The 57,397-nt window shown below is 58.0% G+C and carries 54 protein-coding genes (1 of these 54 cut by a window edge); 38 read left to right on the forward strand and 16 right to left on the reverse strand.

The features are described from left to right. Positions 1-168 precede the first annotated feature (168 nt). Complete coding sequence (gene sbcC / locus IAE50_RS18335; RefSeq protein ID WP_200580897.1) at positions 169-3,309, reverse strand: exonuclease subunit SbcC; 3,141 nt, start codon at positions 3,307-3,309, stop codon at positions 169-171. After that, entirely contained in the window at positions 3,306-4,508 is a 1,203-nt protein-coding gene (sbcD, locus tag IAE50_RS18340; protein ID WP_200580898.1) for an exonuclease subunit SbcD, read from the reverse strand. The genes sbcC and sbcD overlap by 4 nt, the downstream gene beginning before the upstream one ends. A gap of 197 nt (positions 4,509-4,705) precedes the next feature. On the opposite strand from sbcD, the gene phoB reads away from it, so the two are divergent. The 7 genes from phoB (at position 4,706) to IAE50_RS18375 (ending at position 16,191) form a co-directional block, all read left to right on the forward strand. After that, positions 4,706-5,395 (forward strand): phosphate response regulator transcription factor PhoB, encoded by a 690-nt coding sequence (phoB, locus tag IAE50_RS18345; RefSeq protein WP_200580899.1) that lies wholly within the window; start codon positions 4,706-4,708, stop codon positions 5,393-5,395. A 21-nt stretch (positions 5,396-5,416) separates the two neighbouring features. After that, the gene (gene phoR, locus IAE50_RS18350) at positions 5,417-6,715 is read left to right on the forward strand and encodes a phosphate regulon sensor histidine kinase PhoR (protein ID WP_124969495.1); all 1,299 of its coding nucleotides are present in this window, start codon (positions 5,417-5,419) and stop codon (positions 6,713-6,715) included. 407 nt (positions 6,716-7,122) lie between these two features. Then, positions 7,123-8,442: a branched-chain amino acid transporter carrier protein BrnQ gene (brnQ, locus tag IAE50_RS18355; protein ID WP_042712184.1), complete on the forward strand. Its 1,320-nt coding sequence runs from the start codon at positions 7,123-7,125 to the stop codon at positions 8,440-8,442. Positions 8,443-8,527: 85 nt separating this feature from the next. After that, positions 8,528-9,877, forward strand: coding sequence for a proline-specific permease ProY (gene proY, locus IAE50_RS18360; RefSeq protein WP_124969491.1), 1,350 nt, complete (start codon positions 8,528-8,530; stop codon positions 9,875-9,877). Positions 9,878-10,245: 368 nt separating this feature from the next. Further along, positions 10,246-12,063: a maltodextrin glucosidase gene (malZ, locus tag IAE50_RS18365; RefSeq protein ID WP_200580900.1), complete on the forward strand. Its 1,818-nt coding sequence runs from the start codon at positions 10,246-10,248 to the stop codon at positions 12,061-12,063. 55 nt (positions 12,064-12,118) lie between these two features. Then, on the forward strand, positions 12,119-14,821 hold the full coding sequence (locus tag IAE50_RS18370) for a DUF2339 domain-containing protein (protein ID WP_200580901.1): 2,703 nt from the start codon (positions 12,119-12,121) through the stop codon (positions 14,819-14,821). Further along, positions 14,818-16,191 (forward strand): DUF3999 domain-containing protein, encoded by a 1,374-nt coding sequence (locus IAE50_RS18375; protein ID WP_200580902.1) that lies wholly within the window; start codon positions 14,818-14,820, stop codon positions 16,189-16,191. Before IAE50_RS18370 ends, IAE50_RS18375 begins: the two co-directional genes overlap by 4 nt. 141 nt (positions 16,192-16,332) lie before the next feature. Here the strand turns inward: IAE50_RS18375 and acpH are convergent, their stop codons facing one another. Further along, positions 16,333-16,914, reverse strand: coding sequence for an ACP phosphodiesterase (gene acpH, locus IAE50_RS18380; RefSeq protein ID WP_042712176.1), 582 nt, complete (start codon positions 16,912-16,914; stop codon positions 16,333-16,335). Between the two features lie 93 nt (positions 16,915-17,007). On the opposite strand from acpH, the gene queA reads away from it, so the two are divergent. From queA to IAE50_RS18430, 10 genes are all read left to right on the forward strand, one after another. Further along, positions 17,008-18,072: a tRNA preQ1(34) S-adenosylmethionine ribosyltransferase-isomerase QueA gene (queA, locus tag IAE50_RS18385; RefSeq protein ID WP_094419488.1), complete on the forward strand. Its 1,065-nt coding sequence runs from the start codon at positions 17,008-17,010 to the stop codon at positions 18,070-18,072. A 157-nt stretch (positions 18,073-18,229) separates the two neighbouring features. Continuing rightward, positions 18,230-19,357, forward strand: coding sequence for a tRNA guanosine(34) transglycosylase Tgt (gene tgt, locus IAE50_RS18390; RefSeq protein WP_200580903.1), 1,128 nt, complete (start codon positions 18,230-18,232; stop codon positions 19,355-19,357). A 21-nt stretch (positions 19,358-19,378) separates the two neighbouring features. Then, positions 19,379-19,711: a preprotein translocase subunit YajC gene (yajC, locus tag IAE50_RS18395; protein WP_023481946.1), complete on the forward strand. Its 333-nt coding sequence runs from the start codon at positions 19,379-19,381 to the stop codon at positions 19,709-19,711. 27 nt (positions 19,712-19,738) lie between these two features. Next, positions 19,739-21,586, forward strand: coding sequence for a protein translocase subunit SecD (gene secD / locus IAE50_RS18400; protein WP_076769460.1), 1,848 nt, complete (start codon positions 19,739-19,741; stop codon positions 21,584-21,586). A 10-nt stretch (positions 21,587-21,596) separates the two neighbouring features. Further along, positions 21,597-22,568, forward strand: coding sequence for a protein translocase subunit SecF (secF, locus tag IAE50_RS18405; RefSeq protein WP_094419490.1), 972 nt, complete (start codon positions 21,597-21,599; stop codon positions 22,566-22,568). A gap of 232 nt (positions 22,569-22,800) precedes the next feature. Beyond that, positions 22,801-23,418, forward strand: a complete 618-nt coding sequence (locus tag IAE50_RS18410; RefSeq protein WP_232045063.1) for a response regulator — start codon at positions 22,801-22,803, stop codon at positions 23,416-23,418. A gap of 14 nt (positions 23,419-23,432) precedes the next feature. Beyond that, positions 23,433-24,152, forward strand: coding sequence for an Hpt domain-containing protein (locus IAE50_RS18415; RefSeq protein WP_200580905.1), 720 nt, complete (start codon positions 23,433-23,435; stop codon positions 24,150-24,152). A 63-nt stretch (positions 24,153-24,215) separates the two neighbouring features. Next, complete coding sequence (locus IAE50_RS18420; RefSeq protein ID WP_200580906.1) at positions 24,216-25,532, forward strand: ATP-binding protein; 1,317 nt, start codon at positions 24,216-24,218, stop codon at positions 25,530-25,532. A 167-nt stretch (positions 25,533-25,699) separates the two neighbouring features. Then, positions 25,700-27,268 carry a glycosyl hydrolase family 18 protein gene (locus IAE50_RS18425; RefSeq protein WP_094419494.1) on the forward strand — a complete coding sequence of 523 codons (1,569 nt, stop codon included), beginning with the start codon at positions 25,700-25,702 and terminating at the stop codon, positions 27,266-27,268. 197 nt (positions 27,269-27,465) lie between these two features. Then, positions 27,466-28,242, forward strand: coding sequence for a lytic polysaccharide monooxygenase (locus IAE50_RS18430; RefSeq protein ID WP_200580923.1), 777 nt, complete (start codon positions 27,466-27,468; stop codon positions 28,240-28,242). A gap of 98 nt (positions 28,243-28,340) precedes the next feature. On the opposite strand, the gene IAE50_RS18435 is transcribed toward IAE50_RS18430, so the two are convergent. Then, positions 28,341-29,024, reverse strand: coding sequence for a response regulator transcription factor (locus IAE50_RS18435; protein WP_034814117.1), 684 nt, complete (start codon positions 29,022-29,024; stop codon positions 28,341-28,343). Positions 29,025-29,257: 233 nt separating this feature from the next. Here IAE50_RS18435 and gspG point away from each other — a divergent pair, with 233 nt between their 5' ends. From gspG to IAE50_RS18500, 13 genes are read left to right on the forward strand one after another with little or no spacing between them, the layout of a single operon-like run. Then, positions 29,258-29,680 carry a type II secretion system major pseudopilin GspG gene (gene gspG, locus IAE50_RS18440; protein WP_042712149.1) on the forward strand — a complete coding sequence of 141 codons (423 nt, stop codon included), beginning with the start codon at positions 29,258-29,260 and terminating at the stop codon, positions 29,678-29,680. 14 nt (positions 29,681-29,694) lie between these two features. After that, complete coding sequence (locus IAE50_RS18445) at positions 29,695-30,150, forward strand: transglycosylase SLT domain-containing protein (protein ID WP_225975698.1); 456 nt, start codon at positions 29,695-29,697, stop codon at positions 30,148-30,150. Next, complete coding sequence (locus IAE50_RS18450) at positions 30,138-31,316, forward strand: type II secretion system F family protein (RefSeq protein ID WP_094419498.1); 1,179 nt, start codon at positions 30,138-30,140, stop codon at positions 31,314-31,316. The genes IAE50_RS18445 and IAE50_RS18450 overlap by 13 nt, the downstream gene beginning before the upstream one ends. Further along, positions 31,316-32,953, forward strand: a complete 1,638-nt coding sequence (locus IAE50_RS18455; RefSeq protein ID WP_232045061.1) for a GspE/PulE family protein — start codon at positions 31,316-31,318, stop codon at positions 32,951-32,953. The genes IAE50_RS18450 and IAE50_RS18455 overlap by 1 nt, the downstream gene beginning before the upstream one ends. Next, positions 32,931-33,617 carry a hypothetical protein gene (locus IAE50_RS18460; protein ID WP_200580907.1) on the forward strand — a complete coding sequence of 229 codons (687 nt, stop codon included), beginning with the start codon at positions 32,931-32,933 and terminating at the stop codon, positions 33,615-33,617. Before IAE50_RS18455 ends, IAE50_RS18460 begins: the two co-directional genes overlap by 23 nt. A gap of 2 nt (positions 33,618-33,619) precedes the next feature. After that, positions 33,620-34,144: a hypothetical protein gene (locus IAE50_RS18465; protein WP_200580908.1), complete on the forward strand. Its 525-nt coding sequence runs from the start codon at positions 33,620-33,622 to the stop codon at positions 34,142-34,144. Positions 34,145-34,152: 8 nt separating this feature from the next. Beyond that, positions 34,153-34,701: a hypothetical protein gene (locus tag IAE50_RS18470; RefSeq protein ID WP_200135543.1), complete on the forward strand. Its 549-nt coding sequence runs from the start codon at positions 34,153-34,155 to the stop codon at positions 34,699-34,701. Next, a complete protein-coding gene (locus IAE50_RS18475; RefSeq protein ID WP_200580909.1) occupies positions 34,698-35,216 on the forward strand; it encodes a hypothetical protein in 519 nt (172 codons plus the stop codon). Before IAE50_RS18470 ends, IAE50_RS18475 begins: the two co-directional genes overlap by 4 nt. Next, positions 35,213-37,078, forward strand: a complete 1,866-nt coding sequence (locus tag IAE50_RS18480; protein WP_200580910.1) for a secretin N-terminal domain-containing protein — start codon at positions 35,213-35,215, stop codon at positions 37,076-37,078. The genes IAE50_RS18475 and IAE50_RS18480 overlap by 4 nt, the downstream gene beginning before the upstream one ends. Further along, complete coding sequence (locus IAE50_RS18485) at positions 37,078-37,551, forward strand: type II secretion system protein (RefSeq protein WP_200135545.1); 474 nt, start codon at positions 37,078-37,080, stop codon at positions 37,549-37,551. Before IAE50_RS18480 ends, IAE50_RS18485 begins: the two co-directional genes overlap by 1 nt. Next, complete coding sequence (locus IAE50_RS18490; protein WP_083699380.1) at positions 37,538-37,894, forward strand: type II secretion system protein; 357 nt, start codon at positions 37,538-37,540, stop codon at positions 37,892-37,894. The genes IAE50_RS18485 and IAE50_RS18490 overlap by 14 nt, the downstream gene beginning before the upstream one ends. Then, positions 37,881-38,396, forward strand: a complete 516-nt coding sequence (locus IAE50_RS18495) for a hypothetical protein (protein WP_200580911.1) — start codon at positions 37,881-37,883, stop codon at positions 38,394-38,396. Before IAE50_RS18490 ends, IAE50_RS18495 begins: the two co-directional genes overlap by 14 nt. Before the next feature lie 4 nt (positions 38,397-38,400). Then, positions 38,401-39,144 (forward strand): A24 family peptidase, encoded by a 744-nt coding sequence (locus IAE50_RS18500; protein ID WP_200580912.1) that lies wholly within the window; start codon positions 38,401-38,403, stop codon positions 39,142-39,144. On the opposite strand, the gene IAE50_RS18505 is transcribed toward IAE50_RS18500, so the two are convergent. From IAE50_RS18505 to IAE50_RS18530, 6 genes are all read right to left on the reverse strand, one after another. Further along, positions 39,132-40,301, reverse strand: a complete 1,170-nt coding sequence (locus IAE50_RS18505; protein WP_200580913.1) for a hypothetical protein — start codon at positions 40,299-40,301, stop codon at positions 39,132-39,134. The two genes, IAE50_RS18500 and IAE50_RS18505, sit on opposite strands and share 13 nt — an antisense overlap. Next, entirely contained in the window at positions 40,298-41,089 is a 792-nt protein-coding gene (locus IAE50_RS18510; protein ID WP_054804394.1) for an outer membrane lipoprotein-sorting protein, read from the reverse strand. The genes IAE50_RS18505 and IAE50_RS18510 overlap by 4 nt, the downstream gene beginning before the upstream one ends. A 30-nt stretch (positions 41,090-41,119) precedes the next feature. Beyond that, a complete protein-coding gene (locus tag IAE50_RS18515) occupies positions 41,120-42,517 on the reverse strand; it encodes an ABC transporter permease (protein WP_094419508.1) in 1,398 nt (465 codons plus the stop codon). Positions 42,518-42,526: 9 nt separating this feature from the next. Further along, positions 42,527-43,210, reverse strand: a complete 684-nt coding sequence (locus tag IAE50_RS18520; RefSeq protein WP_200580914.1) for an ABC transporter ATP-binding protein — start codon at positions 43,208-43,210, stop codon at positions 42,527-42,529. Between the two features lie 174 nt (positions 43,211-43,384). Further along, the gene (locus tag IAE50_RS18525) at positions 43,385-44,254 is read right to left on the reverse strand and encodes a nucleoside-specific channel-forming protein Tsx (RefSeq protein ID WP_200580915.1); all 870 of its coding nucleotides are present in this window, start codon (positions 44,252-44,254) and stop codon (positions 43,385-43,387) included. A 293-nt stretch (positions 44,255-44,547) separates the two neighbouring features. After that, positions 44,548-45,090, reverse strand: a complete 543-nt coding sequence (locus tag IAE50_RS18530) for a DUF3251 domain-containing protein (RefSeq protein WP_200580916.1) — start codon at positions 45,088-45,090, stop codon at positions 44,548-44,550. 153 nt (positions 45,091-45,243) lie between these two features. Here IAE50_RS18530 and nrdR point away from each other — a divergent pair, with 153 nt between their 5' ends. From nrdR to pgpA, 6 genes are all read left to right on the forward strand, one after another. After that, complete coding sequence (gene nrdR / locus IAE50_RS18535; RefSeq protein ID WP_054804396.1) at positions 45,244-45,693, forward strand: transcriptional regulator NrdR; 450 nt, start codon at positions 45,244-45,246, stop codon at positions 45,691-45,693. Between the two features lie 2 nt (positions 45,694-45,695). Then, positions 45,696-46,799, forward strand: a complete 1,104-nt coding sequence (ribD, locus tag IAE50_RS18540; protein ID WP_200580917.1) for a bifunctional diaminohydroxyphosphoribosylaminopyrimidine deaminase/5-amino-6-(5-phosphoribosylamino)uracil reductase RibD — start codon at positions 45,696-45,698, stop codon at positions 46,797-46,799. 89 nt (positions 46,800-46,888) lie between these two features. Next, positions 46,889-47,359, forward strand: coding sequence for a 6,7-dimethyl-8-ribityllumazine synthase (gene ribE, locus IAE50_RS18545; RefSeq protein WP_042712118.1), 471 nt, complete (start codon positions 46,889-46,891; stop codon positions 47,357-47,359). 19 nt (positions 47,360-47,378) lie between these two features. Next, the gene (gene nusB, locus IAE50_RS18550) at positions 47,379-47,798 is read left to right on the forward strand and encodes a transcription antitermination factor NusB (protein WP_023481929.1); all 420 of its coding nucleotides are present in this window, start codon (positions 47,379-47,381) and stop codon (positions 47,796-47,798) included. A 75-nt stretch (positions 47,799-47,873) separates the two neighbouring features. Next, on the forward strand, positions 47,874-48,851 hold the full coding sequence (gene thiL, locus IAE50_RS18555; RefSeq protein ID WP_042712116.1) for a thiamine-phosphate kinase: 978 nt from the start codon (positions 47,874-47,876) through the stop codon (positions 48,849-48,851). Continuing rightward, on the forward strand, positions 48,829-49,350 hold the full coding sequence (pgpA, locus tag IAE50_RS18560; RefSeq protein WP_128483515.1) for a phosphatidylglycerophosphatase A: 522 nt from the start codon (positions 48,829-48,831) through the stop codon (positions 49,348-49,350). The genes thiL and pgpA overlap by 23 nt, the downstream gene beginning before the upstream one ends. A gap of 311 nt (positions 49,351-49,661) precedes the next feature. On the opposite strand, the gene IAE50_RS18565 is transcribed toward pgpA, so the two are convergent. The 4 genes from IAE50_RS18565 to xseB all read right to left on the reverse strand — a co-directional run bounded on the left by IAE50_RS18565 (position 49,662) and on the right by xseB (position 53,732). Continuing rightward, positions 49,662-50,636: an aldo/keto reductase gene (locus IAE50_RS18565; RefSeq protein WP_200135552.1), complete on the reverse strand. Its 975-nt coding sequence runs from the start codon at positions 50,634-50,636 to the stop codon at positions 49,662-49,664. 61 nt (positions 50,637-50,697) lie between these two features. Next, entirely contained in the window at positions 50,698-52,560 is a 1,863-nt protein-coding gene (gene dxs / locus IAE50_RS18570; protein WP_076769475.1) for a 1-deoxy-D-xylulose-5-phosphate synthase, read from the reverse strand. Positions 52,561-52,589: 29 nt separating this feature from the next. Further along, entirely contained in the window at positions 52,590-53,489 is a 900-nt protein-coding gene (gene ispA / locus IAE50_RS18575; protein WP_200135553.1) for a (2E,6E)-farnesyl diphosphate synthase, read from the reverse strand. Beyond that, positions 53,490-53,732, reverse strand: coding sequence for an exodeoxyribonuclease VII small subunit (xseB, locus tag IAE50_RS18580; RefSeq protein WP_054804400.1), 243 nt, complete (start codon positions 53,730-53,732; stop codon positions 53,490-53,492). It lies immediately after the preceding gene. Positions 53,733-53,936: 204 nt separating this feature from the next. Here xseB and thiI point away from each other — a divergent pair, with 204 nt between their 5' ends. Continuing rightward, positions 53,937-55,385, forward strand: coding sequence for a tRNA uracil 4-sulfurtransferase ThiI (gene thiI, locus IAE50_RS18585; protein WP_200580918.1), 1,449 nt, complete (start codon positions 53,937-53,939; stop codon positions 55,383-55,385). Between the two features lie 172 nt (positions 55,386-55,557). On the opposite strand, the gene yajL is transcribed toward thiI, so the two are convergent. Both yajL and panE read right to left on the reverse strand, forming a co-directional pair. Continuing rightward, a complete protein-coding gene (yajL, locus tag IAE50_RS18590; RefSeq protein WP_200580919.1) occupies positions 55,558-56,151 on the reverse strand; it encodes a protein deglycase YajL in 594 nt (197 codons plus the stop codon). Beyond that, positions 56,114-57,025, reverse strand: a complete 912-nt coding sequence (panE, locus tag IAE50_RS18595) for a 2-dehydropantoate 2-reductase (RefSeq protein WP_200580920.1) — start codon at positions 57,023-57,025, stop codon at positions 56,114-56,116. Before panE ends, yajL begins: the two co-directional genes overlap by 38 nt. Positions 57,026-57,163: 138 nt before the next feature. Between panE and IAE50_RS18600 the strand changes: the two genes are divergently transcribed. Next, positions 57,164-57,397 carry the 5' portion of a YajQ family cyclic di-GMP-binding protein gene (locus tag IAE50_RS18600; protein ID WP_023481915.1) on the forward strand. The gene runs 258 nt beyond the window's last position, so 234 of the gene's 492 nt are visible here — the first part of the coding sequence; the start codon lies at positions 57,164-57,166; its stop codon lies off the right edge, out of view.

Below are 57,397 nucleotides of genomic sequence, written 5' to 3' on the forward strand. Positions count from 1 at the left end.
GACCTTGTCATTCCCGCTTCGGTTCGCCGATTTCAGCGGGGACACAACCCCTCGCTTTCATATTGCAGATAAAAGCAAAACCGATATCGCTGGAACTGCGTTTTGGTAGGCCGGATAAGGCGTAGCCGCCATCCGGCCTGGGCGGTTTTAGCGGCATGATGCTGCGGCCTACTGCACCGCATACTTCCCATCCAGCTTGCTGTAGCCAAGCCCGTTTATCTTCTTCACCTTAATCTGCACCGGTATACGCTCTTTCATCGCCTCGACGTGGCTTATCACGCCGATGGTCTTCCCGGTGGCGTTTAACGCATCGAGCGCATCCAGTGCCGTATCCAGCGTTTCACTATCCAGCGTGCCGAAGCCCTCGTCGAGGAACAGCGAATCAATACGCGTTTTATGGCTTACCAGATCGGAGAGCGCCAGCGCCAGCGCCAGGCTCACGAGGAAGCTTTCGCCGCCGGAGAGCGTGCGGGTATCGCGCACCGCATCCGCCTGCCAGGTATCGACCACCTCCAGCTCCAGCGCGTCGCTCACTTTGCGCTTAAGCAAATAGCGTCCGTGCAGGCGGGTCAGCTGGTTATTCGCCAGCCACACCAGGTTATCCAGCGTCAGCCCCTGGGCGAATTTACGGAACTTATCCCCCTCTTTGGAGCCAATTAGCGCATTGAGATGGCCCCAGTCATCGCAGCGGGCGCTGGCATGCTCAATCTGCTGTAGCACTGTCTGCTGGCGTTTGCGGTTATCCGTATCCTGTTTCAGCTGCTGGCGCACCTCGCCCTGTCCGGTGGTGTTCTCGCGCAGCTGTCGCGCAAGCTGCTCCAGCGTCGGTGCGGTGCTCTCCACGCTGGCATCCGCCGCAAGCCCTGCGGGGCGCTGCTGCTGATGGTCAGTGAGCGCCTGCTCCGCACTTGCCGCCAGTGCCTGTTTCTGCTGGCAGTCACTCTCCAGCGTCTGGCGCAGCTGCGCAAGGCGTTGATGCTCGCCATCATCAAGCAGAGCGCGGAGGAAGGCGTCGCAATCGTCAAAAATGCTCGCCGCCAGCGCATCGTTAAATGCCTGCTCAGATTGACGCTCGCTCTCTGCCACCTGCGCCAATTGCTGATGCAGGGTTTGCCACTGGCTTTGCAGCGCCAGGCAGGCGTCGTGCACGTTGCGCCACCCCTCCAGCGCCACGCGCGCCTCGCCAACGGCGATATCGTCTTTGGGCAGGGTGTCGAGGATTGGTGCAAGCTGCGCCAGCTGTTCCTGCAACGCGGTAAGCTGCTGCTGATGCGCCTGCCACTGCTGCGCTTCATCGACGCGGGCGGCCAGCCACGACGCTTCATCATCTTCGGCGGGCAGCGCCAGGTCGAGTTCTGCAAGGGTGGCGGCCAGGCTTTCGCGGCGGCGCTCAACCGCCTGCTGATACTGCTCGCTGTGCTGGCGCAGCTCATTGATCTGCTGTTGCAGAGTCAGGCGCTGATTGAGCAGATAAAGCTGATGCTCATAGGCATCCTGCGCGCTTTGCCAGCTGTTGAGATCGCGCTGCGGCTCAAGGGTGACGTTCAGCGCGGCGCAGGCCTTTGCCCACGCCTCAAGCCAGCCGCGCTCCTCTTCCTCAAGCAGTTTCGCTTCGCGCTCATCCTTCTCGTAACGCTCGGCGAGGCCTTTTAACCGCTCACCGAGCGCCACGCCCGCTTCCTTCATCGTGCGCACTTCCAGATCGAGTGCATTAAAGCGCGTCTGATTGACGCCCGGCTCGATAGCCTGATAGTGGGCGACCGCCGGGTGCTCCGTTGCGCCACACAGCGGGCAGGGGTGGCCGGGCTGGAGGCGCGCGCGCTCGCTTTCGAGGTCCTTAATCCGGCTCTCCAGCTCGCAAATGGTGCGCACCTCGCTCAGTAACTGATTCTTCTCTTTATACTGCTCGCGTTTGTGCGCCAGCTCGGCGGTCAGTTTCTCCTGCTCCGCTTTCAGATCCAGCAGGCTCTGCTGGCGCTGGATCAATTGCTTGCGCAGCGGCGCATAGCGGGCGTGCAGGGCGGTAAGCTGCTGGCGCAGCGGGCGGTTTTGCGCACAGAGCGCCATCGCCGCCGCCGTCTCCTCAAGGCTCATCTCAAGGGTGGAGAGTGGCAGGGTGCGCAGGCGCTCCTGCTGGCTCTGCACCCGCTGCTGCGCCGCGAGCCACTGTTTTTTCTCCTCCGCCAGCTGGCTGAAGAGCGCCCGCCAGCCGGTTAACTCACTCTGCCAGCGCTGGAAACGGGCATGCTCGTTTAACCACGCCTCCAGGGTTTGCCGCGACGCAAGCAGCGAGGCTTGCTGCTGCCCGGCGCTGGCGCGTATCTGCGCGCGCTGTAACAGGCTGGCCTGTAAGCGAGTATTCACTTCCTCGCTCTGCGTGCGGGTACGCGTCAGGGTTTTACGCTGCTCTTCAAGCCGCTCCCACAGCGGGCGAAGCTGCTGCGCCGGTTGCGCCAGTTCAAGAGCGGCAAGCTGCGGCCTGGCGTCATTACGCGCCTGCAGCGCCTGCGCCAGCGTCGCTTTTGCCCGCCCGCGCGCCGCTTGTAGCTCCGCTTCGCGAGTGAGCCACTGCGCCTGCGCCTGCGCGCTGCGCTGGGCGCTCAGCAGCGTCTGCTCTTCGTCAGTCAGTACTTGCAAACGTTGCTCAAGCTGCGCTCGCTGCTCGCTATCCAGCAGCACGACGCCCTCGGCCTGCGCGCGCAGTTGTTCCAGTTCGCCTTTGGCGCTTTTATGCTTCTCAAACACCATCGCCGAAATCTGCCCGTAGATCTCGGTGCCGGTCAGCTCCTCCAGCAGTTCGGCGCGCTCGCGCGGTTTGGCGTTGAGGAATGCGGCGAACTGCCCCTGCGAGAGCAGCATGGAGCGGGTGAAACGACCATAATCCAGCCCGGTGAGCGAGGCGGTGAGATCGAGCTTATCTTTGACCTTATCGGCGAGGATCTTCCCCGTTTCGCAGAGCGCCAGCTCCACGCGCGGGGCCTGCAAATTGCCATCCGCCAGCCCGCGGGCGCGCGTCTGGCTCCAGAAGGCGCGATAGGCCACTCCTTTGACCTCAAACTCGACCTCCGCCAGACACTCGGCGGTATCGCGGGTCATCAGGTCGTTTTGCGACTGTGACAGGGTGCTAAGGCGCGGCGTTTCGTGATAGAGAGCGAGGCAGATGGCATCCAGCAGGGTGGTTTTCCCGGCCCCGGTGGCCCCGGTAATGGCGAACAGCCCGTTGCTGGCGAAGGGCTCTTCGGTAAAGTCGATTTTCCATTCGCCCTTCAGCGAGTTGATATTTTTCAGCCGTAAACTGAGGATCTTCATGCGTCGTTCTCCTCATCCAGTGCCTGGCGGGTCTCGCTGAACAGCGTATGTAAGCGCGCACTCTGCATCTCGTCGAGCTCCTCCTGTGCCAGCCTGCGGTCAAAAACCTCTTCCACTTTTAACTCGCTCAAAGTTTCACGCAGCTCACCGGCGAGCAGACGGTCGCGCAGCTCGCGGCTGCGGCGCACCAGCAGCACTTCGACGGGCAGATCTTCCGTCACCTGCTGGATTTTGCGCTGCATATCGACCAGATAGTCGCTGCTGACAATCTCAATATCGAGCCACACCGGCGGTGTAGCGGGGGCATCGTGCCACTGCTCAAGCTGACGGCAGATATCGGCAAACTCGCCCTTAATCACTGCCAGTGGCTGAGTGGCGGGCACGTCAATAGTGGTGACTTCTGCCAGCTTGCCATCGGCGAAGGTCACCAGATTGACTCCTTTGCTTTTTCCCGTCTCATCAAAGCTCAGTGGGATCGGTGAGCCGCAGTAGCGAATATGCTCCGTGCCGCCGATTTTCTGCGCGCGATGGATATGGCCGAGCGCGATGTAATCCGCCGGGGGAAAGTTCTGTGCAGGAAAAGCATCCAGCGTGCCGATATAGATATCACGCACCGCGTCACTTTTACTCGCGCCAACGGTAGTCAAATGTCCGCTGGCGATAATCGGTAACGGCTTATCGCCGCGCAGGTCGCAGGCGGCCTGATACTGCTGCTGATAGTAGTCGGTGATGGCGGCCAGCAGGTGCTGCTGCTTTTGCTGCCCGGACATCCCCGCCTGGCTGACGGTAATGTCGCGCGGGCGCAAAAAGGGCACCGGGCAGAAGACCGCACCGGGTTCGCCGTCGCGGCGATAGAGCAGAAACGGCGCAACGCCCGCGCTGGCAACCACGGTAGTGTTGAGATAAGCGAGGATCTCTTTTGATTCATTGAGGGTCGCCACGGAGTCGTGGTTACCTGCCAGCACAATTAACTGACAGCCGGTGCGCTGCAAGTTGACCACAAAGCGGTTATAGAGCTCGCGGGCGTAACTTGGCGGCGATCCGGTATCGAAAATGTCGCCCGCCACCACGATGGCGTCGACCTGCTGCTGCTCGGCCGTGGTTAACAGCCAGTCCAGAAAAGCGCTGTGCTCGGCGGCGCGGCTTTTGCTGTAGAAGTTTTGGCCGAGATGCCAGTCCGATGTGTGAAGAATGCGCATAGTGGTCCCGTGGCAAAAAAGCATAACGGCGATTATAAACATTAAGCGGGTCAGGGACATCGCCTGGCGCAAATTAGCGTTGTCACAATCGCGCGGGCTGGGTCATATAGCGGTCATGTTATTCATAAATCTGTCATAAAACTGACGCATAATGGCGACGCTATTTATACTGCAGACTAATTAATACAGGGCGAATGATGGCGAGACGAATTCTGGTCGTGGAAGACGAAGCACCGATCCGTGAAATGGTGTGCTTTGTGCTCGAACAAAATGGTTTTCAGCCGGTTGAAGCTGAAGATTTTGACAGCGCGGTAAACCAGCTTAATGAACCCTGGCCGGATCTGGTGCTGCTGGACTGGATGTTACCCGGCGGGTCCGGCATTCAATTTATCAAGCACCTGAAGCGCGAAGCGATGACCCGCGATATTCCGGTGATGATGCTCACCGCGCGCGGTGAAGAGGAAGATCGCGTTCGCGGTCTTGAGACGGGCGCCGATGACTACATCACCAAGCCCTTCTCGCCGAAAGAGCTGGTGGCGCGCATTAAAGCCGTGATGCGCCGCATTTCGCCGATGGCGGTGGAAGAGGTGATTGAGATGCAGGGCTTGAGCCTTGATCCCTCCTCCCATCGCGTGATGACCGGCGATAATCCCCTCGATATGGGCCCCACCGAATTTAAACTCTTACACTTCTTTATGACCCACCCGGAGCGCGTTTACAGCCGCGAACAGCTGCTGAACCACGTCTGGGGCACCAATGTCTATGTTGAAGACAGAACCGTAGACGTGCATATTCGTCGTCTGCGTAAAGCGCTGGAAGGGAGTGGACACGACCGGATGGTGCAGACGGTACGCGGCACGGGATATCGTTTTTCGACCCGTTTCTGAAATTTGACAGGAGTGTGACGCGTGCTGGAAAGGCTGTCATGGAAAAGGCTGGTGCTGGAGCTCCTCCTTTGTTGTATCCCCGCCTTTATTCTGGGCGCGATGTTCGGCTATCTGCCGTGGTTTTTGCTGGCGGCAGTGACCGGGCTTCTGATCTGGCACTTCTGGAATCTGCTGCGTCTCTCCTGGTGGTTATGGGTCGATAAAAGCATGACGCCGCCGCCCGGCACCGGCAGCTGGGAGCCGCTGCTCTACGGCCTGCATCAGATGCAGATGCGCAATAAAAAGCGCCGCCGCGAGCTGGGCAACCTGATTAAACGCTTTCGCAGCGGCGCCGAGTCGCTGCCGGATGCGGTGGTATTGACCACGGAAGAGGGGATGATCTTCTGGTGTAACGGCCTTGCGCAACAGCTGCTGGGGCTGCGCTGGCCCGATGATAACGGGCAGAACATCCTCAACCTGCTGCGCTACCCCGAATTTACCCAATACCTGAAAAGCCAGTCCTTCAGCAAACCGCTCAATCTGGTGCTTAACAACGGTCGCCACTTAGAGATCCGCGTGATGCCCTACAGCGAGCAACAACTGCTGATGGTGGCGCGCGATGTCACGCAGATGCACCAGCTGGAAGGGGCCAGACGCAACTTCTTCGCTAACGTCAGCCATGAGCTGCGCACGCCGCTAACGGTGTTGCAGGGCTACCTTGAGATGATGCAGGAGCAGACGCTGGAAGGCGCGCCGCGTGAAAAAGCGTTACACACCATGCGCGAGCAAACCTCGCGGATGGAGGGGCTGGTGCGCCAGCTTCTGACCCTGTCAAAAATCGAAGCTGCGCCGACCCATGGCGCAAATGAAGTGATTGATGTGCCGATGATGCTGCGCGTGGTGGAGCGGGAAGCGCAAACCCTCAGCCAGCAGAAACAGAGCTTCAGCTTTGAAATTGACAGCCAGTTGAAAGTTCTGGGCAGTGAAGAGCAGCTGCGCAGTGCCATCTCCAACCTGGTCTATAACGCGGTGAATCACACCCCCGCCGGGACGCACATTATCGTGCGCTGGCAGCCGGTGGCGCACGGCGCGGAGTTCAGCGTTGAGGATAATGGGCCGGGGATCGCCGCCGAGCATATTCCGCGCCTCACCGAGCGTTTCTACCGCGTGGATAAAGCGCGCTCGCGCCAGACGGGCGGCAGCGGGCTTGGGCTGGCGATTGTCAAACATGCGGTTAATCACCACGACAGCCGCCTTGATATCAGCAGCACGCCGGGCAAAGGGACGCGCTTTAGCTTTGTCCTGCCGGAACGCCTGATTGCCAAAAACGCCCACCCATAACCACCTTGTCAGCTTATCTTTCCGGCGGCTCGTTACGGCGAGCCGCTCTGCCTCGCCTCATCCCGCGCCTGCAACGTAGTTTGTACGGTTGTTGCTTTTTTGTTCGCACGATCAGCCACGTGTTTTTCTGATAAATAGAGTTTTTCACTGGCTGGTTTCTACTGTTTAGTATAACTATCTGGTTTTGCGATCCCGACTTGCCTTTAAACGTTATAAGCGTTTAAATTGCGCCCCATGCATTGTCAGACCGACTGTGTTTGCGTGGTAAACCGAAAAACTATTCTTCGCCACGCAGTGCATTAAGCATTTCCCGCTGATTTAACGCGTTAATGATGCGTTATTGTCCGGTGCGGAGAGGCTAATTATTCAACATATTTACGACACCACATCCACAGGCAGTAAACATTATGACCCATCACTTAAAACCGCGTGACATCATCGCGCTGGGCTTTATGACCTTCGCGCTGTTTGTTGGCGCAGGTAACATCATTTTTCCTCCAATGGTCGGCTTACAGGCGGGTGAATTCGTCTGGACGGCGGCGCTGGGCTTCCTGATTACTGCAGTGGGCCTGCCGGTGCTAACGGTGGTTGCGCTGGCGAAAGTGGGCGGCGGCATTGATAGCCTCAGCACCCCGATCGGCAAAGTCGCTGGCGTGCTGCTGGCAACGGTCTGCTATCTGGCCGTGGGGCCGCTGTTCGCCACGCCGCGTACCGCAACCGTTTCGTTTGAAGTGGGCATCGCGCCGCTGACCGGCGACGGCTCTATGGCGCTGCTGATCTACAGCCTGGTCTACTTTGCGCTGGTGATCCTGGTCTCTCTCTATCCGGGCAAACTGCTTGATACCGTTGGCAATTTCCTCGCTCCGCTGAAAATCATCGCTCTGACGATTCTGGCAATCGCCGCGCTGGTGTGGCCGGCCGGTCCGATCAGCCACGCGCTGGAAGCCTACCAGACCGCGCCGTTCTCTAACGGTTTCGTCAATGGCTACCTGACGATGGATACCCTCGGCGCGATGGTCTTCGGGATTGTTATCGTCAATGCCGCCCGTTCGCGCGGCGTGACCGAAGCGCGTCTGTTGACCCGCTACACCGTCTGGGCGGGCCTGATGGCCGGTGTTGGCCTGACGCTGCTTTACCTGGCACTCTTCCGCCTCGGCTCCGATAGCGCGACGCTGGTCGATCAGTCTGTTAACGGCGCGGCGATTCTGCATGCCTACGTCCAGCACACCTTTGGTGGTGCGGGCAGCTTCCTGCTGGCGGCGCTGATTTTCATCGCCTGCCTGGTGACGGCGGTTGGCCTGACCTGCGCCTGCGCAGAGTTCTTCGCCCAGTACCTGCCGCTCTCTTACCGTACGCTGGTCTTTATCCTCGGCATCTTCTCAATGGCGGTCTCAAACCTCGGTCTGAGCCACCTGATCCAGATTTCGATTCCGGTGCTGACCATGATCTATCCGCCGTGTATCGTGCTGGTGGTCTTGAGCTTTACCCGCTCTTTCTGGCATTGTTCCACCCGCGTAATTGCGCCGACCATGTTTATCAGCCTGCTTTTTGGTATCCTTGACGGCGTGAAAGCCTCCGCGTTTGCTGAGCACCTTCCGCTCTGGACACAGCGCTTACCGCTGGCGGAGCAGGGCCTGGCCTGGCTGTTGCCGAGCCTGGTGATGGTGGTTCTGGCCGCTATCTGGGATCGCGCGGCGGGACGTCAGGTGACTTCCAGCGCGCATTAACAGCAGCAAGCACGGTTTGTTGAACCACGGGGTAGCGCACTCCGTGGTTTTTTATTTTTTGTGATGAATAACGGCAGTGGAAACGATGGAAAGTACGAATAAGCTGAAGCGTGGGCTAAGCACCCGCCACATTCGCTTTATGGCGCTGGGTTCAGCGATCGGCACCGGGCTGTTTTACGGCTCCGCGGACGCCATCAAAATGGCCGGGCCCAGCGTGTTGCTGGCCTACATTATCGGCGGGGTCGCGGCGTATATCATTATGCGTGCGCTGGGCGAGATGTCCGTGCACAACCCCTCCGCCAGCTCCTTCTCACGCTATGCGCAGGAAAACCTCGGCCCGCTGGCCGGTTATATCACTGGCTGGACCTACTGCTTTGAAATTCTGATTGTCGCCATCGCCGATGTTACCGCCTTCGGTATCTATATGGGCGTCTGGTTCCCGACGGTGCCGCACTGGATCTGGGTGCTGAGCGTGGTGCTGCTGATCTGCGCCATCAACCTGATGAGCGTAAAAGTCTTCGGCGAGCTGGAGTTCTGGTTCTCCTTCTTTAAAGTCGCCACCATTATCATCATGATCGCCGCCGGTTTCGGCATCATCATCTGGGGTATCGGCAACGGCGGGCAACCAACCGGCATCAGCAATCTCTGGAGCCACGGCGGCTTCTTCAGTAACGGCTGGCTGGGCACGGTGATGGCGCTGCAAATGGTGATGTTCGCCTACGGCGGCATTGAAATCATCGGTATTACCGCCGGTGAAGCGGAAGAGCCGGAGAAGTCGATTCCGCGCGCCATCAACTCGGTGCCAATGCGTATTCTGGTGTTTTATGTCGGTACGCTGTTCGTGATTATGTCGATCTACCCGTGGAACCAGGTGGGCACCAACGGTAGCCCGTTTGTACTGACCTTCCAGCATATGGGCATCACCTTTGCCGCCAGCATCCTGAACTTTGTCGTGCTGACCGCTTCCCTGTCGGCGATCAATAGCGATGTGTTTGGCGTCGGGCGTATGCTGCACGGCATGGCGGAGCAGGGCAGTGCGCCGAAGATGTTCGCCAAAACCTCCCGCCGCGGCATTCCGTGGGTAACGGTGCTGGTGATGACGCTGGCGTTGCTGATGGCGGTCTATCTCAACTACATCATGCCGGAGAATGTCTTCCTGGTGATTGCCTCGCTGGCGACCTTCGCGACGGTATGGGTGTGGATTATGATCCTGCTGTCGCAGATTGGTTTCCGCCGTCGCCTCTCTGCGGATGAAGTGAAAGCGCTGAAGTTTAAAGTGCCGGGCGGCGTGGCGACCACCGTTGCCGGGCTGATCTTCCTGGTGTTTATCATCGCGCTGATTGGCTGGCACCCGGAAACCCGCATTTCGCTCTATGTCGGCTTTGCATGGATTGTGCTGCTGCTGATTGGCTGGGCGTTTAAGCGCCGGGCGTAATTTCTCCGGCGTTGTTTCGCCATCCGGAGTTATGCCTGATGGCGCTACGCTTATCAGGCCTACAAGTGCCGGGCTCTGGCTTTTGTAGGCCGGGTAAGGCGTAGCCGCCACCCGGCGTTGTGCCTGATGGCGCTACGCTTATCAGGCCTACGAGTGCTGTGCTCTGGCTTCTGTAGGCCGGGTAAGGCGTAACCGCCACCCGGCGTTATGCCTGATGGCTCTGCGCTTATCAGGCCTACGGTTTATCTCCCATTTTTCCGTCTTATCTCTGCGCCCCGTCTCTCAACCCCTTAAAAAAGTTGAAAGAAGGAGGCGGGTCGGGCCGAACGTTGGCTACAGTGATCCTGATTATGTAAAGGGGATCGTTGATGTTGAATGCATGGCACCTGCCCGTCGCGCCGTTTGTCAAAGCGCACCAGCAGCAGTTAATCATTAACCTCTGGCTGCGCGGCACGGATTTACCGTCGCGCGTCACGCTGCGAATTGAGATCGATAACGAAGAGACGCCGGTTGCAATGCACCGCGCGCGCAACACGGCCAATAATGGCGTCACCCTCTGGCGCGCCGCCATTGATATCAGCAACGGCCAGCCGCGCCGCCGCTACAGTTTTAAGCTGCTGTGGGACGATCGCCAGATCTGGTTTACCCCGCAGGGGTTTAGCCGCTTCCCGCCCGCCAGGCTTGAGCAGTTTGCCATCGATGCGCCCGATGACGGCCCGGCGTGGGTCGCCGATCAGGTCTTCTACCAAATCTTCCCCGATCGCTTTGCCCGTAGCGAAGCGCGCACCGCGCAGCAAGATCAGCGTTACTGGCACCACGCCGCAGGGCGCGAAATTCGTTTTTGTGACTGGGATGAGCCGCTTACCGGCGAGGCGGGCGGGTCGACCTTCTACGGCGGCGATCTGGACGGCATCAGCGAAAAGCTGCCGTACCTGAAAAAGCTCGGCATCACCGCGCTCTACCTCAACCCGGTGTTTGTCGCGCCCAGCGTGCATAAATATGACACCGAAGATTATCGCCACGTCGACCCGCAGTTTGGCGGCGACGAGGCGCTACTGCGTCTGCGCCATAACACGCAGGAGAACGGCATACGGCTGATCCTCGACGGCGTCTTTAACCACACCGGCGACTCCCACGGCTGGTTCGACCGCCATAACCGCGCCACCGGCGGTGCCTGCCATAACCCCGATTCGCGCTGGCGCAGCTGGTACAACTTTGATGAGAACGGCTACGCCCATGACTGGCTGGGCTACGCCAGCCTGCCGAAACTCGACTACCGCTCTTCGTCGCTGGTTGAGGAGATCTATCAGGGCGAGGAGAGCATTGTGCGCCACTGGCTGAAAGCGCCGTGGAATATGGACGGCTGGCGGCTCGACGTGGTGCATATGCTGGGTGAAAACGGCGGGGCGCGAAACAACCTGCATCACGTAAGCGGCATCACCCGGGCGGCGAAAGAGACTCAGCCGCAGGCCTATGTGGTGGGCGAACACTTTGGCGATGCGCGCCAGTGGTTGCAGGCGGATGCGGAAGATGCGGCGATGAACTACCGCGGCTTTACCCTGCCGGTGTGGGCGTTTCTCGCCAATACCGATATCTCCCTTGATCCGCAGAGTATCGATGCGCAGACCTGCGCCGCGTGGATGGATAACTACCGCGCTGCGCTGTCGCATCAGCAGCAGCTACGGATGTTTAACCAGCTCGACAGCCACGATACGCCGCGCTTTAAAACCATTCTCGGCAAGGATCTCGCCCGCCTGCCGCTGGCGGTGGTGTGGCTCTTCTGCTGGCCCGGCACGCCGTGCATCTACTATGGCGATGAAGTAGGGCTGGATGGCGCGAACGATCCCTTCTGCCGCAAGCCCTTCCCGTGGGATAAAACGCAGCAGGATAGCCACCTGCTGGCGCTATACCAGCGGATGACAAAGCTGCGCGCCCGCAGCCAGGCGCTGCGTCACGGCGGTTGTCTGGTGGTCTATGCCCGGCAGGATGTTCTGGTTTTTCTGCGCGTTTATCGCCAGCAGCGGGTGCTGATTGCTATCAACCGTGGCGAGGCGTGTGACGTAGTGCTGGAAGATTCACCGCTGCTGCAAGCGAAACAGTGGCGGCTTCTGGAAGGTACAGGTAACCTACAGGACGGCGTGCTGACGCTTTCAGCTATCAGCGCTTCTGTCTGGTCTGCCTCCTGAGCCTGCGTGCGGGGAGGCGGGCGTAACGTCTCCCCTTTAGCGAAGGCGAAAGTACATGGATGGTCTTCTGATATTCGGTGTCATCGTGCTGATTCTGGCGCTGGTCGTGGTGCCGATAATGGCGATTGTCGCCTGGCGGCGCAGCCTTGCCACGCAGGTCGAACTGCAACTGCTGCGCCAGCGCGTCAGCATACTCGAACAACGGGCAATTGCGCCTGCGGTAAGCGAGGAGCCGGCCGTTGAGCCGATAAACGAGCCGCTAAGCACAGCGCCTGAGGTGCCACCGCCACTTCCTGAGCCGCAGCCAATTGCGGCAAGCGAAATCCCCCCTGCAGAGCCGCAACCCGCAGCCAATGTCTGGGGGCGCAAAGTCGCGACGGCAGAGCCGACGCCTGCACCCGTGGTGCGCGAACGTGAAGAGGCGAAAGCGCCGGATGGCGAATCCTGGGGCGTGGTTACCGCGCTGGTGCGCTGGTTTATGCAGGGCAACCCGCTGGCGAAACTTGGCGTGGTGCTGCTGTTTATCGGTCTCTCTTTCCTGCTGCGTTACAGCGTTGAATATGCGCTCTTCCCGCTGGAGTTGCGGCTTGTCGCCGTGGCGGTTGTCGCGCTGGTGCTGTTGGTTCTCGGCTGGCGATTGCGGCATAAACAGACGGTCTTTGCCCTTATATTGCAGGGCGGGGCGGTCGGCGCACTCTATCTCACGGTGTTTGGCGCGTTTCGCCTCTGGCAGATGCTGCCGATGACGCTCGCCTTTGCGTTGCTGATTGTGATCTGCGCCGCGAGCGTCGGGCTTGCGGTGCTGCAACGCGCGCTAAGCCTGGCGCTGCTGGCAAGCCTCGGCGGCTATCTTGCGCCGATTCTGCTCTCAACCGGCGGCGGGAGCCATATCGCGCTCTTCTCGTTCTATCTTCTGCTCTCCGTCGGTATTCTCGCCATCAGCGTATGGCAGCACTGGCGCGAGCTGAATATCCTCGGCATGTTCTTCACTTTTGGCGTGGCCGCCCTGTGGGGCATTGCCAGTTATCGCCCGGAAGATTACCTCAGCTGCCAGCTCTTCCTGATCGCTAATCTGCTGATTTTCGGCGTCTTCAGCGTCGGCCTCTCCCTGCGCGCCCAGCGCCGGGGCGAGCGTATTATCGACGGTGTACTGCTGTTTGCACCGCCGCTGGCGGGTTTTGGCATGCAGTACGCCATGACCCAGCACTGGACCTACGGCCCCGCGTTCAGCGCCCTTGGGTTTGGTCTCTTCTACCTGACGCTGGCCGCCGTTGCCCTTAAACGCTTCCCGATAGCCGGTAAACCGCTGGTGCTCGCCGCGCTGGCGCTGGGCGGCGCGTTCGCTACGCTCGCCATTCCGCTGGCCTTGTCCGCGCGCTGGACGGCGATGGCCTGGTCACTTGAGGGGCTGGGCGTGCTGTGGCTCGGTGTGCAGCAACAGCAGCGCCGCATGAGCTACAGCGGCACTGCATTGTTACTGCTGGCGCTCTTCAGTGCGCTGTGGGCTGCCGCTGACGGTATCAATGCACTCTCGACGCTGATGATCTTTGCCGTACTTAGCGCAAGCTGGCTGATTGGCGCGTGGCTGTGGCGCACTCTTCGCCGCGAGGGGAGCTGGCTGCTGCTGGCGGGCGGTATCCTCTTCTGGATTGTCGCACTGGCGGGCGCGGCAGAGCTGATACTGCCGCAGTCGATGCAGGTGGGCTTTGGTCTGCTGCTACTGGTGGCGCTCTCTGTATGGCTATGGCGCGCAGGCAGCCTGCGTTTTGCCTGGCCGGAACTTGGGCTTGCCCAATGGTTGCTGTGGCCGGCGATGGCGCTGTTAATCGGCGAGCGTCTGGTTGCTCAAGGGCACTTGCTGGCCTCCGGCTGGCAAAACCTGGTCTGGTGCGTGGCGCTGCCTTCCGCGCTATTACTGCTGCGTAAAGCGGGCAGCACGCTGATACCGCGCCTGTCGCAAGGGCTGCACCTCTCCCTTTTCTGGCTGCTGTTGATCGCGGCTGGCAGCGAGTTGTGGTGGTTTGTAGACTCGCTGCCGTGGGGTAACGCGCCGTGGCGCTGGGGTCTGCCGATGGCGGCGGGCGGCGCGGTGATTATGCTGACGCTGGCGGCGGTGCGCCGTAATCTGTGGCCGTTCCGCGTCTGGCCTGCGCTTTATGGCGCGCAGGCGCTGGCACCGCTGGTGCCGCTGCTCATTATCGCCTTGCTGTTTGCCAACCTGAACGACGGCAAGGTGATGGGCATGCCGTACCTGCCGCTGCTCAATCCGCTAGAAGAGGGCGCGGCGTTCGCGCTGCTCGGCGTGTGGCTCTACACCCAATTTGCCTGGAAACACTATCCCCATTTCGCGCCCGATCTCCGGAGCGCCCGCCCGTGGGCGCTCGCTGCGCTGGCTTTCTGGTGGCTGAATGGCATCCTGCTGCGCGCGCTCTCCTGTTATGGCGAGGTGACGTGGAGTGCGGAAAGCCTGTGGGCGTCGCGGCTTATCCAGACGACGTTTGCTCTCTTCTGGATGCTGATTGCGCTGGTGGTGATGATCCGCGCGACGCGTCGGCAGGCCCGCCAGCAGTGGCTGGTGGGTGGAGGGTTACTGGGCGTTGTGCTGTTGAAACTGATGCTGGTCGACAGCGCGGGCGGCGGCGGGCTGGCGCGCGCCATCGCCTTTATCGGCGTGGCGGTTCTGGTGCTGATTGTGGGCTATTTTTCACCCCTGCCGCCCAAAGCGGTGCGGGAAGAGAACGAGGGAGAAGGACAATGAAAAGGCTGTACGGATTACTGTTAAGTACGCTGCTTTGCGCCCCGGCGGGCGCCGCAGATCTCCCTGAGAAACCGCAAGATTATGCCCGCGGCGTGATGCTCGATTCGCCGCAGCCCTCTTCCTGGTATCGCGTTGATCTGCCGCAGGAGGTCTATGCCCACAGCGCGTGGCCAGATCTGCGCGATGTGCGGGTGTTTAACCAGGATGGTGAGCGGGTACCGTTCGCTCTTGAAACGCAAAGTACCAAAACTGCGACCCCTGAAGCGGTGCCGCTGCGCGTCTTTCCGCTGGATGCGTCGCCCGCAAGCGGCGCGGCACAGGAGGAGAATGTTGTGCGCCTCCAGGCACCTTCCGGGGTAGAGATTCGTATTGAAGGCGACGCCTCCAAACCGGTCGGGAAGAGCTATTTGTTGGTGCTGCCTTCTACTCTGCCCAACACGTTTACTCTTGGCGAGATCAAACTCGGCTGGCAGGAAAACGACCAGAACTGGCGCAGCAAAGTCTCCGTTCTGGTGAGCCGCGATATGCGCAGCTGGGATACGTTGCAGGATGATGCGCCGGTAATGGCGCTGGCGAGCGGGAACGACAAGCTCAGGCTCGATCGTATACAACTCCCGGAAATGCAGTTACCCGATGGCAGCCATTATCTGCTGCTGGTGTTTGATACGCCAAACCTGCCGGTCACCATCTCCGAGGCGACAGCCATGCCTGGACGCCAGCCTGCGCCGCTTGAAAAAATAGAGATGACAGGCAACGGGCGGCAGATTTCGCCGACCGAGGCGCAATATCAATGGCCGCAGCCACAGCCGTTCCGCTCTCTCTCGGTTGGTTTTAACGACGATGCGGTGTTGCCGGCAGAGATTGCCATTCGCCGTACATCCACCTCACCGTGGCAGCCGCTGACCAAAACCGTGCTCTGGCAACGTAACGGGCAGCGATCCGCACCGGTGGAACTGGCGGGCGAGACGGTACAGGCGGTGCGCATCACCACGCTGGACGCGCGACTGCCTGACACGCTCCCTGAGGTCTCCGGCAGCCGCGATCGGCTGGCGCTGGTGTTTAACGCCCAGGGGAAAGGGCCGTTTATGCTGGCGTGGGGAAATAAAGCGGCGCAGCCTGCCGCCGTCACGCCGGATACGCTGATCCCGCCGGATCTGCGTAAGCAGCTCGATCCCGCGTCGATTCCTGATGCGTTTGTGGGAGAAAACGTCAAGCTGGGTGGCGAGGCGCGCATGACGGCGACTTCCGTCACCGAACAGCAGGGGATGTGGAAAACGTTGCTGGTGTGGGGGGCTTTAGTGCTGGGCGTCGCGGTGCTGGCGTGGATGGCGATCCGCATCTGGCGCGAAGCGCAGAGTCCTAAAGTTTAACGCCGATAAAGTGCCGGATGGCGGCTTACGCCTTATCCGGCCTACGGGAGGCGATCATCAACGCCGGATGGTACGGCGCAGGTTTTGTAGGCCGGATAAGCGTAGCGCCATCCGGCAATGCAATGCCAAACGTGACGGCGTTTACAACGTCCCCGCGCGCGCCTGCGCCATCATGCGTGGGTAAAACGTCCAGAACTGTGTTTCCAGCGCGTGATAATTGGCATCAAGATCCTGCCATGAGTCACGCAGCGCCTCCAGCCGCGGACGGCGGCTCGCCATGCCGTTGAGCACATTTTGAATAAATGCCATCTCGCCGTAGCGCTCCATCCAGCGCTCCGACCATAAGTAATTGTTCAGATTGATAAAACGCGGCGGCGAATCGGGCAGAATAGTTGCTACCTGTGAATGGGCATAATGTATAAAATCCACCAGTTCGATATCGGGCGAAACCTTTGCCCAGTGGCGCGAGAGGAAGTGATCCCACATCACATCAAGCGTAATCGGCGCGACCCGCCGGGTTTCGGGGCGAAACCACTCGCGGGCGACCTTCACCTCCGGCAGGTTGTCGGTCAGCACATCAATACGGCGATGCATATGGATCCCCGCCACCACCTCTGGTGCGTAGAGGTTTTCCGGGTTGCCGCGAACAAAATCCGCCAGCAGGTTACCGGCAAGGGAGCTGTTCGCCAGGTGGGCAAGGTGCAGGTGTGCTAAAAAATTCATCTCTATTATTTATCCAAAAGCGGCTAACGGTTGCAGCGAAGGGGCGTGGGCACTAGACTACCCGCCTCTTATTTTATGTCTCGAGTCAGTGTCATGCGCGTTACCGATTTCTCCTTTGAGTTACCCGAATCCCTGATTGCCCACTATCCACAGCCTGAGCGCAGCAGCTGTCGCTTACTGTCGCTGGATGGCCCAACAGGCGCGCTGACGCACGGTACTTTCACCGATCTGCTCGATAAGCTCAACCCGGGCGACCTGCTGGTGTTCAACAACACCCGCGTGATTCCGGCGCGTCTGTTCGGGCGTAAAGCCAGCGGCGGCAAGATTGAAGTGCTGGTTGAGCGCATGCTCGACGATAAACGTATTCTGGCACATATTCGCGCCTCGAAAGCGCCGAAGCCGGGTGCCGAGCTGCTGCTGGGCGATGCGGAAGATATTCAGGCTATCATGGTCGCCCGCCACGACGCGCTGTTTGAAGTGGAATTCCACGATGAGCGCCCGGTGCTCGATATCCTTAACGCCATCGGCCATATGCCGCTGCCGCCCTATATCGATCGCCCGGATGAAGACGCCGACCGCGAACTCTATCAAACTGTCTATAGCCAGAAGCCTGGCGCCGTTGCCGCGCCGACTGCGGGCCTGCACTTTGATGAGCCGCTGCTCGAGCGCCTGCGCAATAAAGGCATTGAGATGGCGTTTGTCACGCTGCACGTTGGTGCCGGGACATTCCAGCCGGTGCGCGTTGATAGCATCGAAGATCACATCATGCACTCCGAATATGCCGAAGTGCCGCAAGAGGTGGTTGATGCGGTGCTGGCGGCAAAAGCGCGCGGCAACCGCGTCGTGGCAGTTGGCACGACCTCCGTGCGCTCGCTGGAGAGCGCCGCGCAGGCGGCAAAAGCGGACCTGATCGAACCCTTCTTCGGCGACACGCAAATCTTTATCTATCCGGGCTATCAATACAAAGTGATTGATGCGCTGGTGACCAACTTCCACCTACCGGAATCGACGCTGATCATGCTGGTCTCTGCGTTTGCCGGGTACCAACACACCATGAATGCGTACCGCGCCGCAGTTGCTGAAAAATATCGCTTTTTTAGTTACGGGGACGCGATGTTTATCACGTACAATCCGCAGGCGATTTTAGAGCGCCCTTAACAGGGCTATTTTACGTGCCCTCTGGACCCGGACAGTGCCCGCGTCCAGAGTGGCTGCGCCAATAACGCCTTGCGTGCGGATTGGTCAATTCAAGGTTGTGGAGTGAATCCGCAACAGAGAGTAATCATCAGACTGTCTATCTGGTGTTGGAGAAAAGATGAAATTCGAACTGGATACCACCGACGGACGCGCCCGCCGCGGCCGGCTGGTGTTTGAGCGCGGCGTGGTTGAAACGCCGGCGTTTATGCCTGTTGGCACCTACGGCACCGTGAAAGGGATGACCCCGGAAGAGGTCGAAGCCACCGGTGCGCAGATCATTCTGGGTAACACTTTCCACCTGTGGCTGCGCCCGGGGCAGGATATCATGAAGCTGCACGGCGATCTGCACGACTTTATGCAGTGGAAAGGGCCAATCCTTACCGATTCCGGCGGCTTCCAGGTGTTCAGCCTCGGCGATATCCGCAAAATCACCGAAGCAGGCGTTCACTTCCGTAACCCGATCAACGGCGATCCGATCTTCCTCGATCCGGAAAAATCGATGGAGATTCAGTACGATCTCGGCTCCGATATCGTGATGATCTTTGACGAGTGTACGCCGTACCCGGCGGACTGGGATTACGCCAAACGCTCAATGGAGATGTCTCTGCGCTGGGCAAAACGTAGCCGCGACCGCTTTGACCGGCTGGGCAACAAAAACGCGCTGTTCGGCATTATTCAGGGCAGTGTTTACGAAGATTTACGCGATATCTCCGTCAAAGGTCTGGTAGAGATAGGCTTTGATGGCTACGCTGTCGGCGGTCTTGCTGTGGGCGAACCGAAAGAGGATATGCACCGCATTCTGGAGCACGTCTGTCCGCAGATCCCCGCAGATAAACCGCGTTACCTGATGGGCGTAGGTAAACCGGAAGATCTGGTCGAAGGCGTGCGTCGCGGCATCGACATGTTCGACTGCGTCATGCCGACGCGTAACGCGCGTAACGGCCACCTGTTCGTGACCAACGGCGTGGTGAAAATCCGTAACGCAAAATATAAGAGCGACACCAGCCCGCTCGATGCCGAGTGTGATTGCTACACCTGTCGCAATTATTCGCTCGCCTACTTGCATCATCTCGATCGTTGCAACGAAATACTGGGCGCGCGTCTCAATACCATTCATAACCTGCGCTACTATCAGCGCTTAATGGCTGGTTTACGCAAGGCTATTGAAGAGGGTAAATTAGAGAGCTTCGTAGCAGATTTTTACCAGCGTCAGGGTCGACCGGTTCCACCTTTGAACGTTGATTAATTTAATAATGAGGGAATTTGAATGAGCTTTTTTATTTCTGACGCGGTAGCGGCAGCAGGCGCGCCGTCACAGGGCAGCCCGATGTCTCTGATCCTGATGCTGGTCGTATTTGGTCTGATTTTCTATTTCATGATCCTGCGCCCGCAGCAAAAACGTACCAAAGAGCATAAAAAGCTGATGGACTCCATCGCGAAAGGCGATGAAGTGCTGACCAACGGTGGCCTGGTTGGGCGCGTAACCAAAGTAGCGGAAACCGGCTACATTGCTATCGCACTGAACGACACCACTGAAGTGGTAATCAAACGTGACTTCGTAGCTGCCGTTCTGCCGAAAGGCACCATGAAGGCGCTGTAATTTTCGTTTTTCCCAAAGGGAACTGCCGTGTTAAACCGTTATCCTTTGTGGAAGTACATCATGCTGGTCGTCGTCCTTATCGTCGGCCTGCTTTACGCACTTCCCAACCTCTATGGTGAGGATCCGGCTGTTCAGATCTCTGGCGCGCGCGGTGTCGCCGCCAGCGAACAAACTCTGATCCAGGTCCGGAACGAACTAACAAAAGAAAAGATCAGCTGGAAATCTGTGGCGATGGAAGAGGGCACGGTACTTGCTCGCTTTGAATCGACCGACACCCAGCTGCGCGCCCGCGAAGTCCTGCTTAGCGCATTAGGCGACAAGTATGTTGTCGCGCTCAACCTCGCACCGGCAACGCCTCGCTGGCTCTCCCTCCTGAAAGCGGAACCGATGAAACTCGGCCTCGACTTGCGTGGCGGGGTTCACTTCCTGATGGAAGTGGATATGCAAACGGCACTGGGCAAATTGCAGGAACAGAATATCGACAGCCTGCGCAGCGATCTGCGGGAAAAAGGCATTCCTTACTCCACCGTGCGTAAGGAAGATAACTATGGTCTTAGCATTCAGTTCCGCGACAGCGCGGCGCGCGACCAGGCGAATACCTACCTGACCGGCCGTCATCGCGATCTCGTCTTCTCTAATCAGGGCGATAACGTGCTGCGCGTGGTGATGAGCGATGCGCGCCTGAGCGAAGCCCGTGAATATGCTGTTCAGCAGAACATCAATATCCTGCGTAACCGTGTAAACCAGCTTGGTGTTGCCGAGCCGCTGGTGCAGCGCCAGGGCGCTGACCGCATCGTGGTTGAACTGCCGGGTATTCAGGATACGGCGCGCGCGAAAGAGATCCTTGGCGCGACCGCTACGCTTGAGTTCCGTCTGGTTAACACCAATGTCGATGCTTCCGCTGCGGCAAATGGCCGTATTCCGGGTGATTCCGAAGTGAAAGAGACACGTGATGGGCGGCCAGTTGTGCTGTACAAACGCGTGATCCTCACCGGCGACCACATTACCGACTCAACCTCAAGTATGGATGAGTACAACGTGCCGCAGGTGAATATTTCACTGGACAGCGCGGGCGGTAACATCATGTCTAACTTCACCAAGGACAACATCAATAAACCGATGGCGACCCTGTTTGTGGAGTACAAAGACAGCGGTAAAAAAGATGCCAATGGTCGTTCGGTGCTGGTGAAGCAGGAAGAGGTGATCAACATCGCCAATATCCAGTCTCGCCTCGGCAACAGCTTCCGTATTACCGGTATCGAAAACGCTAACGAAGCGCGTCAGCTGTCGCTGCTGCTGCGTGCGGGCGCGTTGATTGCGCCGATTCAGATTGTGGAAGAGCGTACCATCGGTCCAACCCTTGGGGCGCAGAACATCACTCAGGGTCTGGAAGCGTGTCTGGCCGGTCTGGCGGTATCGATCATCTTCATGCTCTTCTTCTATAAGAAGTTTGGCCTGATCGCGACCTCGGCGCTGCTGGCGAACCTGGTGCTGATTGTCGGCATTATGTCCCTGTTGCCGGGTGCAACACTGACCATGCCGGGGATTGCGGGGATCGTGCTAACCCTTGCGGTAGCGGTGGATGCTAACGTACTGATAAACGAACGTATCAAAGAAGAGCTGAGCAACGGGCGATCCGTACAGCAGGCGATTCACGAAGGTTATCAGGGCGCGTTCTCGTCCATTTTCGATGCCAACATCACCACGTTGATCAAAGTGCTTATCCTTTACGCGGTCGGTACTGGCTCAATCAAAGGCTTTGCAATCACCACCGGTATCGGTGTGGCGACGTCCATGTTCACCGCTATTGTCGGTACCCGTGCCATCGTCAACCTGTTGTACGGCGGCAAACGCATTAACAAGCTGTCTATCTGAGGAGTGCGTTGTGGCACAGGATTATACTGTTGAACAATTGAACCATGGCCGTAAAGTCTGGGACTTTATGCGCTGGGACAACTGGGCTTTTATCATTTCCGGCGCGCTGCTGATCCTCTCCATCGTTGTGATGGGTGTTCGCGGCTTTAACTGGGGCCTGGATTTTACCGGCGGTACGGTCATTGAGATCTCGCTGGAGAAACCGGCGGATATGGACTTAATGCGCGAAGCGCTGGAGAAAGCAGGCTTCCAGGATCCGCTGCTGCAGAACTTCGGCAGCAGCCGCGACATCATGGTACGCATGCCGCCCGCGCAGAGCGATAACGGCGGGCAGCTGCTGGGCAGCAAAGTGGTTAGCGTGATTAACGAAGCGACCAGCCAGAATGCCGCCGTGAAGCGTATTGAGTTCGTCGGCCCGAGCGTAGGCGCGGATCTGGCACAAACCGGCGGCATGGCGCTGCTGGTGGCGCTGATCAGCATCCTCGTTTATGTCGGTTTCCGTTTTGAATGGCGTCTGGCGGCGGGCGTGGTTATCGCGCTGGCGCACGACGTCATCATTACTATGGGTGTGCTGTCGCTGTTCCAGATCGAGGTTGATCTGACCATCGTGGCATCGCTGATGTCGGTGATCGGTTACTCGCTCAACGACAGTATCGTGGTATCGGACCGTATCCGTGAGAACTTCCGTAAGATCCGTCGCGGTACGCCGTATGAGATCTTCAACATCTCGCTGACGCAGACGCTGCATCGTACCTTGATCACCTCCGGCACAACGCTGGTAGTGATCCTGATGCTCTATCTCTTCGGTGGCGCGATGCTGAAAGGCTTCTCGCTGACGATGCTGATCGGTGTCTCTATCGGTACGGCCTCTTCCATCTATGTTGCTTCAGCGCTGGCGCTGAAACTTGGGATGAAGCGCGAGCATCTCCTGCAGCAGAAAGTGGAAAAAGAGGGGGCGGATCAGCCCTCGATTCTGCCGTAACAAACGAGCAATAATAAAAAACCGCAGCGTAACGTTGCGGTTTTTTTTGCCTGAAATATACATAGCGTTTATTGGTGAATTATTTTTATTTGTTATATATATTATTTCTGCAAATTTATTCACTTCACTAGCGTTATTACTAATAAATATTCACCCTCCACCGGGAGGTTTTTGCTAGAGTAGCCGCCACTCTCGTAACGACGATGCCACCTCAACATCCGTAAGCATGGTAATGGAAAAAAAGATCCTGATAGCAGACGATCACCCCATCTATTTAATGGGACTGCGCGCATTACTCACACCGCTTGCCGGGCAATATCACATTGTTGACGAAGCGCTCACCACTGATGACGTAATAAGCAAACTCGAACGTGATGATATCGATATTCTGATTACCGATTTCAGTATGCCAGGGGATAAATATAACGATGGCCTTGCGCTTATTCAGCTAATTAAGCGGCGCTGGCCCGCACTGGTGATTATTGTGGTGACAATGATCAACAACCCTGGAATTGAGCGCGCGTTACGCCAGCTCGGCGTACATGCCGTGCTCAGTAAAGCGGGGCTCTCAACGGAGTTAGTGCACGTTATAAAAGGGCTCACCGGCGCGTTTGCACCCAGCAAACCCTCCGTCGACGCACCGGCGTTGAGCGGCATCAGCCTGACGCCAAAAGAGAGTGAAGTGCTGCGTCTGCTGCTGCGCGGCTTAACGGTGAGCGATATCAGCACCCGCCTTAACCGCACCAAACAGACCGTCAGCGCACAAAAAAAGAGCGCGATGCGTAAGCTCGGCGTCACCTCCGAATATGAGCTCTATCAACAGCTGCAACAGCTTGGGCTGGCCAGCTGATAGCCGACAGAAAGATGACAAAGCCAGCAAACCTGCTCGTCACTTTTAACGCCTCGCAACAGCGGCTATTAACCCGGCAGTGCCGGGCGGATGTTCTTAATAAGATCGACGTCGTTGATAGTGAATCCGCCCTCTGTGCGCTGAGCTCCCGGCCCTGGAACGCCTTACTGATTGATTTAACCCATCAACCCACTTCGGGCCTGATGTTTATCGACAGGGTGCTGGCGGCCGGGCTGATCGGCACCTTCGCGCCACCAGCGCTGCTGCTGGCCTGTAGCGCGACCCCGGAAACCTTAAATCCCTCTCTGCTACGTCTTAACGGTTTTGACAGGCTGCTTCCTTTACCGATAACTAAAACCTTGCCCAGGAGCGCGCCGCAGGTGCTGAACCTCAGCGAGTTAAACGCGCTGGCAGGCGGGCAGCAGGCGGTAGTAGACGCGATGATCCCGGTGCTAATTCAGACACTTAATGACGATATCCAGCACCTAGCCAGCTTGCCTGCGCAGGCGCCGTTCACGGCAATCGCTGACATCGCCCATCGAATGAAATCCTCCTGGCATCTGCTGGGCATGAGCCACGCCAGACGCAGCTGCATCATTATGGAACGCCTACCCGCGCTGTTGGATAACGGGGTCATAAGCGCGCAGGAGAGCGAAAAGATGCGCATCAATTTTATTTCCGCGCTGTTTGCGTCGCTTCGTCAATGTAAGGGGCTGTTACCCGCGCAACGTTAATGGGGGGCCGACGGTTAAACAGCTCTCCCTGTTGTTAATGGTGACCTGTTTAACGCGGAGCAGATGATGCGCAGCACGCCTTGTTATCGCCTCTTATGGCTTGCTTATATGCCGGGGCTTTTTAGCTTCTCTCTGCCAGCATGTGCCGCCTCTGCGCGCGGTCATTATATGGGGTTGCTGAGCGCCATTTTTATCGGCGTGCTGCTGCTGGTTTGCGGGCTGGCACTGCGTATCCGCAGGCAGCGCAGGCGCAACCAAAGTGTGGCCGCAACGCTTGCGAAAACCCACTATCTCGCCATGGTGAGCCATGAAATCCGCACGCCGCTCAATGCGATCCTGGGCATCCTGGAACTGCAGATTGCCCAGACGCAGCATGCCCAGCCGATGCTGGAGGTGGCGCACGACGCGGCAAAAGATCTGCTGGCGTTAGTCGGTGATGTGCTTGATATGTCGCGCATCGAGTCGGGTCATATGCCCCTTGAACCCTCTGCGCAGGAGCTGGTTAGCCTGACCCGCGCCGTAGTGCTGCTCTTTGAAGAGGCGAGCGAGCAGAAGCAGCTTGCTCTCCGGTTTTCAGTTGTGGGCGGCGCGCGCTGTCCGGTGCTGATTGACCCCTGGCGCTACAAGCAGATCCTCTCCAACCTGGTGAGTAACGCCATTAAATTCACCCGTGAAGGGGAGATCCGCATTACGCTCTCCCACCAGATAACGGATGCACAGCGGGTTGCGGTTTCGCTGAGCGTTACCGATACCGGGCCGGGCATTGCGCCAGAGCACCAGGCGCGGCTTTTTACCCCTTTTGCACAGTTCGGCCCCAATGAGGATGGTGCTCGAAACGGTTCGGGCCTTGGCCTCGCCATCTGCCGGGCGTTGTGCGAGTTAATGGCAGGGAAACTGACCCTGAACAGCACGCCAGGCAAAGGCAGCTGCGTCACCCTGCAACTCACGTTACCGCCGTCACAAGAGCCTTGTCCCGCGCAGCGAAGCCTGCCCGCGATACCGGTTTCGACCGTCAAAGGCAGGCGGGTGATGATTGTTGATGACTACCGGCCAAACCTGCTGCTGCTGCGCCACCAGCTTGAGCTGCTCGGCCACCAGGTGATCGAAGCGCAAAGCGGAGAAGAGGCGCTGGCAACATGGCATGCCCATAAACCGTTTGATTACATTCTGATGGATTGCAATATGCCGCTGATGGATGGCTTTACGCTTGCGAAAACCATTCGTCTTCAGGAGCAGCAGCAGACTATTTCCCGTGCGACGCTATTGGGTTTTACCGCTATTGCCCAGCAAGAGATTATTGAGCAGTGCCAGCAGGCGGGGATGGATGGCTGTTTATTTAAACCCTGCAGCCAGCAGGAGATTGCACAATGGATAATATAAACGCGGCGCTAATTGGCGAGTGAAAAACAGCTCAATTGTTGCCAGGAATTTTCCTTGTTAATACCTCTCGCTTCTCAATCGGGAAAAGAGGGCGCTAATAGGATTATTAATGGCCGGGATTAATATGGAGGACAGAATAATTACTTACCCTGTAACAGGAGGTTACATTGAAAAAGCTCTCTTTAGCTGCCCTGATTGGCTCAGTATTACTGACGCAATCTGTGTTAGCGGCTGAAAATAACCGCATCATGAGTTACCTGACATCCTGGGGTCTTCCACAGGACGCCGCGACCCAGTTAGAGAAGTCCAATGTGGATACTTTCTTCCTCTCCTTTGGCGGCTGGAATCAGAATGGTGAGATCTCCTCTTCTGACAACATTATTAAGCCTGCTGAGTATGACCCGTATTGGCTCTCTCCTTCCTACACCTCCTGGACACAGACCAAGCTGGCTGCGCCCTCTAAACGTATGCTGGTGGCTTTCGGGGGGGAGACCTATGAAAGAATGTGGGGCTATATTGCCGATGCCGCGAGCCGCGAAAAGATTGCGCAGGGGCTGGTTAAACTGCTGAAAACCGACTTCCCGGTTTACAAAAAGGATATGAAGCCGGAAGAGATGGTCGGCGGCTGCTTAAGCGCCAACTGGGATAAAACCTGCAATATGGCGAGTTTCCAGAAAGCAGGCACGGTTCAACTGGACGGCATTGATTTCGACTATGAAAAAGTGGCCCGCCTGACGCCGCAGGAGAACCAAAACCTGCTTATCCTCGCGAAGCGTGTTAAGTCGCTGCTCGGGCCGAACAGCGGTAAAGTGCTGAGCCTGACGACCTATCACGTCGGGGCCGATCCTGAATCCTGCGCCAGCCCATCGGTTATGGAAAACTGCTCGTTTATTGAGGATGCCCGTTCGGCGCATCACGGCGAAGTGCTGGGGCTGCTCACCGCCGGGCGCGATGTGTTCGACTTCTTTAATGTCATGACCTATGACGCCGGTCCGCGTTTCCGCTATGACGTCGCGATGGCCAACTACGCGCGTGCGGTGGGCGACAAGAAGAAGATTATTCTCGGCAATACCATCAACTCCCAGTGGGGGCCGGAAGGCCGCTATGTTGAATCCAAAGAGAATAACCTGACGCGTGCCGCCTGGCAGGCAGAGCAGGGTTACGGCGGCGTCTTCGTCTGGGCGCTCGGCTCCAATAATGTTCAGCTCAGTTTCCCGGACCAGGTGAGTTACCTCAATGAGATGAAACAGGCGGCGGGCGGCGATGTACCGCAGGTGGAGAATCATATCCCCGTGGCGAACGCCGTTTATCCACAAACGGTGACCGGCGCTGCAACCGTGGTGCTTGATGGCTCGGCATCAACGGATCCAGAGGGTGCAGCGCTTAGCTGGAGCTGGACGCAGGTTTCTGGCCCGCATGTAACGCTGACTAATGCTAACCAGCAGAAAGCGAGCTTTACGCTCAATGCGCCGGATCAGGAGAGCACGCTGGTCTTCAATCTGACGGTGAACGATGGCGTGCATGACTCCCTGCCGTTGACGTTGACCATTAAGCATGTGCCGGAGGAGGGCAGCGTCACTATCCCGGATAATCCTGTCGCTGCTGACGAGTGGAAGCACGATAAGATTTATGTCGGCGGTGATAAAGTCTCGTGGAAAGGGCTGCAGTATAAAGCACGCTGGTGGACCCGTGCTAATGAGCCAGGCACGAATGAAGTGTGGCAGGTAATTGAGTAAGTTCTAGTTGAGTTAATCTTTTTGATGTTTTGGCCGCAATATTTTCATTGCGGCCTTTTTTTATTTGTCCCGGCTGGGAATTTTCCTCGCTTTATTACGCTGCCTCTGAAGGGATAAAAGAAGGTTGATATTACTGCGAGGGCGATAAGCGATTAATTTAACTGCGTGGATCTATTTCCCTACTAAACGGAGCACGTATGAATTATTCAAAAATAGGCCTGGCGGTTATTACATTATGTATGGCAGGCGGTGCGCTGGCGCATGGTTATGTCTCTCTTCCGGCATCACGCGCATATATGTGCAATGCCAATATGGGCTACCAAAATAAAGATTGCGGCAGCGGTCCGCTGTATGAGATGCAGAGCGTTGAAGGGCCTGATGGTTTTCCTGCGGCCAGTAGAGGGCCTGCGGATGGTCATCTCGCCAGCGCGGGATTAGCCTCAATGGGGCGGCTGGATGAGCAGAGTGAAACGCGTTGGGCGAAACATCCCATTAGCGCGGGCAAACATGCTTTCACCTGGACCTATACCGCGCCGCACAAAACCAAATCGTGGGATTACTACCTGACGAAGAGCGACTGGAACCCCGCCCAGCCGCTGACGCGCGCCTCTTTTGAGAGCAAGCCATTTTGTCATATCGAAGGGAATAACATTCGGCCCAGCGCCGGTCCGGATATGCCTCATGAGTGCACGATCCCCGAACGGGAGGGTTACCATGTGATCCTCGCGGCGTGGGATGTCGCTGATACAGGCGCTACCTTTTACAACGTGATTGACGTCGATTTCGGCGGCCATAACGCGCCCGCGCCAGCCCCGGACGAGGATCCCCAGAGCGATCTCCCGGCGCAGTGGCACAGCGACACCGTCTATGTTGGCGGCGACAGAGTAACGTGGAACGGCAAAGAGTATCAGGCGCGCTGGTGGACGCGTGGCAACCAGCCGGGCGTGCATGAAGTCTGGAGCGAAGTGAAATAGGGTGCGGTAGAAAAAACAAGGTCATACAGCAAAGTGGATGGCCTTGTTTTATTACGCTGGCGCAGTGGCGGTGTTAAGTGAAATGGCTGGCCTTGTAGTTACATCGCGATATCAAACATCCGCGTCTGGAACAGCAGACAGTAGAGCTGGCAGTCGGTTCGCACATTCAGTTTCGCCATTGCCCGCAGTTTATGTGCGCTCACCGTTTTAATGCTGATATTCATACGCCTGGAGATGGTGGTTAATGAGAGACCACGGCAGAGCAGGCGTAATACTTCACTTTCGCGCGTTGAGAGCTCCTGCGGCGTGATGGCATCGCGGCGGAAAAGGGAGTCCATTAAGCCGCGCTCAATATAGACTTCATCCATTAAGACGGTGGCCATGGCGCGCCATAATGTGCGCTCACTGGTATTACGGCTGATATACCCTTTGGCGCCGGCTTCGAGGGCAATTCGAATAAGATTGGTGTTGTTATACGGAGATAAGAAGATGATTTTTGTTTTGGGGTAGCGGCCTGAAATCCATTTAACCAGCGCGATGCCATCTAATTCTGATAAGGGGCTTCCGGTTTTTATTGTGGTCAGTCCGTAGCCGAGGAAAAGAAGGTCAACTTGTTTATTTGCGAGAATATTCAGTAGTTCTGTTTGTTCATGTGTGTCGCCGACAACCTCTATATCTAATCTCTCTGTGTTGATATTACTGGCTTTCAGAGAGTTAATCATCGAGGTCATCCCCCGGCGTATTATCGTATGCTCATCGGCAATCAATATATTAATTGGCATTAATTATCCTCCCAACGTCCTGTAGGAATGAAGAGTACAAAAGCACCATACGGCGTTCCTGACGTTATTTCTATCTGACCAGTAAGAAAAATCAGCGGCCATTTACGGAAAAGAGATTTCCGCGCGCAGGTAGAGCATTCTTTAATGCCGCGGGAGCAATCAGCTTTCGTCTCTGTTGCATCGGGGGAGAATAGCCACGGTAAACGGCAATTCTTTGAGTGAGCAAGTGAATCATGAATTATCAACAACGCCTTAGGATTAATCAGCAGCAGGGTTTTACACTGCTTGAGCTGCTGGTGGTATTAATGATCATTGCGCTGCTGGCCGGCTTTGTTGGCCCGAAATTATTTTCCAATGTTGATCAGGCAAAAGAAAAAACTGCGTTACGCCAGATGCACGCCTTTGCCGATGCATTAACGCAATATCGGCTGGATACCGGCAGTTATCCTTCAGAGTCAGAGGGGTTAAATGTGCTGGTTGAGAAGCCCGATAACGTCAATAACTGGAACGGCCCCTATCTGGCGCAAAAAATTCCTCATGATCCGTGGGGCAAAGAGTATCAGTGGCACAACCCGAGCCGACAATCGCAAAGCGTCTACGAAGTGGATATTTCTACCACTGATAATAATGGCAAGGCCATTGTCTACGGCTTCTGATAATGATTCGGCTAATGCTGGTACTTATTCTGCTGGCGGGGCATAGCGCTGAAGCCCATTGCTGGCAACGTGCAGGCGCGCGTTACGGTATTGAGCCGGCATTATTAAAAGCGATCGCTGTGGTTGAATCGGGATTATCGCCAACGGCGGTGCATAAAAATCGTAATGGCTCCACGGATGTCGGCTTAATGCAGATCAACAGCCAGCATTTTGCGCAGCTCAGGCAATATCACATCACCGCGCGCTCGCTTATTACTAACCCTTGCCAAAACGTCATAACGGGCGCCTGGGTGCTGGCCGGGCAAATTCGCCAGTTTGGTTATAACTGGGAAGCGGTTGGCGCCTATAACGCCGGGAACGCCCGTAACAGGAAAACGCATTTAGCTCGCCTGCGCTATAGCCAAAAAGTGGCGCGTATTTATCAGGGGCTGAAAAGTAACGATAAGGAGTTCGCGGCATGGGAAAAATGAGCACCTGGGAAGTGACCTATCTAGAAAAGGGTAAACGCAAAAAAATCCGCACCCAGGCCGATACGCCCATTTCAGCCAGACACCAGTTACAACAGGCAGGCTATGTGGTGCTGCGCGTGGCGCAACAGGTGCAGCACCCGACAAAGCGCGTCTCGCTGACGCTCTTTACGCAGGAGCTGATGGCGCTGCTGGATGCCGGGCTGGTGGTGACCGAAGCGATCGAGACACTCTGCGCTTGTTCCAGCGATGAACAGGCGCTGGAGATGCTGGAGGGGCTGCTGGAGAAACTCTATGCCGGGAGCCAGTTATCCCAGGCGATGGCCGCCCAGCCCGACATTTTTCCACCGCTATTAGTCAATACCGTCGCCTCTTCTGAACAAACCGGCCAACTGGCCAACGCCCTGAAACGCTACCACTTCTATGAACAGCGCCTCGAACAGCTGCGTAAGCGCATTCGCGGCACTTTAACCTACCCGCTGATTGTGCTGACGGTTGGCGGGCTGATTGTCTGTTTCCTGCTGGGCTTTATCGTGCCCAGCTTTTCACAGGTGTTTGAAGGGGTGAACACCCTCAGCCGCAGCGCCGAGCTGATTTTATGGTGGGGACAGCTGGTTAAGCAGTCGGGGCCGGAGCTGTTAATGGGCACTATCGCCACGATTGGCGCGCTGATCGTGGTGTGTAAACAGAGCTGGACCAAACAGCTACTGATGAGCGCTGCTATGAAAATCCCCCAGTTGCGCCAGCAACAGTTCCTCACCATTCTGGTGCGTTTCTATCGCACCCTTGGTCTGCTGCTCGATGGCGGTGTACCGGTTACCCATGCGTTGCGCCTTGCCCAGTCGGTGATCCCGGTCAGCCACCACTCCCAGCTCAACACCGTGGTGGAGCATGTGATGGCGGGCAAGAGCGTTTCGGAGTCGCTGGAGAGCCAGCATTTAACCACCCCGGTGGCGATGCGTTTACTGCAAGTCGGCGAGCGCAGCGGGGAGTTAGCCGGTATGTGCGAACGCATTGCGGGCTTTTATGACGAGGCGCTGGAGCGCGCCATCGACACCTTCACCCGCATCTTTGAGCCGTTACTGATGATGATCGTCGGCGGCATTGTCGGGCTGGTGGTGTTTCTGCTCTATATGCCCATTTTTGAGATGGCCGGGAGTATGTCCTGATGATGTCGCAGCCGGAAGTTTCCACCCTGATTGATGACCTGCTGGCGGTTGATGAAGCCGGGCGCAGCGAGGCGTTTGAGAAGCTGATTGACGCCGAGCCCGCCGCGCTGCCCGCGCTTGCCGCGGCACTCGGTATCGCGCTCTTTGCCCCGGAGGCGGAGGATGAGGTTACCGTCGATTTTCAGCATATTCCCCTCAATGACGCGCTGGCGATGCATGTCCTGCCGGTGTGCTGGCGCGATCGTCAGTGGTTGCTGCTGAGCGATCCCTTTTCGCTGGCGCTACGCCAGTGGGCGCAGCGGCTGCCGGTTACGCTTGCCATTGCCTCGCCCGGCTGGTTACGCGAGCAGCTTGAGGCGCTGACCCGCCAGCAGCGCACGCTCGATCAGCTTGAGCAGCAGGCAAATGAAGAGGGCGAAGATGAGGTGATCCTTGAGATCACCCCCGGCAATATCGCCAGTGAGAGCAACCCGATTATCAAGCTGGTTAACGCCACGCTCTATGATGCGATCCAGAGCCGCGCCAGCGATATCCACCTGAGCGCCGCGCCGGACGGCCTGGCGGTCAAATACCGCGTCGATGGTGTCATTCACGCTATTCGTCACTGCCCTGGTATTCAGGCGTCCGGTCAGATTATTTCGCGCATTAAAGTGCTGAGCAGCATGGATATTTCGGAGCGGCGCATTCCCCAGGATGGCCGCTTCAAGGCGATGATCCACCAGCGACCGGTCGATTTTCGTGTCTCGGTAGTGCCGGGTATTCACGGCGAGGATGCCGTGTTGCGCGTGCTCGACAAGTCCCATAGCAGCACCCTGAGCCTCGAGACGCTGGGTTTTGACGACCATACGCTGCGCGAAATCCGCCTGTTAACCCACCAGCCGCACGGCATGGTGCTGGTCACCGGGCCAACCGGCAGCGGTAAATCGACCACCCTTTACGCGGCGCTGAGCGAGCTGAACACCGGCGACAATAAGATCATCACCATTGAAGATCCGGTTGAGTATCAGCTTAACGATGTGCTGCAAATTCCCGTCAATGACAAAAAAGGGCTGACCTTTGCCCGCGGCCTGCGCGCCATACTACGCCACGATCCCGACACCATTCTGGTCGGTGAGATCCGTGACAGCGAAACCGCCGGCATCGCCGTGCAGGCTGCGCTCACCGGCCACCTGGTGCTCTCCTCCGTTCATGCCAACGATGTCTTTAGCGTGCTGGAGCGTTTTCTCTATATGAACGTCGATGCCAACAGCCTGCTCTCCGCACTACGCGGCGTGCTGGCCCAGCGGCTGGTGCGCGGCATCTGCCCGCAGTGCCTGGAGGAGGCGCAGCCGAGCGAGCAGGATCTTCATCAGTGGCAGCAGAGCGCGCTACACACCCTGACGCCGGTGTGGCGTAAAGGGCGCGGCTGCCCGGCCTGCCGACAGAGCGGGTTTCGTGGCCGGCTGGCGCTGGCGGAAGTTTTGCCGTTCAGCGACAGGATGAAAGAGGCGCTCCAGATGCGCGCCTCTGTGCGCCAGATGCGCGAAATCGCTTTAGCAGAAGGCTTTGTCCCGCTGCATAACGTTGCCATTCGCGCGGTGCTGGAGGGCAAAACCACTTTTTCGGAGATCAACCGTGTTATCACTCCTCCCGCCTGAGTTGCAGTGCGACATTCATCCGCAGCGTCTGGTGCTGCGCCGGGGCAACCGGGTGCTTGGCGAACAGGCGTTAACCGCACAGACCACGCTGGATGAGGCGCTCGACCAGCTGTTACGCGCCCACACCTCAGGATTGCCCTGGTGGGGAAAGCTCAGCTTCTGCCTGAGCAGCAGCCGGATCCACTACTTTACCGTGCCCTGGCAGCCCGGGCTGAGCACGCCGGAGGAGTTACGCAGCTTCGCCGCCACCGAGGCCGCCAGGCAACCTTTCTGGCGCCATGTTCTGGCGTGTAAAACCGCCTTTATCTCGGTGCAGTTCGGCGCAACGGCGCTGGCGGCGGCGATTGATGAAGCGCTCTGGCAGGCGTTACTGCTCACCGCCCGTAAATGGAAACTGCGTGTGGGCGGTATTCATGTCGCGCTGCACCAAAAACTTCGCGCGTGGCGCGGCGCACTCCCTGCCGATGCACTCTTCTGTCTGCGTGATGAGCAGTCGACAATCTTTGTCTCGCGCCAGCACGGGCAGTGGCAACAGGCGTGGTGTCTGCACAATGACGCGGGCGTGAGCGCGCGGCAGCAGGTTGCCCAGACCGCGCGGCTGATGGGGCTGGATAGCGCCGTTCCGCACTTCTTTCTCAACAATATTGATGCCGCAGGGGAGTAAGGATGTTTTCCATATCGGCTTTTAAAGGCTGGCCCGCTCCCTGCTTTCACTATCGTCCTCGCGCCGCCTGGCCGGTAATGGGTGTCGTGCTGCTGCTGACCGGCGGGCTGCTGCTGGCGAGTATCAACGATTATCAACGGCGCGACGCGCTACAGCGCCAGCATCAGCACCTGCTGGAGACGGTGGCGAAGCGGGATGAAATTGTCCGCGGTCTGTCAGCGCGCATGAAAAAACATCAGCCCGATGCGAGAGCCGCCATGCAGGTGGTGGCGATGCTGAATCCGCTGGCGAAATTACTCCTGCCCGATGTGGCGATCATGAACGTCAGCGTTGAGCCGGAGAAAAAGGTAGTCCGATTACAGGTAAAAGCGATGTCGCTTGAGGCGCTGCTCGATTTCAGCACCCGTCTGGAGGCGATCCCGGCGCGGGTTGAGTTGCAAAACCACACGCCGTCAAAGGAGCTCAGCCAGAAATGGGCGGTCAACGCCACGCTGATAGTCATCTATCCCAACAACCCCCGGCTCTGAGTGAACATATGAGATTTTCCCTCTCTTTACCCTGGCTGCGCTGGTCGCTGGCCTCTGTCGTGGAAAAAACGGGCCGGGCACCGCTGCTGGCGGCGCTCGTACCACTGCTGATGGCCGCTTACTGGCAGTGCGCGCTCGCGCCGGAAAAGCGCCAGCTTGTTGGTGAAAATGCGCAGCTGGAGCTGCAGTTAGATAAACCACTGGCGCTCTCTCCACAGCCTGACAATAGCGCGGCGCTCTTACAGCGCACGCTGAATGACACCGAGTATCAGCAGGTGAAAGCGGTGTTCGACATTTTTCAGCAGAACCACTTACAGGTTGACGGTAGCCGCTATCAGTTCGGCAAAAACGGCAAAGGGCGTCAACGCGCGCTGGCGCTGACCATTCCGCTGCAGGGCGAGTGGAAAAACCTGACGCGATCCCTCATCACCATGAGTAAGAGCCTGATCTTTCATGTCGACAGGCTCGCCATCAGCCGCGCCAGCCCGGAGAGTGCCCATCTGCTGATCACGCTGCAGTTAACGCTGAGCCTGGCATCGGGTCTGGAGGCGTCATGAAGCTGCCGCGATATCTGAAAATCTTGCTGCTGTTGACCGCCGGGCTGCTTCTCTGGGTGCATGTCACCGACGAAGGTGCAGAAAACGCCCCCGAGGTGAGCCAGGCTGCGCCAGATGAGACGCGCCCGCCGCGCCAGGCGAACCGGCCGCTGCATGTCACGGATGATGCCAGCGCGATTGCCGATCTCTTCCCGGTCTATAACGCACCGGCAACGAAGGCGGCCACGCCCGCGCCGGTGGCAAAGGTGCAGCGCGTCACGTTCCCTTTTCGCGCGGTGGGGCTGTGGATCCGCAACGGCATGCGCATCGTCATCCTGACGGATGGCGCACGTAACTGGTTGCTCTGTGACGCCTGTCGTAAAGCGGGGTATATCCGGCCTGGCGGCCTGATCACCCCCGACTGGCGACTGCAGGCGATGGCGCAGGGCAGCCTGCTTTTTGAATCATTACCGGGGCATGAGCCATACAGCATCAGCCTTAACTCTTTGACTACACAAGCCGTAACAACACAATGAAAAAACCGATTCTCACTATGGTGTGTGCGCTTGCGCTGCTGACCGGCTGCGCGAGCAGCAAACCCGTCGCACCGGAAGATGCCGCCCCCGTCAATACGGCGTCGCTGCGTGATGCGTTGCAGCGTATCGATAGCCAGCTTAAGAGCCACCCCCAGGATGTGAAGCTGCGAACACAGCGGCAGTTGCTGGTGACGCAGTTAGTGGAGGGCTATATCACGACCGCCCGCCAGGCGGCGGCGAAAAATAACTATGTTGCGGCGAGCCGTGCATGGGAAGCGGTGCTGCGCTATCAGCCCGGCCACTTTGTCGCGCAGCAGGGGTTACAGAAAATCGACCGGCTGCGCGTGCTGGATAAGCTCTACCAGCAGGCGCGGGCGCAGTATCAAACCGACCCGGAGCAGGCGCTAGCCAAAATCCAGCAGATCCTGGAAGAGTCACCCGGCTGGCCGCAGGCGGCAGAGATGCGCGACCGTCTGATGCGTGAGATAGCCGTGCAGAATCAGCCGGAGAAGAAGATCAAGCGCGAGCTGCGCAAGCCCGTCAGCTTCACTTTCAGCAAACATAATCTGAAGGAGATCTTCGCCGCCATCAGCCAGATTACCGGCATCAATATCATCTACGATAAGGATGTCTCCGATGCGGCCACCGCCAGCCTGATCGCCCACGATACCAGCGCGGAGAACGCCCTCAATCTGCTGCTGCTCTCCAACCAGCTGCGTAAAAAGATCCTCAATGGCAACACGCTGTTGATCTATCCCGCCACGATGCAGAAAGAGAAGCTCTACCGCGATACGGTAGTGAAAACGGTCTTTCTCGGTTACGCCAAAGCGAAAGAGCTGAATGTGGCGCTGCGTAATTTGATTAAGCTGCGCGATGTGCATGTTGATGAGCGCACCAACTCGGTGACCTTTCGCGGCCCGCGTGAAAGCGTGGAAAAAGCCGAGCAACTGTTGCTGACCCTCGACCGCCCGGAAGCGGAGGTGACGCTGGCGGTAGAGGTGCTGGAAGTGGACGCCAAAGATGTTGAAACCCTGGGCATCAACTTCCCCGGGCAGATTGGCGTAGGCTTTAACGCTATCGAGTCCGGCAACAGCAATATCGCCATTAACGCCCTGAATAAAAATAATATGTTCGTCAATCTTGGCTCCGGCCAGGGACTGAGCGCCAATATGCAGAAGATCCGCTCCCATGGGCGCGTGCTGGCGAACCCGCGCATCCGCGTGAAAAACAATAAAAAGGCGGTGGTGGAGATTGGCGAGCGCATCCCGGTGCTGACCAGCAGTATCTCTGAGAGCTTTTCACAAGAGCAGGTGGAGTATCAGGATGTTGGTCTGAAACTGGAAGTCACGCCGGATATCAGCGTCGATAACACCATCTCGATGGATGTGAAGTTTAACCTCAGCACTATCGGCAGCGCCGAACACTCAAAAGATGGCGTCGCTTACTATCGTACCAACAACCGCGATGCGGCCACCGTGCTCAGCAGCCAGAATGGCGAGACGCAGATGCTGGCGGGGCTGATCAAAGAGAGCGACAGTGCAGGGCTGAACGGCCTGCCGGGGCTGGCAGATCTGCCGCTGCTCGGCAAATTCTTCGGCAGCCACGAAAGTAACCATGAGCGAACCGAAGTGGTGCTGCTGATCACGCCGACCATTGAGCGCAGCATCGATCTGCCGGGCACCCATATCAACACCATTGAGATGGGCAGCGAAGATGCGCCGGGTGAGAGCGCCTACCTGCCGCCTGCCGCAGAGGAGACGCCTGAAGCGTCGCACTTTGCGCCACCGCCGCTGACGCCGCCCGCCACCTTCCCGGCGCTGAAAAAAGTGCCGGCACCAACCCTTGCCAAAGGCAAGCCGTAATGGTGCAGCGCAACGGTTTTACTCTGATTGAGATGCTGGTATCGCTGGCGCTGCTCGCCACGCTTGCCAGCGCCGCCATCCCGATTTACCAGCGTCAGATCCAGCAGCGCAACGAAGAGGCGCTGCGTGTGGCGCTGCGCCAGATCCGTACCGCCCTCGATCGCTATGCGCAACTGAGTGAAGAGGGGATTATCGAAAAAGAGGCGGATATGTCGAACTGGCCGGTGTCGCTGAATCAGCTGGTGGATGGCGTGATCAATAAAAAGTCGGCCAACCGGGAGAAGATCTACCTGCTGCGCGCCATCCCGCGCGATCCCTTCTGCGACTGTGAAGGCAAGCCGAACAGCGAGACCTGGCGGCTGCGCGCCTCGACGCAGGCACCCGGTGAAAGCACCGGCGGGAAGGATATCTGGGATGTCAGCTCCACCAGCATGCAGCCCGGACTGAATGGAGTGCCGTATGCGCAGTGGTGAAAAGGGTTTTACGCTGATTGAGTTACTGGTGGTGATGGCGATTATCGCCACGCTGATGACGCTGGTCGCGCCGCGCTTTTTTAACCAAACCGAGCGCGCAAAAATTGTGGTGTTGCAGCATAACCGCAACGCTCTGCGCGCGGCGATTGCCGCCTGGCGTCACGATCGTCTGAGCGGGCCGGAGCAACTGGAGGAGTTGGTTGAGCAAGGGTACCTGTTTGATATTCCCTTAGATCCCGTCACCCAGCGACGCGACAACTGGCAAGTGAAGCGTGATGAGAACGATCAGATTATCGATGTTACTTCGCCCTCCCTGCCGGAGCAGGAAAATGCACAGGAGTAAGCCCGCAGCGCAGGGCGGTTTCACCTACCTGTGGGTGCTGCTGATGCTCACCATGCTGTCGCTCTCCTTGCTGAAAGAGACCCGCTCGCGCGAGGTGCAGTTTCGCCAGCAGCAGGAGGAGGAGCTCTTTTTTCGCGGCGTGCAGATCCGCAATGCGATCCACAGTTATCAGAAAAAGGGCAGCGGCTGTTTTCCGCTCGGCTTTGACGATCTGCTACAGGATAGCCGCGATAAAAAGCCCGTCGCCCATCTGCGGCAGTGGTTTGCCGATCCGCTCACCGGCTCGCGCGACTGGGGGATGAGCTATGACAAACAGGGGCGCTGGGTTGGCGTCTACAGCAAAGGCCACGGTACGCCGCTGCGCCACACGCTCTTCCCACCTGAGATAAAGAACTTCAAACAGGCGGAGCGCTACGAACAGTGGCTGTTCAAAACCCCGGAGGTGCTCTCCGCACCGCTCCCGTCTGCCTGCCGCTCGCTGCTTAATAAACCGGAGCGATAACCCTGTGGAAAGCTTCTTTTTTGCGCTGCTCGGCGCGATTTTCGGCAGTTTTATTAATGTGGTGATCTACCGTTTACCGCGAAAAATGCAGGGGGAAGCGATAAGCCTGAGCTGGCCGCCGTCGTTCTGCCCCCACTGCCGGACACGGATACACGCGCGCGACAATGTTCCGCTGCTCGGCTGGTTGTGGTTACGCGGGCGCAGCCGCTGTTGCCACAAACGGATAAGCGTTCGCTACCCGGCCATTGAAGCGTTGATGGCGCTGCTGTTCGCGGCGGTAGTTGCCCATGATGGTGTCAACCTGGCGGCGCTGCTGACGCTGGCGCTGCTGAGCCTGCTGGTGGCGATGTTTTTTATCGATATCGACCATATGCTGCTGCCGGATCGGCTGACCTATCCCTTTATGCTGCTGGCGCTGCTCTGCGCGTGGTGCCACCAGCCACTTCTTGCGATGCTACAGGAACATATGCTGGCCGCGGCGGTCGGCTTCTCTATCCTGTGGTTGCTCAACTATGGGTTTGCGCGCTGGCGCGGGTGCGAAGGCATTGGGGGAGGGGATATGAAACTCTTTGCCGGCATCGGCGCATGGCACGGCTTACCGGCGCTATTCGATATTATGCTGATCGCCGCACTCATCGGGCTGGCGAGCGGGCTGCTGCTGTTTCGCGCCGCGCGCCAGCAGCCCTTTCCATTTGGCCCCGCCATTATTCTCGCCTGCATCGGCTGGGCGATGGTTTACAGCCAGTAATCCAGTGAGATCTGCCAGCGGCGCTCACTCAGATTCAGCAGGTAGACCTTTTGCCACTGCAATGCCACATCCAGCGAGCCAAGATGGCGGCGCAGTTCGGCAAAGCCCATGTTTTTATGCCGCTGCAGATCCCGCTGCGCAATCAGGTTGAGATCGTACTGTGCAAAAAGGTCTTTCCAGTAAGCCTGCAACAGCACGCTGCGGCGCGGATCCTGCCCGGCCACGGTCGGCTGGGCGCTGCCGTTGTAGTGCCCTTCGAGCCGCAGCGTCAGATCGCTCTCGCCGGTCCAGGTGAGTCCCGCCGCCACGCGGTTGCGCCAGGCGATATCCCACTGGCTCTCTGGCAGCAGCGTCTCCTGCCAGCTGTAGGGCTGACGCCCGCCGGCCCATTCGCCATAAATCAGCGTTGAGCGGGAGAGCACCCGCGAAAGATTGAGGCCAAACTGCGGCTCGCGCTGCTGCTCTTTAAACAGCAGCAGCTGCGGGTTGAAGCTCTCCGCAAAGCGGTAGCTGGCGCTAAGCAGCAGGCGGTCGCGCGGATTGCTGGCCTGCCAGTCGAGGCTGGCGCTGCGATCGGCGCTGCCCCTGCGGATTTTCGGTGCCCAGAGCGCGCTAACGGCGGCGTTGTCCCAAAAGTGTTGCAGGCGCACCATCCCATTGCCCATCCGGTTGTTACGCAGGGTTTCCGGATCGGCAGAGGTCATGGATCGCACGGTGCCCCGGCCAAGAAAATCCGTTGGGTTATAGCCCAGCGCGACGCCGTAGCGGGTGTTGATGCGGCCCATATCCAGCATCGTTTGCGGCGTCAGGTGGTAGCTGAGCCACGCTTCGCGCAGGGTATTGGTATAGCGGGTTTCACTGAGACGGTGGGTAAAACGGCTATCCAGGCGGTTGGAGAGCACCAGTCGCCACTTCTCACCCAGCGGCGCATCCAGACGCATATCCAGCGACAGCCGCTGCTCTTTCTCCTGCTGCTGATTGATGCTGCTGGCCGCTTCAAACATCATATTCAGCGCCTGGTAGGCGTCGGGGTTAAACTCGGCGCTGTCAGCCAGATCGAGGGCTGCCAGGGTCTCATCCTGCTGCGACAGCGCCGGTGCTGCCGGCAGTGCGGCGAGAAGCAGAAGCCAGAGAAGGGAAAGGGGCGATCGTGTCATGAATTCGCATCCCGGAAATGGGCGAGAAAATCACGCTGCAGCCAGGACTCCGGCACGTCGCGCCACTGGAAATCCTTCTGGCGCAGCACGGTAACCCAGTGCGCATTAACCCCATCAATAATTACTGCTTCCGTCGAGCGGATGCCGCCCAGTACGGGCGCATAGCGGCGATAGAAGGTGGTTTTCAGCAGGTTGCCGTTAACGGCATAGAACTCCGCTTTGCGGCTCTTAAAGTCGGTTTTATCGACCCATAAATCCATCGATGGATAGGCCGCATCTCTGTTTTGCGCCTCCAGATGCAGGTGGTAGCAGTCACGCATCTGCCGCTCGCCATCCTGAATGCGCTCCTCTCCCACCAGCTTTGCCTGGTAATCCGCCGCCCAGTTTGCGGTAACGACATCGCCGTTGGAGGCTTGCCCCATCAGCCGCTGCTGCGGCGAAATCGGCACGCTGGCCTGGCTTGTGGGATCGTAAAGCCACAAATCGCGGCCGCTTTTCAGCGTCAATTTACCGGCATCGCGCTGCGGGCTGATAAAGCGCAGCAGGCTGCGAAACTGGCCGCCGTCCGGCGCAACCCGGGAGTAGAGCATCAGTTCACTGGTTTCATGCTGCTTGCCATTTTTGTAACTGATAAGCGTGGTTACCAGGCTGAAGGAGCGATCCGGGTTACGTACCTCATCGCTTTTTTTCAGGATCTGCTGGGCGCTCAGCGCCGCGTACGCTGGTGCGGCGCTGATCAACAGGATGGTCAGCCACGCTGATGTCAGGCTCTTTTTCCGTAAAGACATGAATTCCTCCTTTTTATTCAGGGTGTTGCATCAGATATGGCGTAGCGCTTCAACAATCGATACCCGCGAGGCGCGTCGTGCAGGCCACCAGGAAGAGAGCACGGTCACCAGCAGCAGGGTGCCCGTGACGCTGGCCAGCATGCGCCACTCTCCCCAGATACTGATGCGGATCGGCAGCGGCGAGGTGACGCCCGGCGGCTGCCATGTCATCCCGGAGCGATTAATAAGCCAGGCCAGCGCCAGCGCGATAAGCACGCCAGAGACCGCGCCAATCGCGCCCAGCAGCGCGCCTTCGCTCAGGAACAGGCGCTGGATATCGCCACGTTTTAGCCCCACCGCGCGCAGGGTGCCGATCTCCACCGTGCGCTCCATTACCGCCATATTCATGGTGTTGCCGACGGTGAAGAGCGCAATGCAGAGGATCAGCGCCAGCAGGAATGAGAAGATCTTGCCGAACATCGCCAGCACCTGGTTGTAGAGCGGCTGTAATTGCGTGAAGTCATACACCGCCAGCGGTTCGCCGGAGAGTTTATTGGCGAAGATCTGCCGCAGGCGCGCCCGTGCGGCCTCCATCTCTTTGGTGCTGTGCAGCTGGAGCAGGATTGCCGTCACGCCGGGCGTCTCCTGGCCGAAAAGCAGCTGCTGCGCCTGGCGCAGATGCAGGCTGACGACGGTGTCATCCAGCTCGCGCGCCTGCTGCGGCTGGGTGCCCAGCACGTTGACGCGGATAATATTCGGCGCACCGGCGGCGGAGGCGGCCAGCAGCTCAATATGCGATCCCGTGGCCGGTGGACGCGTATCACGGGCGCTTTGCGACAGCGCCAGCAGATCGTCAGGTAGTGCGCTGGCATTGTTTTCTCTCGACGGCGGCGGCGCGCAGGGCTGATCTTTAACAAAATCACACAGCAGCAGCAGGCGGGCCAGCCCGCGGCCAATCAGCGCAGCCTCCGGTTGGGTACCGGTCAGCGGTTTGCGGACGATAAGGTCTGCGCCTATCTGATATTCATCCCACTTATCCAGCTGCGCCTGTCCGACCGCCTCTGTGCCATAGATCAACACCGGACGCGAGGTGCCAACCGCATAGTGGCCCGCGAGCCCGGTCAGGGAGAGGACCGGCGTGGTAACGGCGATCATCTTTTTCAGCACCGGATCGCGGATGAGGATATCGACGATCTGTTGATAGTTATGAATGCTGTAAAGCGCAGGGTTGCTGGTGCCGTGCAGAAGATAGTCCCGCTGCTGGATCTGCAGATGGCCTTTATCGCGCACGAAGGTGGTTTGCAGGCTGTACTCAATCGACTGGTTATAGCCTGCGAACAGCAGAATGCCTATCGCCCCGACGATAATGGCGCAGAGGGTCGAAAGGGTACGTCGGCGGCTGCGCAGTAAGTTGCGCAGGGCATGTTTCATTAGCGTTGTGGTTTGCATTATCCCCCCTTACACCATTGCCGGGCGCGTGACGCTACCGTCATGCACCACATAGAGATCGTCCGCGGCGGCAATCACCTGCGGATCGTGGGAGGAGAAGACCACTGTCACGGCGTATTCACGCTGTAGATGGCGCAGCAGCTGTAAAATGGCGGCACCGGTTTTGCTGTCGAGGTTGGCAGTAGGTTCGTCGGCGACAATCAGCGCGGGACGGTGGATCAGCGCCCGGGCAATGGCAACGCGCTGGCGCTGCCCCCCGGAGAGCTGATTCGGCAGCGAGTCGGCCTTATGCGCCAGACCGACATTGTCGAGCATCTCATCGATGCACTGCTGGCGATATGCCGGGTTTTTATGCTGAATCAGCAGCGGAACTTCAATGTTCTCGCGCACGGTCAGCACCGGGATAAGGTTGAAGTTCTGGAAGATAAAACCGAGGTGGCGGGCGCGAAAGTCGCTGCACTGGTCATCATCCAGCTCCGCCATCGGCTGGCCGGCAATTGCCAGATAACCACTGTCGGGCCGATCGATGCCGCCGATTAAATTAAGCAGGGTTGTTTTGCCACTGCCCGATTGCCCGGACAGGACGGTAAAGCGGTTTGCTGCAATGTTGAGCGTGACGTCTTTAAGGGCATCTACCCACACCTGGCCCAGTAAATATTTCTTACTGATGCCCTCCATTTCTACGGCCCACATGGTTCTCTTTTCCTTAGAGTAAATTCCTCTCAGGAGCGGATTTTAAAGCATGGCGATGAGCAATGGATGGGGAGGATTGGTACTGGTGTACTGGAAAGGTTTGTTTTCAGATTTTTATTCAGCGGCGTTCGGGCATAAAAAAGCCGACTCGCGGTCGGCTTTTCAGGCGTTACATTAGAAGTTGTAGCCAACCACCAGGTAGCCACCCCAGCCGGTAGAACGGACGGTAGTAGTGCCAAGCATCGCATCATCTTTGAACTGACCGCCGTTATGCCAGTAACGGGCAACGACGGAGTAGTGCCAGTGATCGTAGCTCAGCGCCAGAATGTGGCTTGAGGCGATCGAGTCGCTGGTACGTTGCTGCTCACCATTGTCGAAGTAACGGCGATCGCCAAGCTTGGAGCCCCAGTCAAAGTTGGTGAAGCCGATATAGCTCAGCTGGCCGCCCCACAGTGGCGTGATCGGCACAAAGTATTTCACTTTGAAACGGTAGCCGTCCCACTCGTTTGCGTTCTCTGCGCCATAGTTCTGCCACTGGTATTTCGCATAGACGTTCAGGGAGAGGCTCATCGGCAGGCCGGTGTCGATATCGGTGCCCAGACCCATGTACCAGGTGCTCTGGCGACCGGACGCGTTACGGCCCATGTCGTAGATGTAGTTGTTGGCGAAGTACCACTCTTTGAACGGGCCGAAGCTCAGATCGGTGTTGGTCAGCTTATCAATGGAGAAGCGCGGTTCGATCTCCATAAACAGCGGCGAGCCGTGGTTCCAGATCCCCTTCGCGCCGGAGTTGCCGCCGAAGAAGACCGGCGCATCCAGGTAGCCGTAGAAGTCGAACCAATCTTTCTTGGCGAAGGCTTCATATTCCAGATAGGTATCGTTACGCGGAACCGGCCCGAAGCGGGTGTGGTAGCTGCCCACTACGTTCACGCTCTGATGCCACCAGTCGGAGACAAATTCAGGTTTGCTGGTTTCCGCTGCGCTGGCAGAGAAAGAAGCGGTAAGCGCCAGTGCGGCACCGGCTGCGAGGAGAGTTTTTTTCATCATTACGCCACTGATTAAGATCCCAGACGGGAGTGAAAGTAAGCACGCATTAAATTGCTAAATGTTTCATATTTCTGCGCGCCTATTATAAGTATCCACGCTCACAAAAATATGTGTTGTTTCACATTATTGACATATACGTAATCGATTGCGTTCACGTTTGCGTCGTTTAAACGGCGGCGATTGTACTGACATTTATTGATAATGCCAATTGATGAATATCAACGTTGCAGAGTGGCTAAAAAAACGGAGCCGCGAAAGGGCGGGCGAGAGGCTCGCCCGCAGAAGAGGGGTTACTGCGCGTTAACCGGCTGGATATCGTGAACGCGCACAAAGCCGAGTTGCTCAGGCGTGATGCCATTAAGCTGCAGCGGAATGTCGACATCGCTCGGTGCCAGCGTGCTGGCCGGGGCGTTGATCAACTGATTCTGTACATTTACTTCCTGATAGTTCTCGGTGGTGCCTTGAAGCTGACCATACTCAATGGTGCCGCTAAAGGCGGGCAGCGGATCGTTGGACTGGCCCTGAATATGCAGCACAACGCGCGTTCCGGCGGCGTTTGGCGCCATATCTTTCAGCGACATACGCAGTGTGCCGATCTGGCTCTTCAGCAGCGCAGGCGTATTGGCGCCGGGCAACAGATAGGCGCCGCTGCCTGATTTGGCGTTAAGGCTGTTTTGCTGTGTGATTTTGACCGTCTCCTGGTTCAGCTTGCTCATCTCTTTATTGAGCGTGCTGACGCTTTGGTGGAGCTGGCGGACTTCGCTTTGCGGAGCGCAGGCGCTGAGGGTAAAAAGGCTTCCCAGCAACAGTGTTCTTAGGTAACGTCTTGTCATTGCGTCTGTTTCCTTGAAGGGGAGGATCGCTGTAATGGTAGATCGCAACCGCGGCCTTGCCATCGATCCATTGTCTCAAAAAGGGTCTGCCTTTGTTGTCATGCCACTTCAGGTTAAAATAGATTTCAGTTAACTCTCACGTCAGGACCCCGTATGCATTGCCCATTCTGTTTCGCCGTGGACACCAAAGTCATCGATTCTCGCCTGGTGGGAGAAGGTTCATCCGTTCGCCGCCGTCGGCAGTGTCTGGTTTGCAATGAGCGTTTCACCACCTTTGAAGTGGCAGAGCTTGTGATGCCGCGCGTAGTAAAAAGCAATGATGTGCGTGAACCCTTTAATGAAGACAAGCTGCGCAGCGGCATGTTGAAAGCGCTGGAGAAGCGTCCGGTAAGCGCCGATGACGTAGAAATGGCGTTAAACCATATTAAATCGCAACTTCGCGCAACCGGCGAACGCGAAGTGCCGAGTAAGATGATCGGCAATCTGGTGATGGAGCAGCTGAAAAAGCTCGATAAAGTGGCCTATGTGCGCTTTGCCTCCGTCTACCGCAGTTTCGAGGATATCCGCGAATTTGGCGAAGAGATCGCCCGTCTACAGGATTGATCATGCAGGATGAAATCTACATGGCGCGCGCGCTGAAACTGGCGCAGCGCGGCCGCTTTACCACCCATCCGAATCCGCGCGTCGGCTGCGTGATTGTTAACGATGGCGAGATTGTCGGTGAAGGGTTTCACTACCGCGCCGGCGAGCCGCACGCGGAAGTGCATGCCCTGCGCATGGCGGGCGATCGCGCGCGCGGCGGTACCGCATATGTGACGCTGGAACCCTGCAGCCACCACGGGCGCACGCCGCCCTGCTGCGATGCGCTGATTGCCGCCGGGGTAGCGCGGGTCGTTGCCGCCATGCAGGATCCCAATCCGCAGGTTGCCGGGCGTGGACTTTATCGTCTGCAGCAGGCCGGGATTGCGGTGAGCCACGGCCTGATGATGAGCGAGGCCGAAGCGCTGAATAAAGGCTTTCTCAAACGTATGCGCACCGGTTTTCCCTATCTTCAGCTTAAGCTCGGCGCGTCGCTCGATGGGCGCACGGCAATGGCGAGCGGCGAAAGCCAGTGGATCACCTCTGCGCAGGCGCGACGCGACGTGCAGCAGCTGCGCGCGCAGAGCCATGCCATTCTCAGCAGCAGCGCCACGGTGCTGGCAGACGATCCGTCGCTGACCGTGCGCTGGAACGAATTAAACAGCGATACCCTGGCGTGCTATCCCGAAGCGGATCTGCGCCAGCCGCTGCGCATCATTATTGATAGCCAGAACCGCGTGACGCCGCAGCATAACGTCGTCAGCCAGCCGGGGGAGACCTGGTTTGCGCGCACCAAAGCCGATACGCGCGCGTGGCCTGAGAGCGTGCGCGAAATCATCGTGCCGGAACATAACGGCCATGCCGATCTGGTGATGCTGATGATGATGCTCGGTAAACAGCAGATTAACAGCGTCTGGGTCGAGGCGGGCGCAGAGCTTGCTGGCGCGCTGCTGAACGCGGGTCTGGTTGATGAGCTGGTGGTCTATCTTGCGCCTAAACTGTTAGGCAGCGATGCGCGCGGGCTCTGCCAGTTACCAGGATTAACGGCGCTTGCCGATGCGCCGCGCTTTAATTTCAGTGAGATACGGCAGGTTGGCCCTGATGTTTGCCTGCACCTCACCAACGCGTGAAGCCTGCTGTAAAAGGGAAGCAGCGCGTTAAATAGTATGCTAAAATCCGCCCCCCTGCGGGGTCCGAACTGAACCTGTGAAGGAAGTGTATGAACATTATTGAAGCCAACGTTGCTGCTCCGGACGCTCGCGTCGCCATCACCATTGCGCGTTTCAACAACTTTATCAATGACAGTCTGCTGGAAGGCGCGATCGATGCCCTGAAACGTATTGGTCAGGTGCAGGACGATAACATCACCGTCGTGTGGGTTCCGGGCGCTTACGAGCTGCCGCTGGCCGCAGGCGAGCTGGCGAAAACCGGCAAATATGATGCCGTGATTGCGCTCGGCACCGTGATTCGCGGCGGTACTGCGCACTTTGAGTATGTGGCAGGCGGCGCAAGCAACGGCCTGGCGCATGTCGCGCAGGAGAGCGCCATTCCGGTCGCATTCGGCGTGCTCACCACAGAAAGTATTGAACAGGCCATCGAACGCGCTGGCACCAAAGCCGGTAATAAAGGTGCGGAAGCCGCACTGACCGCGCTTGAAATGATTAATGTATTGAAAGCCATCAAGGCTTGAATTTTGTAAGGGGAATTACGTGAAACCTGCTGCTCGTCGCCGCGCCCGTGAGTGTGCCGTTCAGGCGCTTTACTCCTGGCAGTTGTCCCAGAACGACATCACTGATGTTGAATACCAGTTCCTGGCGGAACAGGACGTGAAAGATGTTGACGTCGTGTACTTCCGTGAACTGTTGAACGGGGTGGCGACTAATAGCGCATATCTCGATGGCCTGATGAAGCCATACCTCTCCCGTCTGCTCGAAGAGCTGGGTCAGGTTGAGAAAGCGGTATTGCGTATCGCGCTGTTCGAACTCTCAAAACGTGATGATGTGCCCTATAAAGTGGCGATCAACGAAGCTATCGAACTGGCTAAAACCTTTGGCGCTGAAGACAGCCATAAGTTTGTGAACGGCGTGCTGGATAAAGCCGCACCTGCGATCCGTCCCCACAAGAAGTGATCCGCAAGCCGGTGACGGGCGACGCTTTCAGCGCGCCGGTCCCGGCTTTTTCTTTTTTCTACAGAGGAATAACGTATGGCATGCGGTGAATTCTCCCTGATTGCCCGTTATTTTGACCGCGTACGAACTTCACGTCGCGACGTCGAAACCGGTATCGGTGACGATTGTGCGCTGCTCAATGTCCCCGAAAAACAGACCCTGGCGATCAGCGTCGACACGCTGGTGGCGGGTAACCATTTTCTCCCCGATATCGATCCTGCCGATCTGGCCTGGAAAGCAATGGCCTCTAATCTTAGCGATTTGGCGGCGATGGGTGCCGATCCTGCCTGGTTGACGCTGGCGTTAACGCTCCCGGAAGCGGACGAAGCGTGGTTGCAGGCTTTCAGCGACAGTCTGTTTGAGCAAATCAGCTATTACGATATGCAGCTTATCGGCGGTGATACCACCCGCGGGCCGCTGTCGATGACCATTGGTATTCATGGTTACGTGCCGGCAGGCCGCGCGATGAAGCGCTCCGGCGCGAAGCCGGGCGACTGGATCTATGTCACTGGTACGCCGGGCGACAGCGCTGCCGGGCTGGCGATTTTGCAAAACCGTTTAACCGTCAGCGACAGCGATGATGCGGCTTATCTTATGAAGCGCCATCTGCGCCCGACGGCGCGCGTGCTGCAGGGCCAGGCGCTGCGTAACCTCGCAAGCTCGGCCATCGATCTCTCTGACGGTCTTATCTCCGATCTCGGGCATATCCTGAAAGCGAGCGGGTTTGGCGCGCGGATCGATCTTGATGCGATGCCGTTATCGGATGCCATGCGTCGGCACGTCGAGCCGGATCAGGCGCTGCGCTGGGCGTTGTCCGGCGGAGAGGATTATGAACTCTGCTTTACCGTACCTGAGCTGAATCGCGGCGCACTGGATGTGGCGATTGGGCAGTTGGGCGCACCGTTTACCTGCATCGGGCAGATGGGCGCGGACGGGGAGGGGCTCTACTTCACTCGCGAGGGAAAAGCCGTCACCCTCGACTGGAAAGGATATGACCATTTTGCAGCGCACTAAAGATAAAGATATCGCTAAAAGCCGTCTCACTATGCGTAACCCCTGGCACCTGATGGCGACCGGGTTTGGCAGCGGTTTGATCCCGTTTATGCCCGGCACCATGGGCTCGATTGCGGCGATCCCTTTTTGGTGGCTGATGACCTTCCTGCCCTGGCAGCTCTATTCGCTGCTGGTGATGCTGGGCATCTCGCTGGGTGTTTATCTCTGCCATCAGACGGCAAAAGATATGGGCGTGCACGATCACGGCAGTATCGTCTGGGATGAGTTTATCGGGATGTGGATCACCCTGATGGCGCTGCCCACTAATGACTGGCAGTGGGTCGCCGTTGGGTTTGTGCTGTTTCGCATTTTTGATATCTGGAAACCGTGGCCGATCCGCTGGTTCGATCGCAACGTGCATGGCGGCATGGGGATTATGGTCGACGATATCGTCGCCGGGATTGTCGCCGCCGGGTTGCTCTATGTGATTGGTCATCATTGGCCTATTGGGCTGATTTAGCACTATCAGGCTGCGGCGAAATGCCTGATGGCGCTGCGCTTATCAGGCCTACGGTTTCGGGCTGGCATGTGAATGCGGTGGAAATTGCCTGATGGCGCTGCGCTTATCAGGCCTACGGTTTCGGATTTGCATGTGGATGCGGTGGAAATTGCCTGATGGCGCTCCGCTTATCAGGCCTACGGTTTCGGGCTTGCATGTGAATGCGGTGAAACGCCTGATGGCGCTGCGCTTATCAGGCCTACGACACCGAATTAACATTTGGGCGTAGGCCGGATAAGGCGCAAGCCGCCATCCGGCAACTTATCCGCGCGTTACTTAAATCCCACCACCGGGTGCTGTTTATAGGGCATCTCCAGCTCGGCAATCTGCTCCGGCTTCAGCGTTAACGCTACCGCGCCTAACAACTCTTCCAACTGATCCCCACGGGACGCGCCAATAATCGGTGCGGCAACGCCTGGCTTACTCAACAACCATGCCAGCGCCACCTGCGCACGCGACGCACCCAGCTCCTCTGCTACGCTCGCCAGACGTTCGGCGATCTGCGCATCGTTGGCATCCGTTTCGCTATACAGCGTTTTGCCAAACTCATCGGAGACCAGACGGGCGGTGGTTTCTCCCCACGGGCGAGTCAAACGTCCGCGCGCCAGCGGGCTCCACGGAATAATCGCCACGCCCTCTTTGTAGCAGAGCGGCAGCATCTCGCGCTCTTCTTCACGATAGATAAGGTTGTAGTGATTCTGCATGGTGACAAAGCGCGCCCAGCCGTGCTGCTCCTGCAAGGCAAGCGCCTGCGCAAACTGGCTGGCGTGCATGGAAGAGGCACCGATATAGCGCGCTTTGCCCGCTTTCACCACATCGTTCAGCGCTTCCAGCGTCTCTTCAATCGGTGTGTTGTAGTCCCAGCGGTGGATTTGCAGCAGATCGACATACTCCATGCCGAGGCGTTGCAGGCTGTCATCAATAGAGCGCAGGATCTGCGCGCGGGAGAGGCCCTCCGCCAGATCGCCGACCTGATGGTAAACCTTAGTAGCAACAACCACCTCGTCGCGGCGGGCGAAATCGCGCAGTGCACGGCCAACGATCTCTTCACTGCTGCCGTCGGAGTAGCTGTTGGCGGTATCAAAGAAGTTAATCCCGCCTTCCAGCGCGCGTTGAATAATCGGGCGGCTGCTCTCTTCCGGCAGCGTCCAGGCATGTTTACCCCGGTCCGGCTCGCCAAAGGTCATACAGCCAAGGCAAAGGCGGGAGACCTTGAGGTCTGTTTTCCCTAATGTGTTGTATTGCATGGTTCCACTCCTGCTGGTCACGAATTAGGCTTAAGCATAGCAGGAGCGGAAAAGGGCGGAATCAGGCGAGCCAGTTTTTGATGCGCGATTCGATACCGGCCGCGTCGAGGCCAATCTCCGCGCGCGCTTCATCCTGCGTACCCTGCGGAATAAAGAAGTCCGGCAGGCCGAGGTTGAGCACCGGCACCGGCTTGCGCTTCGCCATCAGCACTTCGTTAACGCCGCTGCCGGCACCGCCCGCAATGGCGTTCTCTTCCAGCGTTACCAGCACCTCATGCTGCGAAGCCGCCTGCAGGATCAGCGCTTCATCGAGCGGTTTGGCAAAACGCATATCGATAAGCGTCGCGTTGAGCGCCTCGGCGGCTTTTGCCGCTTCCGGCAGCAAAGTACCGAAGTTGAGGATCGCCACCTTCTCGCCTTTGCGTTTCACCACGCCTTTACCGATAGGCAGTTTCGCCAGCGGCTCCAGCGTCACGCCGACCGCGTTCCCGCGCGGGTAGCGCACGGCGCTAGGGCCGTCCGTGTAGTGGTAGCCGGTAAAGAGCATCTGGCGGCACTCGTTCTCATCGCTTGGCGTCATCACCACCATCTCCGGGATGCAGCGCAGGTAGGAGATATCAAACGCCCCCTGGTGGGTCTGGCCGTCCGCACCAACAATCCCGGCGCGATCGATAGCAAACAGCACCGGCAGCTTCTGGATCGCCACGTCGTGGATCACCTGATCGTAGGCGCGCTGCAGGAAGGTGGAGTAGATTGCCACCACCGGTTTGTAGCCGCCGATTGCCAGCCCGGCGGCAAAAGTGACCGCGTGCTGCTCGGCAATGGCGACATCAAAATATTGCCCCGGGTATTTGCGCGAGAACTCAACCATGCCGGAGCCTTCACGCATCGCCGGGGTAACGGCCATTAACTTGTTATCTTTAGCGGCGGTTTCACACAGCCAGTCGCCGAAGATTTTCGAATAGCTCGGCATACCGCCGCTGCTTTTCGGCAGGGTGCCGCTGGTCGGATCGAACTTCGGCACCGCGTGGAAAGTGATGGGATCTTTCTCGGCCGGCTCATAGCCGCGCCCTTTTTTGGTCATGATATGCAGGAACTGCGGGCCTTTCAGATCGCGCATATTACGCAGCGTCTGCACCAGGCCCAGCACATCGTGACCGTCCACCGGGCCGATATAGTTAAAGCCCAGCTCTTCAAACAGTGTGCCCGGCACGACCATGCCTTTGATATGTTCTTCAGTGCGTTTCAGCAGCTCTTTGATCGGCGGCACGCCGGAGAGCACTTTTTTCCCGCCTTCGCGCAGGGTGGAGTAGAGCTTGCCGGAGAGCAGCTTCGCCAGATGATTATTCAGCGCGCCAACATTCTCGGAGATCGACATCTCGTTGTCGTTGAGAACCACCAGCATATCCGGGCGAATATCCCCGGCGTGGTTCATCGCTTCAAACGCCATACCCGCGGTGATGGCGCCATCGCCAATCACGCAGACGGTACGACGCTGCTTATTCTCTTTCGCTGCCGCCACGGCCACGCCGATCCCGGCGCTGATGGAGGTGGAGGAGTGACCGACGCTCAGCACGTCATATTCACTCTCGCCGCGCCATGGGAAGGGGTGCAGGCCGTTTTTCTGCCGGATGGTGCCGATTTTGTCGCGGCGTCCGGTGAGGATTTTGTGCGGATAGGCCTGGTGGCCGACGTCCCAGATTAACTGATCGAAGGGCGTGTTATAGACGTAATGCAGCGCCACGGTCAGTTCAACCGTGCCAAGCCCGGAGGCGAAGTGTCCACTGGAGCGGCTTACGCTGTCGAGGAGGTAGCGACGCAGCTCGTCGCACAGTTTCGGCAAACTCTCTTTCGGCAGCAGGCGCAACTCTTGCGTGGTATCAACCAGCGCCAGCGTCGGGTATTTGGCTGTATCAAAACTCATCAGAGACTCGGACTCATCGTGTTATATCGTTATTTATCACGCTGGATTATGTAATTCGCCAGTGCTTCCAGTGCCGTCGTATCCAGCGATTGCGCCGACAGCAGGCTCAGCGCCTGGCGGGCATCGTCAATCAGATCGCGGGCTTTCGTGCGGGCTTGCTCAAGGCCCAGTAGTGCGGGGTAGGTGCTTTTACCCAGTTGCTGGTCAGCACCCTGGCGTTTGCCAAGGGTCGCAGTATCGCCGACCACATCGAGGATGTCATCCTGAACCTGAAACGCCAGGCCGACACACTGCGCGTAGCGTTCGAGCAGCGGCAGCGCGTCGCGACCGCGTTGCCCGGCGCTCAGCGCGCCCATTTTTACCGCCGCGCAGATAAGCGCCCCGGTTTTATGACGGTGGATCTGCTCCAGCCCTTCCAGAGAAACCTGCTCATTCTCTGCCGCCAGATCCAGCGCCTGCCCGCCGCACATCCCGGCAACGCCGCTGGCGTTTGCGAGGGTGGCGACCATCGCCAGGCGATCTTCTGCGGCGACATCCGTCATCGGCGCTTCCGTCAGGATCGAGAAGGCCAGCGTCTGCAAGGCATCGCCCGCGAGAATGGCATTGGCTTCGCCAAATTTAATATGGCAGGTGGGCAGACCGCGACGCAGATCGTCGTCGTCCATCGCCGGCAGATCGTCATGCATTAATGAGTAAGCATGAATGCACTCCACCGCCGCGGCGGGCGCGTCCAGCGTTTGCTGGCTGACGCCGAACATGCGGCCGGTGGCATAAACCAAAAAGGGGCGCAGGCGCTTACCGCCTAAGAGTGCGCCATACTGCATCGCCTCAACCAGCGGAGTGTTCTGAAAGGGCAGGGGATCGATGAAACGGCGCAGCGCGTCGTTGGCCTGTTCAACGCAGGCCTGCAGTTGTTGATTGAAATCCATCTATTCAGCATCCGGAGCGAAAGGGGTTAACGGCGCCTCTTCGGTATCGGAGAGCAGGATCTGTACGCGCTGCTCCGCCTGCTGAAGCTTAACCTGTCCCTGGCGGGCCAGCTGGACGCCGCGCTCGAATTCGTTCAGGGCATCTTCAAGCGGAAGTTCGCCGCTTTCAAGACGAGTGACAATCTGTTCCAGTTCGCTCAGTGCGGTTTCGAAACTGGCGGGTGCGTCGTTTTTCTTTGGCATAGTGAATGTCTGACTCTTCTATTATTCCGACTACGTTATGGTAGCGAAGTCGGGGCACATAGCAAATAACGCTCAGTGGTAATGCGTTGCACATGATCTTCGCGATGGTGGTATACTTCCGCGCCTGGATGCAGCCGCGGGTAAGGGCTGCTGTAAATTTTCCTCTACAGGCCTTTGCAGGCTTGCCAACGAACCATTGCCGCCATGAAGTTTATCATTAAATTGTTCCCGGAAATCACCATCAAAAGCCAATCTGTGCGTTTGCGCTTTATTAAAATTCTGACCGGGAACATTCGTAACGTTCTGAAGCACTACGATGAGGCGCTCGCCGTTGTGCGCCACTGGGACCATATTGAAGTGCGCGCCAAAGACGAGAACCAACGTCTGGCCATCCGCGATGCGCTGACCCGCGTGCCGGGCATTCACCATGTGCTGGAAGTAGAGGATGTTCCTTTTACCTCTCTGCATGACATTTTTGAGAAAGCGCTGGCGCAGTATCGCGATGCGATTGAAGGCAAAACTTTCTGCGTGCGGGTAAAACGCCGCGGGCAACATGAGTTTAGCTCGATCGAAGCAGAACGCTACATCGGCGGCGGCCTTAATCAACACGTTGCGTCGGCAAAGGTTAAATTGACCCACCCGGATGTGACCGTGCATCTGGAGATTGAAGACGATCGCCTGCTGCTGGTGAAGGGCCGTTATGAAGGTATTGGCGGCTTCCCGATCGGCACGCAGGAAGATGTGCTGTCGCTCATCTCCGGCGGGTTCGACTCCGGCGTCTCCAGCTATATGCTGATGCGTCGCGGCTGCCGCGTACACTACTGCTTCTTTAACCTCGGCGGCGCGGCGCATGAAATCGGCGTACGTCAGGTGGCGCACTATTTGTGGAACCGCTTCGGCAGTTCTCATCGCGTGCGCTTTGTGGCGATCAACTTTGAGCCGGTGGTTGGCGAGATCCTCGAGAAAGTCGACGACGGCCAGATGGGCGTGGTGCTGAAACGCATGATGGTTCGTGCAGCCTCTCAGGTAGCCGAGCGCTACGGCGTGCAGGCGCTGGTCACCGGCGAAGCGCTGGGCCAGGTCTCCAGCCAGACGCTGACCAACCTGCGTTTGATTGATAACGTCTCCGATACGCTGATCCTGCGTCCGCTTATCTCTCACGATAAAGAGCACATCATCGATCTGGCGCGCAAAATCGGCACCGAAGATTTTGCCCGCACCATGCCGGAGTATTGCGGCGTGATCTCCAAAAAACCGACGGTAAAAGCGGTTAAAGGGAAGATTGAAGCGGAAGAGGCGCACTTCGATTTCTCGATCCTTGAGAAAGTAGTCGCGGAAGCGAGCAATATCGATATTCGTGAAATCGCGCAGCAGACCTCGGAAGAGGTGGTGGAAGTCGAAACGGTAACCGGCTTCGGTGAAAATGACGCGATCCTCGATATCCGTTCCATCGACGAGCAGGATGATAAGCCGCTGCAGCTGGAAGGTGTGGATGTGGTGTCGCTGCCGTTCTACAAGCTGAGTACTAAGTTTAGCGATCTCGATCAGAGCAAAACCTGGCTGTTGTGGTGTGAGCGCGGTGTGATGAGCCGCCTGCAGGCGCTTTATCTGCGTGAGCAGGGCTTTACCAATGTGAAGGTTTATCGCCCGTAGTTTTGCGTTGTGCCATGGATAGCACCGTGGATTGTGCCGGATGGCGGCTTCGCCTTATCCGGCCTACGCGGTGCAGCATGCCATAAATCGTTTGCCGCATAGCATTCAAACAAACCGCACCTACCCGTAGGCCGGATAAGCGCCAGCGCCATCCGGCATTCAGCGCCAAAGCTTACGCTTCGTAGTAGTTATAAATCCCCGCCGCCATCACCAGCTGTGACGCCACGTCGTGGGCTTTTTCGCGCCCGACCAGCAGATCGATAATCTTCAGACCAAAATCAATCGCCGTGCCCGGCCCCTGGCTGGTTAACAGATTGACGCGCGGATCCCATACCACGCGCTTATCCTGCCACTGCGCCTCCGGGATCGTCTCCTTAAGCCCAGGGAAACCGGTCATATTGCCGATCGGGAAGATCTCATGGGGCACCAGCACGGTGCCGGCGGCGGCACAAATCGCCGCAACGATGCGCCCGGAGAGGTGAAACTGGCGCACGGTCTCTACCAGCAGCGGGTTATCGCGCATACACTCCGCGCCCTTCAGCCCGCCTGGCAGCACGATAACGTCGTAATCCCCGTCTGCCACCTCAACCAGCGGCGCGTCGGCCAGCAGCTTTACGCCGCGCGAGCAGGTGATGACCCGCTCGCCGTCGCTGGCCACGCTGGCGGTGGTCACTGCGATCCCGCCGCGCACCAGCAGATCGATAGTGGTGACCGCCTCCATCTCTTCACTACCAGGGGCGAGACATATCAGAGCTGATGCGCTCATATTCACTCTCCTTACGTTTAATCAGGTCGAACAGCCGGGCATTCTCAGGCACCGCGATGCCGTGCGCGCGGGCGCGTCTGAGCAGATAGCCGGTAATGTAATCGCACTCGGTATGGCGCATCGCGCGCACATCCTGCAGCATCGATGAGATATTCTCCGCCGTGCTCTCAATCACCTGGTGAACATAGGCGATGAGTTCGTCGGCGGAGATATGGTGACCTTCGCGCTCGATCACCGCCGCCACTTCGCGGGCGATTTTCTCTATTTCTTCCGGCACATCGCGCAGATCGCCATTCTTGCAGTCGCGCAGCGCCGTCAGCGGGTTGATCACGCAGTTCACCGCCAGCTTGCGCCAGAGCGCGGGGCGAATGGTGTTGTGCCAGGCGACATCCGGCAGCGCCATTTGCAGCGTGTCGGCCAGGTAGCTGAACTCGCCATCCTGCGCGCGCGCCGGGCCAATATGGGTGATGCCGCTGGCGACGTGAATAATCACATTGCCATCGCGGCGCGCAGCATGGGTGGTGGTGCCCATCAGCAGCGGATTGGGCAGGGATTTCAGCTCTTCAACGGTGCCCATGCCGTTATGCAGCAGCAGCACCGGCGTGGCGGGCGAGAGCGAGGCAACCAGCCCTTTTACCGCATCGGAGACCTGCCAGGCTTTAAGCGTGACCAGCAGCAGATCGCTGCGGGCCAGGAAATCGGGGTCGTTAGCCGTCAGGGACTCGTTAAAAATCGTGCCGTCTTCTTCAACCAGGTTCACACTGCAATAAGGTTGCGGGATACGTAACCAGCCCTGTATCTCATGTCCCTGCTTGCACAGTGCCGTTAACCACAGTTGCCCTAAGGCGCCGCATCCCAGTACGGTAATTCTCATTATTCCTCCTCACCTGCAACTGCGCCAGGTGTTACAGCGATAAGTATAGCGCTGTCAGCTAAGCTTCCAGTATTCAAGATTGTGTTAATACACAGTGCGGGTATTATGCATCGCTGAAATTACAGAGGGAGAGAAAAGATGCCATCTTTCGATATTGTTTCCGAAATTGATCTGCGCGAAGTGCAAAACGGCGTTGAGAATGCGACCCGTGAACTGGCCACGCGTTTCGACTTTCGCAACATTGAAGCGACGTTTGAATTAAACGAAACCAACAAAACCATTAAGGTGCTAAGCGAGTCTGACTTCCAGGTCAACCAGCTGCTCGATATCCTGCGCGCCAAGCTGTTAAAGCGCGGCATTGAAGGCACCTCG

It is taken from the genome of Kosakonia sp. S42, assembly GCF_016624785.1.
Classification (GTDB): Bacteria; Pseudomonadota; Gammaproteobacteria; order Enterobacterales; family Enterobacteriaceae; genus Kosakonia; species Kosakonia cowanii.

Bases quoted from the DNA above. Each gene is read 5' to 3' on its own strand.
- IAE50_RS18375 (WP_200580902.1), top strand. From the start codon at position 14,818: ATGAAAAGGCTGTACGGATTACTGTTAAGTACGCTGCTTTGCGCCCCG.
- sbcC (WP_200580897.1), bottom strand. From the start codon at position 3,309: ATGAAGATCCTCAGTTTACGGCTGAAAAATATCAACTCGCTGAAGGGC.
- thiI (WP_200580918.1), top strand. From the start codon at position 53,937: ATGAAGTTTATCATTAAATTGTTCCCGGAAATCACCATCAAAAGCCAA.
- xseB (WP_054804400.1), bottom strand. From the start codon at position 53,732: ATGCCAAAGAAAAACGACGCACCCGCCAGTTTCGAAACCGCACTGAGC.
- IAE50_RS18415 (WP_200580905.1), top strand. From the start codon at position 23,433: ATGACAAAGCCAGCAAACCTGCTCGTCACTTTTAACGCCTCGCAACAG.
- proY (WP_124969491.1), top strand. From the start codon at position 8,528: ATGGAAAGTACGAATAAGCTGAAGCGTGGGCTAAGCACCCGCCACATT.
- IAE50_RS18410 (WP_232045063.1), top strand. From the start codon at position 22,801: ATGGAAAAAAAGATCCTGATAGCAGACGATCACCCCATCTATTTAATG.
- IAE50_RS18485 (WP_200135545.1), top strand. From the start codon at position 37,078: ATGGTGCAGCGCAACGGTTTTACTCTGATTGAGATGCTGGTATCGCTG.
- dxs (WP_076769475.1), bottom strand. From the start codon at position 52,560: ATGAGTTTTGATACAGCCAAATACCCGACGCTGGCGCTGGTTGATACC.
- IAE50_RS18470 (WP_200135543.1), top strand. From the start codon at position 34,153: ATGAGATTTTCCCTCTCTTTACCCTGGCTGCGCTGGTCGCTGGCCTCT.
- IAE50_RS18530 (WP_200580916.1), bottom strand. From the start codon at position 45,090: ATGACAAGACGTTACCTAAGAACACTGTTGCTGGGAAGCCTTTTTACC.
- sbcD (WP_200580898.1), bottom strand. From the start codon at position 4,508: ATGCGCATTCTTCACACATCGGACTGGCATCTCGGCCAAAACTTCTAC.
- IAE50_RS18420 (WP_200580906.1), top strand. From the start codon at position 24,216: ATGATGCGCAGCACGCCTTGTTATCGCCTCTTATGGCTTGCTTATATG.
- ispA (WP_200135553.1), bottom strand. From the start codon at position 53,489: ATGGATTTCAATCAACAACTGCAGGCCTGCGTTGAACAGGCCAACGAC.
- acpH (WP_042712176.1), bottom strand. From the start codon at position 16,914: ATGAATTTTTTAGCACACCTGCACCTTGCCCACCTGGCGAACAGCTCC.
- IAE50_RS18435 (WP_034814117.1), bottom strand. From the start codon at position 29,024: ATGCCAATTAATATATTGATTGCCGATGAGCATACGATAATACGCCGG.
- IAE50_RS18430 (WP_200580923.1), top strand. From the start codon at position 27,466: ATGAATTATTCAAAAATAGGCCTGGCGGTTATTACATTATGTATGGCA.
- IAE50_RS18505 (WP_200580913.1), bottom strand. From the start codon at position 40,301: ATGACACGATCGCCCCTTTCCCTTCTCTGGCTTCTGCTTCTCGCCGCA.
- IAE50_RS18515 (WP_094419508.1), bottom strand. From the start codon at position 42,517: ATGCAAACCACAACGCTAATGAAACATGCCCTGCGCAACTTACTGCGC.
- malZ (WP_200580900.1), top strand. From the start codon at position 10,246: ATGTTGAATGCATGGCACCTGCCCGTCGCGCCGTTTGTCAAAGCGCAC.
- IAE50_RS18490 (WP_083699380.1), top strand. From the start codon at position 37,538: ATGCGCAGTGGTGAAAAGGGTTTTACGCTGATTGAGTTACTGGTGGTG.
- IAE50_RS18465 (WP_200580908.1), top strand. From the start codon at position 33,620: ATGTTTTCCATATCGGCTTTTAAAGGCTGGCCCGCTCCCTGCTTTCAC.
- phoB (WP_200580899.1), top strand. From the start codon at position 4,706: ATGGCGAGACGAATTCTGGTCGTGGAAGACGAAGCACCGATCCGTGAA.
- tgt (WP_200580903.1), top strand. From the start codon at position 18,230: ATGAAATTCGAACTGGATACCACCGACGGACGCGCCCGCCGCGGCCGG.
- IAE50_RS18445 (WP_225975698.1), top strand. From the start codon at position 29,695: ATGCTGGTACTTATTCTGCTGGCGGGGCATAGCGCTGAAGCCCATTGC.
- IAE50_RS18525 (WP_200580915.1), bottom strand. From the start codon at position 44,254: ATGAAAAAAACTCTCCTCGCAGCCGGTGCCGCACTGGCGCTTACCGCT.
- ribE (WP_042712118.1), top strand. From the start codon at position 46,889: ATGAACATTATTGAAGCCAACGTTGCTGCTCCGGACGCTCGCGTCGCC.
- brnQ (WP_042712184.1), top strand. From the start codon at position 7,123: ATGACCCATCACTTAAAACCGCGTGACATCATCGCGCTGGGCTTTATG.
- panE (WP_200580920.1), bottom strand. From the start codon at position 57,025: ATGAGAATTACCGTACTGGGATGCGGCGCCTTAGGGCAACTGTGGTTA.
- IAE50_RS18510 (WP_054804394.1), bottom strand. From the start codon at position 41,089: ATGTCTTTACGGAAAAAGAGCCTGACATCAGCGTGGCTGACCATCCTG.
- ribD (WP_200580917.1), top strand. From the start codon at position 45,696: ATGCAGGATGAAATCTACATGGCGCGCGCGCTGAAACTGGCGCAGCGC.
- IAE50_RS18520 (WP_200580914.1), bottom strand. From the start codon at position 43,210: ATGTGGGCCGTAGAAATGGAGGGCATCAGTAAGAAATATTTACTGGGC.
- IAE50_RS18370 (WP_200580901.1), top strand. From the start codon at position 12,119: ATGGATGGTCTTCTGATATTCGGTGTCATCGTGCTGATTCTGGCGCTG.
- queA (WP_094419488.1), top strand. From the start codon at position 17,008: ATGCGCGTTACCGATTTCTCCTTTGAGTTACCCGAATCCCTGATTGCC.
- IAE50_RS18475 (WP_200580909.1), top strand. From the start codon at position 34,698: ATGAAGCTGCCGCGATATCTGAAAATCTTGCTGCTGTTGACCGCCGGG.
- IAE50_RS18450 (WP_094419498.1), top strand. From the start codon at position 30,138: ATGGGAAAAATGAGCACCTGGGAAGTGACCTATCTAGAAAAGGGTAAA.
- IAE50_RS18480 (WP_200580910.1), top strand. From the start codon at position 35,213: ATGAAAAAACCGATTCTCACTATGGTGTGTGCGCTTGCGCTGCTGACC.
- yajL (WP_200580919.1), bottom strand. From the start codon at position 56,151: ATGAGCGCATCAGCTCTGATATGTCTCGCCCCTGGTAGTGAAGAGATG.
- IAE50_RS18495 (WP_200580911.1), top strand. From the start codon at position 37,881: ATGCACAGGAGTAAGCCCGCAGCGCAGGGCGGTTTCACCTACCTGTGG.
- IAE50_RS18455 (WP_232045061.1), top strand. From the start codon at position 31,316: ATGATGTCGCAGCCGGAAGTTTCCACCCTGATTGATGACCTGCTGGCG.
- thiL (WP_042712116.1), top strand. From the start codon at position 47,874: ATGGCATGCGGTGAATTCTCCCTGATTGCCCGTTATTTTGACCGCGTA.
- IAE50_RS18565 (WP_200135552.1), bottom strand. From the start codon at position 50,636: ATGCAATACAACACATTAGGGAAAACAGACCTCAAGGTCTCCCGCCTT.
- pgpA (WP_128483515.1), top strand. From the start codon at position 48,829: ATGACCATTTTGCAGCGCACTAAAGATAAAGATATCGCTAAAAGCCGT.
- gspG (WP_042712149.1), top strand. From the start codon at position 29,258: ATGAATTATCAACAACGCCTTAGGATTAATCAGCAGCAGGGTTTTACA.
- nrdR (WP_054804396.1), top strand. From the start codon at position 45,244: ATGCATTGCCCATTCTGTTTCGCCGTGGACACCAAAGTCATCGATTCT.
- yajC (WP_023481946.1), top strand. From the start codon at position 19,379: ATGAGCTTTTTTATTTCTGACGCGGTAGCGGCAGCAGGCGCGCCGTCA.